We start from the raw sequence: 43,618 nt of genomic DNA, 5'->3' as shown, positions 1-43,618 counted from the left end.
TTCACATTGGCAAGCTCGACACCCGTGCCATCCGGCTTCACCCGGATCTTCACGTTGTAGTCGACAACCCGTTTGACGGGCACGAGAATCTTCATGGGGTCTCCTTCAAGAAAAACTGGCTTCAGCGAGGCTTTTAAGGAAAATGCGCGCTCGAGCGCCGCTTCGATTGTCGAATGGCGACATGGATACGCGTTTTTCCCCCAAATACAACGCTTGCATGACGCAGGCAGGGGATTGCGTCGGCAATATATGGACGTTGACGTACACGTCAATATGTCTGTTAGCCTCGGCCACGGCCCCAAGGTAGACGCTCGATCCGTCCATCCGCGCCGGCGGCAACGGCCGTACCGACGCCGGCTTCGTTCCTCACGGCGCGCGGCGTCACTATTTCCCGATCGAAGAGCGGTACGCCGCGACGACGCAGCACCAGGATCAAAACAGCCCCGGCAAGAATGCCGCCGACATGGGCGCCCCAGGAGACGTCGCCATCGGGCGCCACCGCCAGCATGAAGAACTGCTGGCCGATCCACAAAAGCAGAGGCACGAAGGCCGGAAGGGGCAAGGGAACGCGGAAGAACACCAGCACCCAGACCTTGACACGCGGATGCAGCATGACATAGGCGGCAACGACCCCGGAGATCGCCCCCGAGGCGCCGACCAGCGGCGCTTCCGGCATTGTCGTCAGCAAGCCGTGGCAAAGCGCGCCGGCGGCCGCGCAGAGGAGGTAGAAAAGCAGGAAGCGCATATGCCCCACCGCATCCTCGACGTTGTCGCCGAAGACCCATAGGAAGACCATGTTGGAGGCGAGATGCCAGAAGCCCGAATGGACGAAGGCATAGCTGAGATAGGTCAGCGGCTCTGGCACAATGTCCAATCCCTCAGCCAACTGCGCCTGCCCGAAGGCGATTGCCGGGATGTAGCCGAGGCCGACGGTTGTTGCCTGCGCAGCCTGTTCGCTTTCCAGGCTGATAAAGAGCCAGACCGCGACATTCAACGCGATCAAGGCCAACGTCACCCACTGAACCTTGATGTGTTTAAGCGTATTGGCGTCATGAAATGGTATGAACATAAAGGCCCCCCGGCAATCGTGATCGCGGCAAGCCTATCTGTTTTTTCCCGGAACCCAAAGCACATCCGCACGACCCCGGTCATTTGCATGGCGAGCGGCGACGAAGAGGAAATCTGAAAGCCGGTTGATATATTTCATCGCGGCCCCGCCGACGATTTCGCCCTCCATGCGCCCCAGCGTCACCATCAGCCGTTCGGCCCGGCGGGCCACCGTGCGGGCCAGATGCAGATGCGCGGCGGCCGGGCTGCCGCCCGGCAGAATGAAGGAGCTCAGCGGACTGAGGTCGGCGTTCAGCCGATCGATATCGCGCTCGATGCGCTCGACTTGCGTCTCGACAATCCGCAGCGGCTCATAGGCCGGTGGTTCGCCAGTGTCGGGCGTGGCAAGATCGGCGCCGAGGTCGAAGAGATCGTTCTGGATCGACATCAGCATGGTGTCGAGGTCGGCCAGGTCTGTCGTGTAAAGCCGCGCCAAGCCGATCGCCGAATTGGCCTCGTCGATCGTGCCATAGGCCTCGACGCGCAGATCGTCCTTCCGGCGGCGCGGGCCGGAAGCCAGCCCTGTCGTGCCATCGTCGCCGGTCTTTGTGTAAATCTTGTTGAGTTTCACCATGCTGCACCGCGTGTTGGGGGGAGGGCGGTCGCGCTCACCCGTTTTGCCTCATCAAGTCGGTTCAGCCCGGTGCCGACATTGTTGGTTGCGCTGGCGGACCCTGACACGGGTGTATACGCCCTGAGTGGTTTCTTCGACCCACCCCACCCTCCGTCATGCTCGGGCTTGACCCGAGCATCCACACCGCATCCATCAGCAGCTACGGGGATGGATCCTCGGGTCAAGCCCGAGCATGGCGGAGGGTGGCGGTGGGCTTCTGCGCCCAAGTCCTTGGGCGCGGGAGAACGTCGGATTTTGTTATTCACCGCGCGGACGCGCGGTGGCTGGATTCCTGTGACGAGCACAGGAATGAGGGAGTTCGATGAGGCGATAGTACCCATATTTACCCCTCTATCGTTAGGTCAGCCCTCAGGTCGGGCGGCCGCCGCCGGTGATCCAGAGCGTCAGCATGATCAGGATGACGGCGACAGCCTGCAGCAGGACGCGAAGCTGCATCAGCTTGTTGGAAAGGTTGGCGTCGCCGCCCTTCATCATGTTGAAGAGGCCGCGGATCAGCACGAGGGCGACGACGCCCATGACGATGACCGCGAGGATATAGGTGATTGTGGACATGGCATTCAGCTTTCTCAGTCAGTCCGTCCAGCGCATCAGGCGGTAGAAGAGGTCCGCCGGAAGCAGCCGCTTCAGGAACATGCCCTGTTTAGCCGGAGTCGTTACGGGATAATGTGGCCTTGGATATTTTGAGTTCAATGCGTGTTTCAATACCGAATAGACAGCCTCGGGGCCAAGTTTATGACGATTGACCGGCCCCGAACCGTCGAGCCTCGCCAACTGCCTGATATAATCGGCCGCGTGCGCCGAGTTCTCGACGTCGATGTTTTCCTTGATCTTTGCGAGCGCATTGGCAGTGAAACGCGTGGCGATCGGTCCGGGCTCGATCAGGCTCACATGGATGCCGCTGCCATGCAGCTCCATGCGCAGGGTGATGCTGAGGCCCTCGAGCGCGAATTTGGAGGCGGTGTAGGCGCCGCGATAGCGATAGGGGACGACGCCGAGAATGGACGAACATTGGACGATCCGGCCCTGCCCATGTTTGCGCATCGCCGGGATGACCTGCCGCGTCAATTCGTGCCAGCCGAAGAAATTCGCTTCGAACTGGGCGCGCAGCGCTGCCGTCGAAAGATCCTCAACGGCGCCCGGTTGGCCGTAGGCACCGTTGTTGAAGAGCGCGTCGATACGGCCGTCGCTGCGTTTCAAGACGGTGTCGACCAGCTCGGAAATCGTCTCGATCCTGGCATAGTCCATCAACAAGGCTTCAATGCCGTCGGCTTCCAGACCCGGCAGATCATCCGTTTTGCGCACCGTCGCAAAGACGCGCCAGCCATCGGCTTTCAGCGCCCGGGCGCAATGCGCGCCGATGCCGGAGGAGCAGCCGGTGACGACGATTGTGCGCTCTCCCGCCATGGAATGATTCCTGTACAAAATGAGACTCGTTTCCCATATTCGGCCAGAGGATACAATGTGGAAAGCCGGAGACGGAATGCGGAAGGTGCTGCGCACGATCTACGACGTGGTCTATGACGCGATCTGTCACATGGTCGAGGATGACGGATTTGCGATGGCAAGCCACGTGGCGCTGTCGAGCCTGCTTGCGGTTTTCCCTTTCCTGATCTTCGGTACTGCGCTTGCAAGCTTCCTCGGCGCCGATCAGTTTTCCTCGACCGCCATCCATCTGATCTTCGACACCTGGCCCGAAGCGATCGCCAAGCCGCTGGCCGACCAGGTGCTGCAGGTCCTGACCATTCAGCGCGGCGGGCTGCTGACGATCTCGGTGCTGGCGGCCGCCTATTTCGCTTCGAACGGCGTCGAAGCGCTGCGTATTTCGCTCAATCGTGCCTACCGCGTGCAGGAAAGCCGGCCGTGGTATTTCACCCGCCTGGCCAGCCTCGGCTACGTGCTGATCGCGGTCATCATCTTCGCGGCGATCAGTATCCTGCTGGTGGCGGTACCACTGGCGCTCGACTATGCCCGGAAATGGTTGCCGCTGTTTGCCGATACGCTCGACATCGTCTTCAGCTGGCGCATTTACGGCACACTTGTCGTGCTGACCGTCGGCCTGCTGGTCATGCATCTCTGGCTGCCGGCCGGCAAGCGGCGGGTGTTCGACGTTATTCCGGGGGTCTTGCTGACGCTGTTGCTCTGGCTCGCCGGCGCGTTGATCTTTGCCTATTATCTCGCCACCTTCGCCAATTATACGGCGACCTATGCCGGTCTCGCCTCGGTGATGATCGTCCTGATCTTCCTCTACATGGTCGGCGTCATTTTCATCGTCGGAGCGGAGATCAACGCGGCGCTCATCAAGTTCCGCGTCTTCCGGATGTTCTCGCATACGCTTTCGATCGTCGGCAGAGAGCGTGTCGAACGGCCATCAGAGCCCGACAAGGCGGCGAATGTCGGTCCCTGACATGCCTCGGGCACGCAATTCGGCGAGCCCGCTGTCACCTTCGCTTTTCGAAAGCTTGCGGCCATCGGCGTCGAGAATGAGACGGTGATGGTGGTAGACGGGCTGCGGCAGGCCGAGCAGAACCTGCAGCAGCCGGTGCACCGATGTGGCGTGGAAAAGGTCGAGGCCGCGCACGACATGGGTGACGCCCTGCAGGGCGTCGTCGACGACCACCGACAGATGGTAGCTCGAAGGAGCATCCGAGCGCGACAGGATGACATCTCCCCAGATGCCAGGTTCGGCGGCGATCTCGCCTGTCCTGCCGTCGCCGATTTCCGTCCAGAACAGCAGTTCGCCGATCAGGTCGAGTGCCTTGCGCATGTCGAGCCGCCAGGCATGTTTTTTCCCGGAGGAAAGGATCTCCCGCCATTCGGTTTCGGGCCGCTCGCGATCAATCGGCGGATAATGCGGCGTGCCATCGGGATCGCGCGGCCAGGATTGGCCCGCTGCCTCATAGACGGCGACACGCGCCTTCACTTCGCCGCGCGTCAGAAAAGCCGGATAGACCAGGCCACGTTCGATCAGTGCATGCAGCGCCGCCTGGTACTCCGGAAAATGCTCCGACTGGCGCCGCACCGGACTTTCCCAGTCGATCTCAAGCCAGTCGAGGTCTCTCAGGATGCCGGCCTCGAATTCGGCGGTGCAGCGGGCCTGGTCGATATCCTCGATGCGCAGCAGCAGGCGGCCATGCAATGCTTCGGCCATGTCGCGGTTCAAAAAGGCCGAAAGGGCATGGCCGAGATGCAGCGATCCGTTGGGGCTCGGCGCAAATCGAAAGACAGGTTTTTGACGCTCGCTCGTGGTCATGCTTTCTTCTGCCACGGATTTTGGTTTTGAACCACTGGGAGGACGCGGTGCAGATCATCCGCAACGACGATGACGTCAGGCTGGGGCTCGAAGCGCTGCTTCGCCTCGATCCGCGCCTTGCACCGATCGCCGCGGATGTAGGTCCCCTTCCGCTGCGGCTGCGCGAAGCCGGTTTTGCCGGCCTTGCCCATATCATCGTATCGCAAATGGTTTCGCGCGCCAGCGCCGAGGCGATCTGGCGGCGCATGCTGCCGGCGGATGGCCCGCTGACGGCGGACGCTTACCTGCTGCTTCACCCCGAGGCATGGCGAGAATTCGGCCTGTCGCGCGCCAAGGCCGATACGCTGACGCGGATCGCTGAAGCGGTTGCCTCCGGCCGCCTCGATCTTTCCGGGCTCTGCCTGAAGCCGCCGGGCGAAGCGCTCGGCGAACTGACGGGGCTGAAGGGCGTCGGCCCCTGGACGGCGGAGGTCTATCTGATGTTCTGCGGCGGCCATGCCGATGTCTTTCCGGCCGGCGATGTCGCGTTGCAGAATGCCGTCGGAGCCGCGCTCGGACTTGCGGCGCGGCCGCAAGCGAAGGCGCTTGCCAAGCTTTCGCAGGTCTGGTCGCCGTGGCGCTCGGTGGCAGCCCGGCTTTTCTGGGCTTACTACGCCACGAAAATGCGACGTGACATGGTGCCGGTCGGCTGATCGGCAACGCTCTTTAAATTGCCTTTATCCTCTGAATTTATTGGACTTCACAATCCTGTAACAACCGGCCTAATATACAGGTGCAGATGCCGAATCGATCAGGAGAGTCCCTTGACGATTGCAGTCTCCCCGCAGGCCCTGCCAGCGCTCGTCCTGAACGCTGACTACCGGCCGCTGAGTTATTACCCCTTGTCGCTGTGGTCCTGGCAGGACGCGATCAAGGCGGTATTTCTCGACCGTGTGAACATCATCGCCGAGTATGAACATTCGGTTTCTTCGCCGAGTTTTTCGATGCGGCTTCCGAGTGTCGTATGCCTCAAGACCTATGTGCAGCCATCCCGCAATCCAGCCTTCACCCGGTTCAACGTCTTCCTGCGCGATCGGTTCGAGTGCCAATATTGCGGCTCGCATGACGACCTGACCTTCGACCACGTCATCCCGCGTGCCCACGGCGGCGAGACGACCTGGGAGAATGTCGTGGCGGCCTGCTCGCCCTGCAATCTGCGCAAGGGCAGCAAGCTTCCGAAGCAGGCAGGCATGTTCCCCGCGCAGAAGCCCTACCAGCCGACGGTGCAGGACCTGCACAATAACGGCCGGCTGTTTCCGCCGAACTATCTGCATGACAGCTGGCTCGATTATCTCTACTGGGATACCGAACTGCAGCCCTGATCGCAGCCGTCTGCAGCGCGTCGCATCGACCGTGGTCAGCAAGCCGCGCTTTGGCTCTTGCTTCCGCGTCGTTGTCAGCGGCCCCCCGGCCACGTCCGCAGCGACTTGTCTCAGGCGGCCTTGCGCACGCCGATGAAGGCGAAGGCCGCAAGCAGGATCCCCGCAATCACGTTCCAGCCGGCGAAAGACAGGCCGAGCACCCGCAGCGCCGCATCGGTGCAGGATGGACCCTTGATCGTATTGAGTTCGCCGAGCAGATCGCCGGCATTGGTCGTCATGCTGCTTGCGGTGGTCGAGCAGGTGGCGGGGCCGGGCCAGAAATGCCATTCGACGCCGGCGTGATAGACGCCCATGCCTGCGGTGACCACCATCAGGATGCCGGCTGCGAGAATCATTGCGCGGGAAATCCAGTTCGGCAGACCCGCGAGCTCGCAGATCGCAGCGAGAATGGCGATCGGAATCGCGTAGTAATAGGGCTGGCGCTGCAGCAGGCACAGTGCGCAGGGAATATAGCCGCCGATATACTGGAAGCCGATAGCGGCGCCGACCACCGCCGCCATGCCGATGGCGAGCAGTATGGAATAGATGAAGCCGGGACGGGCGAGGGGTGAGGCGGTGGCAGTCATGGCGGAGCTCCGCGAGAGTTTGGCTTGAAGCAATTCCAGCAAAAGTGTGAAGCGGTTTTGCGTCCGGAATTGCGTAAAATCAAAAGAGATAGAGCACCTTCGTTATTCGAAGAAAAGGGAAATGCTCTAGTGAGCGAAAGAGCGGTAGCCGAAATATAGCACGATTGCCGCAGTGGCACCGATGCCGACGAGCTGGCCGAGGCGCTTCTCGATGAATTCACGGATCGGCTCGCCGTAGCGGCGCAGCAGCCAGGCGAGGAAGAGGAAACGGGCGCCGCGGGCAATAATCGCCGAAACAATGAAAAGGCCCAGATTGACGTGAATGACGCCGGACAGGATGGTGACGATCTTGATCGGCGGCAGATGCGCAAGGCCCGACGTGACGAGCAGCAGCAGGATCCACTCATAGGTGACATAGGCCTTCATCTGCTCGAAGGCATCGAGTTTGCCGTAGAATTCGAGAACTGGCCGCGCCACCGTCTCATAGGCGTAAAAGCCGAGCGCCCAGCCGGCGATGCCGCCGAGCACGGAGGCGATAGTCGCAATCAGCGCATAGCGATAGGAGCGTTCTGGTTTGGCGAGCGCCATCGGCAGGAAAAGCACATCGGCGGGGACGAGAAAGACGGAGCTTTCGACGAAGGCGATGACGGCAAGCCAGACTTCAGCCGATTTGCGCGCGGCCAGAGACATGGTCCAGTCGTAAAGTCTGCGGAGCATTCCGTTCCCTTCCTGTTGCGGTGCAAAAGAGCTTTAGGGGCCGTGCGCGGCCCTGTAAATGCTTGGCCGTGTCCTTCGTGCCACCCGCCGCCTAAAAATTTCGTGATGCGGACATTGATGCCTCTCCCAAGATTTCATGAGATGGCGAATCGGCCATTGTGAGGCAGGCTGGTTTGAGGGCGACGTGCAGGGTGGCATGAGAATGTTTAAAGTGATCGAGGGCGGCCGCGCTCAGGCCGTGGAACTGGATGACGGGCTCGGAGCGGGACGGGGACCGAACAGGGACGATGTGCGTCGAGAAGCCGCCCGGAGGCTGAACGAAAGCGGTTATCATCTGTCCCGCGTTCGGGAATTCGCGACCGGCGTGCCGATGCTGGCGTCTCTGAAATACTTGTCGCTGCAGATCGATTTCGCGGCCGAGACACTGTCGCGGCTCGATCCAATCCCGGAGGATTTCCGTTCCGACGGCTATTGGCCGGCAGGCTGACAGCATCGCACAACGGGTTTGCAGGTGGTTCTGGCCCCTGAACTCCGGGTGTCTGCGCGTCAGGACAGATCCATCGACTTTTCCCATTGCTGACGCAGCACGTTCATTTCCGTGCGCTTCTGGGCCATTTCGCTGACGATCGCCCGCAGGTTGGGATGGTGCGACATGAACATGTTGAAGTCGCGTCGCTCAAGGACTTCGAACTGGCAGAAGTCGACGGCGATGACATCGGCCGTTCGCCGTCCGCCGCTCAACAGCGCCATCTCGCCGAAGAAGGCACCCGGTTCGAGGCGGATCGCGCCGCTGGCGAGCCGCACTTCCACGGCACCCGAGGAGATGAAATACATGCTGTCGCCGCGGTCGCCGCGGCGGATGACGCGTTCGCCGGGCGGGGCTGACTTTGCCTTGAAGAGCAACAGCAACTCCTCCTGTGCGTCCTCGCCGACCTGGGAAAACAGCGGGAAGGTTTCGATCAGCTGCTGCATCTTCAACTGGTGCTGACGTTCGCGCTCCTCACCGAGCGCCCTGATCTTTTCCAGTTCCTTGCCGAGTGTCTTCTGCCTCTTCCTGCCGTAGCTTTCGAAGAGTGGGGGCCATTTCGAATGGATATATTTTTTCAGGCCCTCGCTGGCAAAGATCACGATCGGATTGAGGGTGATCGACAGGATCGCGGCGGCAAGGATCAAATCCTGGCCCTCATGAGGCAGCAGCCCGAGCGAGACTCCGAGGCCGGCAAGAATGAAGGAAAATTCGCCGATCTGGGCGAGGCCGCCGGCCAGCGTCAGCCCTATGCCGATCGGATAGCGCAGCAGCATGACTATCATGAAGGTGATGACGGCCTTGCCGAGAATGACGAGCGCCAAGGCACCGATCACGGCGAGCGGCTGGCGCACCAGGATCGAGGGATCGAAGAGCATGCCGACGGAGACAAAGAACAGCACGGAGAAGGCATTCTGCAACGGCAGCGAATCGGCGGCCGCCCTGTGGCTGAGCTGGGATTCGCTCATGACGACGCCGGCGAAGAAGGCGCCGAGCGCAAAAGAGACGCCGAAGATCGCCGCCGAGCCGAAAGCAATGCCGAGCGCGATTGCCAGCACGGTCAGCGTGAAGAGTTCGCGTGAGCCTGTGCGGGCGATCATCGTCAGCAGCCAGGGCACGATACGAGGGCCGAGGAAGATCGCCATGGCGGTGAAGGCCGCCACCTTCAACAGGGTCAGCCCGATTGTCAGCGCCAGCGGCAGTTCGCCGAGGCCGTGATTGGTCGTATCGACCGAGTGGCCGCCGAGAAGCTCGGCCAGCGCCGGCAGCATCACCAGCGCCAGCACCATCACCAGATCCTCGACGATCAGCCAGCCGACGGCGACGCGCCCGCTCGGCGCGTTGACGAGATTGCGCTCCTCCAGCGCTTTCAGAAGAACCACGGTACTCGCAACCGACAGGCTGAGGCCGAAGACCAGGCCGGCGCCAAGGCTCCAGCCCCAGAGTTTGCAGAGACCAATACCCAGAAGGGTGGCGAGGATGATGCGCCCGATCGCGCCGGGCACGGCGAGCCCGCGCACGGCGAGCAGATCGGAGGCGGAAAAATGCAGGCCGACGCCGAACATCAGGAGGATGACGCCCATTTCGGCAAGCTGGCCGGCAAGCGCGGTGTCTGCAACGAAGCCGGGCGTGAACGGCCCCATCAGGATGCCGGCGAGGAGATAGCCGACGAGCGGTGGCAGCCGGAGCCGGTCAGCGCAATAACCGAGGATCGCCGCGAAAACGAAACTGACGGCGACCGTTGCGATAAGCCCTACTTCCTGATGCACGTCCGACCCTTCCTGTGATGGCGGCGGCCACTCTGTACGAAGTACACGCAAAATTAAACAGTTGATTTGGCGGGTGGCGGCCCTTGTTCTCAATCCTTGCGATCAGGTGTGGAACTGGTCTGCTGTCGTTTGCGGCGGGCCCGGGCGATCGGCGATGTTGGAACCAGTTGCGTCTTGTCTCGTTGCCCTTTCATCAAGAATGGAGAAACGACATGCGGAAGATCATCCTGAATTGTACTGTAGCGGCCCTTGCCGCCTGCTCGTTTGCAGCGCCTGTTCTCGCCGACAGCGTATACGTGAGGGAACGTACCTATGATGACGGTTATCGTCATGAACGGGTCAGACCCGGCATCACCATCAGCGAGCGTGGCGTCACTTTTGGTGCGGTGCGCGAACGTGAGCACCGCCGCTATCGCGACAATGGCTGCGAAACCAGAAGTGTCACCCGCCAGACCGATGACGGCGAAGTGACCAAAACCGTCCGGCGTTGCAATTAACCGGAAATCCGCGACAATGACTTGAAACCCGGTTCAAAGAGCCGGGTTTTCGCCTTTCGTGGCGCGCATATTCTCTATGCAGTGGTGAAACTCGTCCGTCGGTGTTATGAGCACGCCCTTGGTACAAGCGCACTCCCAGCGCAAACAACTCCTGCACAGGATCTTTTAGTATGATTGAGCTTACGCCGTCCCAGATCGCCGCACTGAAACTGGCCAGGGATGGAGACCTTTACCCTCAACCTGCCAATAAATGGACGCATCAGAACGCGACGGTAACTTACGCGAAAAATGACCGTTGGAAAGAGCGGCCTCAGAAAATCAAATCGGTCACCGCCAAGACGCTGGGCGAGCTGAAGGAGCCGGGTTTCCTCGAGCGGCGGCACCTGGATGACGATGTCTCGAAAGACGTCTACGGCATCACCATGGCCGGCAAGATGTGGCTGCTGAAAAACAAGTAGTTTTATTCGGATAGGAGTTCGTTCGGTGCTCCCGCGTCAGCTCTTTGAAGCATGGGCTACGCGGCGCATCGTAATGATGGTGCTGCCAACCGGAGCGCTATCGAACCAGTCCGCCTTCGTTCCTGATGGAACTGCGGCGCGACATCCTCCGCTCTGTGAGCTCCGGGCTCCGAGACGAAGCTCACAGAGAGGAGGCTGGTGCCCCATGCCGGGGTCGAACCAGCACTTCTTTCGAAACTCGATTTTGAGTCGAGCGCGTCTACCAATTCCGCCAATGGGGCAACGGATACCGACGAGGCGGGTGTCTAACATGTGTGCGCCTGCGCATGCAAGACGGACGAACGAAGTTATCGCGGCAATCCGGTGGAGAGACCCAGCCTTGTTTCCAGACCGGGTCCTCTCTGAGATCAGTGGGCCGCGGCAGGGGCGGCACTCGGCAGACCTGACTTCTTCAGCGTGATCGCCAGGATCGAGGCCAGCAGGCAGAAGGCGCCGGCGACGAAGAAGGCGGGCAGATAGCTCGACAGTTCCGTGCGCGAGAGGCCGGCGCCATAGGCGGCGGTGGCGGCGCCCAGCTGATGGCCAGCAAAGACCCAGCCGAAGACGAGGCCGGCCTTTTCACGGCCGAAGCGGTCGGCGGCGATCTTGACGGTCGGCGGCACGGTGGCGATCCAGTCGAGGCCATAGAAGATGGCAAAGATCGAAAGGCCGTAGAAGCTGAAATCGCTGAAGGGCAGATAGAGTAGCGACAGGCCGCGCAGGCCGTAGTACCAGAACAGCAGCCAGCGATTGTCGAACCGGTCGGACAGCCAGCCGGAGCCTATGGTGCCGAAGAAATCGAAGATGCCCATGACGGCAAGCACGCTGGCGGCGGCCACCGGCACGATTCCGAAATCGCCGCAGAGGGTGACGAAATGGGTCTGAATCAGGCCATTGGTGCTGAGGCCGCAGATGAAGAAGGTGGCAAAGAGGATCCAGAAGGTCGAGGTCGTCGAAATCTCGCGCAGCGTGGTGATCGGCGTCATCAGGGCGGCACCGAGCGTCGGCCTGGCCGGTGCCGGCGTCACATGCGCCTCACCCAGAGAGGGCAAATTGACGTCAGCCGGCCGGTCGCGCATGAAGGCGAGAACGGCAAGGGCCGCGACCATGATCATGGCGCAGACAAAAAACACCGTCGAGCGCCAGCCGTAACGCTCCGTCAGCTCCGCCATCAGCGGCAGGAAAACGAGCTGGCCGGTGGCAGAACTCGCCGAAAGCATGCCGACGACGAGACCGCGATGCTTGGTAAACCAGCGCGTTGACACCGTCGCGGCGAGCACCATGGCGGTCAATCCGGTGCCGAAGCCGACGACGATGCCCCAGAGCAGCAGGAGCTGCCACAACGTCGTCATGAACAGCGAGCCGACGAAGCCTATGCCGATCAGCGTCAATGCAAAGACGATGACCTTGCGCACACCGAAATAATTCATGAAGGCGGCGGCAAACGGCCCCATGAAGCCGAAAAGGATCAGGCGGATCGCAAGTGCGGAGGAAATCTGCGAGGTTTCCCAGCCAAATTCGTCCTGCAGCGGCTTGATGAGCACGCCGGGCGCGCCCATGGCGCCCGCCGTCACCAGCATGGTGAGGAAGGTGGCGGCAACGACGACCCAACCGTAATGAATGTTGCGCCGGGCAAGGGTGGAGGCAAGGGCTGTGGAAACCATGTGCGCGATTCCGTTGGGATTCAGATTGGCGGAGATACTGGACCGATTTACATGATGGTCATCATATTTCTTGCGTATTGATGATGGACATCATATAATTTGTCAAGCCGCTATTTCTGGAGACGACGATGCGGGTCAGCCGCGAGAAATTTGCCGAAAACCGCGAGAAGATTCTGAGTGTTGCCGGTGTGCTCTTCCGGGAAAACGGTTTTGACGGCGTCGGCGTTGCCGACATCATGAAGGCGGCGGGACTGACGCATGGCGGCTTTTACGGTCACTTCAGCTCCAAGGATGAGCTGGCGCTGGAGGTCAGCCGCAAACTGATCGATCGGGTAGAAGAGCGCTGGAAGGAACATATCGCCAGTTCGCCGGATCGGCCGCTCGAAACGCTTCTCGACCATTATATTCACTGGCGCACGGTTGATGATCCCGGTGGCAGCTGCGTCTTCGCAACACTGATCCAGGAGGTGAGCCGCAGCCGCGGCGCGGTTCGCGCCGTTTTCAGCGATGGGCTATCCGTGCTGGTCGATACGCTCGCCGATATTGTTCCCGGCGAGAGCGAAGAGGAACGCCGGGCCAATGCAGCAACGACGCTGTCATCGATGATGGGCGCGGTCATCCTTGCCCGGGCAGTCGAGGACCGCGGGCTTGCCGAGCAGTTTCTGGTGACGATGCGCCGGCAGCTCGATCCTGCCAACCGGCCATAGGCTCAGTCGCGGGAGGCGATGAGGGCGTTGGCCTCGATGATCTCGGTGAATTTTCCGTCCGGCGAGAGAGCGGCGAGCTCGTTTCGTAAGGCCTGTTCGAGTTCGGCCGTGCTCTCGCCGAGCGCCTGCGGCGAAGTGACCGACATGGAGAAGGCACGGCCGATGATCTCGTCAGCATCGAGCAGCCGCTCGGTGACGATGCCGATCCGTTCGAGATTGCGGAAGGCGGAGCGCAGCAGAAATTCCTCGTGCTTTATCCAGTCCGGCCCGCGGCGAAGCTGTCGTTCTGTTCTGATCGGTTCCGGCGAAAAGCGTTCCGAGATCTTTTCCAAAACGTCGCGCCAGGCGGGCGAGGCGGAGATGTGGCTGTCGCCGAAAAGGATGACGGCGCCCTCCGGCTCAGTCAGCCTGTCCAGCGTCGCAAGCGTTGCGGCGCGGTCCATCCAGTGGAACGAGCGGCCCATGGTCGTGATCTTCAAAGGTCCGAAGGCGGGGCCGAGATCGTAGGAGGAGCCGAGGACGAATTCGACGTGAATACCGGCTGCCGCCGCGCCCTCGCGGGCCGCGTCCAGCATTTCCGGCTCCGGATCGAGACCGGTGACGTCGGCACCGGCAAGGCGGGCGAAGGCGATGCCGATCTGGCCCGGTCCGCAGCCGAGATCGAGCAGGCGGTCGCCTGGCCGAAGGCCAGTTCTGGCGGTCACGCGTTCGATCAGCGCGTCGGGATAGGGAATGCGGAAACGGCTGTAATAGGCGGCGGTGGTGCGGAAGCGGCGGGGCTCGAAAGGAACGGTGGTCATGATGGACGATTCCTCGATATTTCAGGCAAGTGCCAGGACGGAACTGTAACCGGCGTGTGTCGTATCCCGATCCTCTACCGCGGTCGGGAGAGGATCTGCCTTTATGAGGGCGCTGAGAAGAGGGATGCGGCTATTTGAAGCCGGCGACGGCATGCGGAATATAGGGTGCTTCCAATATGGCGATTTCCTCGGCAGTGAGCTTGACCGTGAGCGAAGCGACGGCGTCCGTCAGGTGGTTCGGTTTGGACGCGCCGATGATCGGGGCGGACACCACGCTCTTCTGCAGGATCCAGGCGGTGGCGACCTGGGCGCGGGAAATGCCGCGGGCGCTGGCGATGTCGGCCACCGCCTCGACGATCCTGCGGTCGGCATCGATCGATTGCGTGTAGAGCGTCTTGCCGAATTCGTCGGTCTCGCTGCGCGCCGTCGTCTCGTCCCAGTCACGGGTCAGACGGCCGCGGGCCAGCGGGCTCCAGGGAATGACGGCGATCTTCTGGTCTTCGCAGAGCGGCAGCATTTCGCGCTCCTCCTCGCGGTAGAGCAGGTTCAGATGGTTCTGCATGCTGACGAATTCCGTCCAGCCGTTCAGCCGGGAGACGTAAAGCGCCTTGGCGAATTGCCAGGCATACATCGACGAGGCGCCGATATAACGCGCCTTGCCCGCTTTGACGACGTCATGCAGCGCTTCCAGCGTTTCCTCGATCGGCGTCGTGTAGTCGAAACGGTGGATCTGGTAGAGGTCGACATAGTCGGTGCCGAGACGGCGAAGACTATTGTCGATCTCCTCGAGGATCGCCTTGCGTGACAGGCCGGCGCCGTTCGGACCCGGCCGCATGCGGTTGAACACCTTGGTCGCCAGCACGATATCTTCGCGCTTGGCGAAGTCCTTGATGGCGCGCCCGACGATCTCCTCTGAAGAACCGTTGGAATAGGTGTTGGCGGTGTCGAGAAAATTGATGCCGAGGTCGATCGCCTGCCTGATCATCGTCCGGCTTTCCTCTTCGCGCAGGCTCCAGGCATGATTGCCGCGGCCCGGATCGCCGAAGGTCATGCAGCCCAGACAGATTTTCGACACTTCGAGACCGGTCTTTCCAAATTTGACGTATTCCATGAAACGACTCCGTGAATTGAGACACCCCGTACGGCGTTTCATGATCTAGTGCGAAACCCTCAAAGTCGCAGGGAGGCGCACGCGGAATCGGTGCGGCGATGCGTACAATGTTACGTGATAGGGCCGCCGGTTCCGTCGTCGGCTTGCACATCCGCGCCGCAAGGTGTTAGCTGCTGCAGCATTTCACCGGAAGCCAGACTATGCGACTGCCCTCCCATGATCGTTACGACGATCTCTATCGTGATTTCTCCTGGCGGATTCCGGAAGACTTCAATATCGGCCGCGCCGTCAGCGACGATTGGGCGGCGAGAGATCCGGAGCGTGTCTGTCTCGAACATTTCAGTCCGGACGGCGACCATCTTTCGCTGACCTATGGCGAGCTTTCCGGCAGCTCTTCCATGTTCGCCAATGCGCTGGCATCGCTCGGTATCAATCGCGGTGATCGCGTTGCTTTGCTGATGCCCCAGTCCTTCGAGACCGTGGTCGCGCATGTCGCGATCTATAAGATGGGCGCGATCGCCTTGCCGCTGGCGTTGCTGTTCGGCGTCGAGGCGCTGGAGTATCGGTTGCGGATATCGGGTGCGGCGGCAATCGTCACCAATGATTTCGGCCTCGATCGTATCCGGCAAATCCGCGATCGTCTGCCGGAACTGCGGCATGTGATCAGCGTCGATGGCGCTCCCGACGCTCTCTCCTTTGCCGATCTCATCGTATCGTATGCGCCGGTCTTCGAAGGAGAAAAGACAACGCCCGACGATCCGGCGCTGATGATCTTCACCTCGGGCACAACGGGGCCGCCGAAAGGCGCGTTGCATGGTCACCGTGTTCTGCCCGGCCATATTCCCGGCATGCAGTTCGCCCATGAGGGTTTTCCAAAGGTGGGCGACAAGGTCTGGACGCCGTCCGACTGGGCCTGGGCGGGTGGTCTGCTCAATGCACTGCTGCCGAGCCTTTTGCTCGGGGTTCCCGTCGTCTCGTCGCCGGCGCAGAAATTCGATGCTGATATGGCCTATCGGATCATGGCGGAGATGGATGTGCGCAATGCCTTCATCCCGCCGACGGCGCTGAGGCTGATGCGATCCGTTTCCGATCCCCGCTCGAAATATGATCTGGTGCTGCGCACAATCGGCTCGGCCGGGGAGGCGCTCGGCCGCGAGACCTATGAGTGGGCGCGGCGCACGCTCGGCATCACCGTCAATGAATTCTACGGCCAGACGGAATGCAATTTCGTGCTCTCGTCGGGTGCTGCCTATGATGTCAGCAAGGCCGGTTCTATCGGCCGGGCGGTGCCCGGACACCGCGTTGCGATCGTCAATGAGGCCGGCGATGAATTGCCGGCGGGCGAGCCGGGCCAGATCGCCATCGCCAGTCCCGATCCCGTCATGTTCCTCGGCTATTGGAACGATACGGCGGCGACGACACGAAAATTCGCCAAGGGCTGGCTGCTCACCGGCGATATCGGCCGGCAGGACGCAGACGGCTACGTCACCTTCGAGGGCCGCGACGACGACGTCATCACCTCATCCGGATATCGCATCGGCCCGGCGGAAATCGAGGATTGCCTGATCGGCCATCCCGCCGTGCAGCTTGCCGCCGCCGTCGGCAAACCCGATGCCATGCGCACCGAGATCGTCAAAGCCTATATAGTGCTGGCGCCGGGCCATTCGCCAAGCGAGGCGCTGGCCGTCGATATCAGGGACTGGGTGAAGATGCGGCTCTCGATGCACGAATATCCGCGCGAGGTGGAATTCGTCGAATCATTGCCGCTGACCACGACCGGCAAGGTGATCCGCCGGCTGCTGCGAGAGAAAGCTGCGAGGGAAGGTTAGCCCCGGCCGGCGAGCGACATGATCTTTTCCCGCAGCACCTTTGCCATGTTGCGGGTGCTGCGGTACATGTGGAGCTGGGCGGCCACTTGGCGCATGTCCCGGTCGCCGTTCTGCTTCAGGCCGATCACCAGGGTTCCCATCTCCTCGCGCTCCTGCCAGAACCGGCTCATGATCGGATGGTCGGAAACGGCGCAGGAATCGGAGCGGACGATATTGGCATCGTCGAGATGCCATTCGGTGAGTTCGCTCATCAAAAGCTTGCCCGGAGAATAGCGGGCATAGTTTTCGTCATAGGCTGTCTTCCAGGTATAAGCCTCGCCGCCCATCATCAACACGACGATCGCGGCGATCGCCTTGCCGTTGAGGTCGATCGTATGAATGCGCACGGCGTCGACGGCGGCAAGGTTCGACACGGCCTCGCGGGCGAAGGCGGTATGATAGCGGTCGGTGACGAGAGCGCTCCGCCGCTTGCCCTTCCAGCCGCCGGCTTCCATCGCCAGGAATTCTTCGAAGCGGACGTGGATTTCGCGCGGCTGGCGGGCGACGGCATAGGCCGCCGTTCCGAGTTCCTCCAGCAGACGCCACTGGCGGCGCATCTCGCGCATATGCGAGGAGGAGATGGTCTTGTTCAGATAGGCAGGCGCCTCTTCGTCGCTCTGCAGCATCGGGCGCAGATAGGGATTGGTCACGGTGAGCGGCAAATTGCGACCGAGCGCCACGGCCTTTAGCATGCGCACGAAAATTCCGTTCAATCTCAGATCCGGCAGGACCAGGGTACTGGGCAGGTTGAGATCGCGGATGGTCAGCCCCTCGAAGAAATTGTCGAGGGTTTCGGCCGCATCCTCGCTGTCGACAAGCGGCGTGCCGAGCGGGCCGAAGCTGTTCGACCAGCCGCGGATGATCGAGGGACCGACGGCAAAGCCCGGCTTGTCGACAGAAAACGGCAGCAGGAAACGCATGCGGCTCCGGCCGGCATTGTGGTCGCGGATCAGGGCGAAATTCACCTGCCTGTCTTCGAGCCGCGGCATGGCGGGCGCAAGGAAGCGGCCGGAGAAAAAGACGTTCGGCTCCATCGCCCGGTTGGAGAGGAAGTCGAGCTCGTCCTGAAGGTCGTAGCCGAGCTTGCCGGGATAGAGGCAAAGTTCGCGTCCGGGCCGGCCGATCTCGGCACGGGCCTCGGCCTGCGGTGCCTCGAAATGCAGCGACGCGAGATCATGGATCATGCGGTTGGTGATGCTGTCGGTGCTTTCGGTGACGGGGGGCGGACGCACCATCTATCGAACTCTCATTTCTGGCGTTGCGGCGGAGGGGCTGGCAAAGGCGAAGAGGACGATGCCGAGCGTGCGGCGCACGGCGACATGCAGAAGAATAGCCTCGACCGCCATGGCGGAGGCGGTGGCAATCGCGGTGCCTTCGATGCCGTAATGCGGGATCAAAGCGAGGTTGAGACCCACATTGGCGGCCAATGCCCCGGCATAGAGCGTGACGCAGAGATTCTGCTTGCCGGCCATCATCAGCAGCGTTTCGGCCGGGCCGACCAGCGATTTGGCGAGGATGCCGGCAAGCAGGATCGCCATGACCAGATAACCCGCAGTGAAGGCGCCGCCGAACAGCGACAGCAGCAGATGGCCAGTCCCGAGAACGGCAAGACCGACGCCGAGCGCCGGCCAGAAGGTCCAGCGGGCGGCATCGGCAGCGGCGCTCGCCAGCTGGGCATGGTCGCCCTCAGCGATGATCGAGGAAAAACGCGGGCCGGAAGCGGCCTTGACCGAGAAGTTGATGAAATGCACCAGCGCCATGGTCTTGGCGGCGGCGAAATAGATGGCGACGTCATGCGGCTCGAGGAAAATGCCGACAACGACGACGTCGGAATTGGTCAGCAGGAAGCTGACGCCCTCGATCAGGAAGATCGGGAAGGCGACACTGAGCCAGGCAAGGAAATCGACCTTGCGCGGACCGTCGTCATAATGCCGGCGGAGGCGGTAAAGAGTCGCGCCATATTGGCCGAGTGCGGTGACGAAGGTGGCCACGAGCGCGGCCTGCATGGCGGTGACAGCCGTATGCTCCGCGCCCATGACAATCGCAATCAGCATGCAGGCGATGATGAGGATCGGCCGGATTATATAGACCGGACTCAGCGCCATCACCGGCCAGTGGTTCGCCCGCGAGGTGCCCTCCAGGATATCGCCAAGCGCGATCATCGGCATGGCAAACAGGCCGAGGAAGATCGGGACGAAATAATAGGGCTCGATCAGATCACCGAAGAAATGCAGCCCGAGCATGCCGGCGGCAAGCATCGCCGTGCCGGACAGCAGCGCGAAGATCCGTGCCATACCTGTGAGGCCGCGGATTTCCTCGAAGGCGCCCGCCGCCTTGTACTGCGGCAGAAAGCGGATGATCGCGGTGTGGAAGCCAAGGCAGGAGAGGTCGCCGAAGACGACGACCAGCACCCAGACGAAAACGAAGATGCCGTATTCATATTCGCCCATCAGCCGGGCGAGCACGATCTGGGAGACGAAGGCGAGTGCGGCGCTGAGGATGCGGATCGAAAAGGCCGTCAGCGCCATGCGCTGGGCGGCGGCCTTCTCGCCGCCCTCGGTCAGCACGGCCGCGAGCATGCGCAGCGTTCGGCCGCCGATCGGGCGCAGTCCCGCCGGCAGCATTTTCTCCGCTGTTTCTATGACCGCCATGATGAACACGCATAACTCTGAGGTCAGGCAAATCGTCCCCGAAGTCTTGACAGAGCAGGGTTAAGAAACGGTTCCGGAACAGCCGCGGTCCGCGGGCCTGGAACTCCAGTTGCCCGGCGTTGCCGCACAAAAGCAAATGCCGCCCGAAGGCGGCATTTTCAGATTTGTCGTGTTTGCCTCAGACCTGTTCGAAGGCGCCGTGGCAATGTTTGTATTTTTTGCCGGAGCCGCAGGGGCAGGCCTCGTTGCGGCCGACCTTGCCCCAGGTGGCGGGGTCCTCGGGATTGCGGTTCTCAGGCGCGACCGTCACTTCGGAGGCTTGGTAGATCGGAGCGAAATTGTCCTCACCGGTCATCGGATCGAGATGATGGGCCTGCATCAGCGGCGGTTCGGGTTCGGCCGGCGCCTGCTGCACCAGCTCGACGCGCATCAGTTGGGCGGTAACGGCCTCGCGCAGATTGTTGAGCAGGCCGGTGAAGAGTTCGAAGGCTTCCGACTTGTATTCCTGCAGCGGATCGCGCTGGGCATAGCCGCGGAAACCGATGACCGAGCGCAGATGGTCGAGGTTGACGATATGCTCGCGCCAGAGATGGTCGAGCGTCTGCATGACGATCGAGCGCTCGACATAATGCATGATGTCGGCGCCAAAACGCTCGGCCTTCTCTGTAAAGGCGGCATTGGCGGCTTCCGTCAGGCGCTCGCGGATGTCGTCCTCGCCGATGCCTTCCTCCTTGAACCAATCCTCGATCGGCAGATCGAGATTGAGGATATTGGTGACGCCGGTCTTCAGGCCGACGGCGTCCCATTGTTCAGCATAGGCGCGTTCGGGGATATGCTTTTCGACCAGATCCTCAATCACTTCGCGGCGCATGTCGGAGACGGTCTCCGAAATGTTGGTCGATTCCATCAGTTCGAGACGCTGCTCGAAGATCACCTTGCGCTGATCGTTCAGAACGTCGTCATACTTCAGCAGGTTCTTGCGAATGTCGAAGTTGCGAGCTTCGACCTTCTTCTGCGCGCGCTCCAGCGCCTTGTTGATCCAGGGATGGACGATCGCCTCGCCCTCCTTGAGGCCCAGCTTGGTCAGCATGCTGTCCATGCGGTCGGAGCCGAAGATGCGCATCAGGTCGTCCTGAAGCGAAAGGTAGAATTTCGAACGGCCTGGGTCGCCCTGGCGGCCGGAGCGGCCGCGCAGCTGGTTGTCGATGCGGCGGCTTTCATGGCGTTCGGTGGCGATGACATAGAGGCCGCCGGCGGCGAGCGCCTTCTGCTTGAGTTCCTTGATCTCTTCGACGATCGCCTGGATGCGGGCATCACGCTCCGGACCGGCTTCCATCTCGCCAAGTTCGCGCTCGATGCGCATTTCCAGGTTGCCGCCAAGCTGGATGTCGGTGCCGCGGCCGGCCATGTTAGTGGCGATCGTGACGGCGCCCGGCACGCCGGCTTGCGCGACGATATAGGCCTCCTGCTCGTGGTAGCGGGCGTTCAGCACCTGGAAGTCATTGAAGCCCTGCTTGCGCATGCGCTCGGCGAGCAGTTCCGATTTCTCGATCGAGGTTGTGCCGACGAGCACCGGCTGGCCGCGCTTGTGGGCGTCAAGGATCTCCTCGATGATCGCCTTGAACTTTTCGTCGAAGGTCCGGTAGACCTCGTCGTCCTCATCGATACGCTTGATCGGCAGGTTGGTCGGGACCTCGATGACATCGAGATTGTAGATATTGCCGAATTCTTCTGCTTCCGTCTGCGCCGTGCCGGTCATGCCGGCGAGCTTGTCGTACATGCGGAAATAATTCTGGAAGGTGATCGAGGCCAGCGTCTGGTTTTCCGGCTGGATCTGCACCTTTTCCTTGGCTTCGAGCGCCTGGTGCTGGCCTTCCGAATAACGCCGGCCCGGCATCATGCGGCCGGTGAACTCGTCGATGATGACGACTTCGTCGTTGCGGACGATATAGTCCTTGTCGCGCTGGAAGAGCTTGTGGGCCTTCAGTGCATTGTTGATGTGATGGACGATCGCAACATTCTCGATGTCGTAGAGCGCGTTGCCCTTCAAGAGGCCGGCCTGGCGGAGCAGGTTCTCCAGCTTCTCGGTGCCCTCTTCGGAGAAGTTGGCGGAGCGCTGCTTTTCGTCGATCTCGTAATCGCTGGGGGCGAGCAGCGGAATGAAGGCGTCGATCGTATTGTAGAGTTCGGAACGGTCGTCGAGCGGGCCGGAGATAATCAGCGGCGTGCGCGCCTCGTCGACGAGGATCGAGTCCACTTCGTCGACGATCGCGAAGTTGTGGCCGCGCTGGACCATCTGGTTCTTCTCGTACTTCATATTGTCGCGCAGATAATCGAAGCCGAGCTCGTTGTTGGTGGCATAGGTGATGTCGCAGGCGTAGGCGGCGCGGCGCTCCTCGTCGGAGAGACCGTGGACAATGACACCCGTGGTCATGCCGAGGAAGCCATAGACACGGCCCATGGTCGCGGCGTCGCGCTGCGCGAGATAATCGTTGACGGTGACGACGTGCACGCCCTTGCCAGAAAGCGCGTTCAGATAGACCGGCAGGGTGGCGACGAGGGTCTTGCCTTCGCCGGTCTTCATCTCGGCGATCGCATTCGAGTGCAGGATCATGCCGCCGATCAGCTGTACGTCAAAAGGTCGCAGGCCAAGAACGCGGCGCGAAGCCTCGCGCACGACGGCAAAGGCGGGGATCAGAATGTCGTCGAGCGTCTTGCCTTCGGCCAGAAGAGCGCGGAATTCCGCGGTCTTTGCCGCGAGCTGCTCGTCCGTCAGGGCTTTCGTCTTCTCTTCGATGGAATTGATCGCGGTGACGTTCGGCTGGAAGGACCGCACGCGGCGATCATTGGACGACCCAAATAACTTGCGGGCTATACCGCCAAAGCTGACCATGTGACTGGTCCTTTCTCAATATTCATCCGCGACGTTTCTTGTCCGCGGCCCAGCCGAAAATCAGGCGCACGCCTTGAAACGCCCGGAAACTGTTCTGGACGCGAGGTTGCGTGACAGATAAGAGGGGGGTCGAATGATGTCAACGGATTTGGCGGATACAGAAAGGCCACAATCCGGTGTTGATGGCTATTTTGAGCTGGAATAGGCGATGCTGACGCCGGCGATGAAACTGTGAAGGGTTATTTGATGTTGAGCACCAATAAATTCGCCCTGCTGGCGTTTGCAACTTTCGTTGCATTCCAGACTCCGGCCCATGCAGAGGACGCTGTCGTCGCCAAAGTCGGCAATCTGGAGATCCACCAGTCGGAACTCGATCTTGCCGTCGCCAATCTCGATCCGCAGCTGGCGCAGCTTCCCGACGACCAGAAGAAGGTCGCAGCTCTCTCCGCCGCCATCGACGTGAAGCTCCTTGCTGCCGACGCCATCACCGAAAAGCTCGACCAGACCGAAGAATTCAAGAAGCGCATGCAGTATCTCTCCGATCGCGAGCTGCATAACGCTTATTTCAAGAAGCATGTCGTCGACACTGTGACGCCCGAAGAAATCAAGGCGCGCTACGACAAGGAAGTCGCGGCCCTGCCGAAGCAGGAGGAAGTCCACGCCCGCCATATCCTCGTCAAGACCGAGGACGAAGCCAAGGAGATCATCAAGCAGCTCGATGCCGGCAAGGATTTCGCCGAACTCGCCAAGGAAAAATCCACCGATCCGAACAAGTCGGAAGGCGGCGATCTCGGCTATTTCTCGCGTGGCCGCATGGTCAAGGAATTCGAGGACGCAGCCTTCGCGCTCGAGAAGGGCGCCTATTCCAAGACCCCGGTGAAGACCGACTTCGGCTATCATGTCATCAAGGTCGAGGACAAGCGCGACGCTCCGCCGCCGCCTTTCGATCAGGTGCAGGATCAGGTTCGCCAGCTCGTCATGCGCGACAAGTATCTCGCCCTCCTGAACCAGGCCAAGACGTCCGCCAAGATCGAGATCTCGGACGAGACGCTGCGCAAGGGTTATGATCAGGCCAACAAGCAGCCGGAGCCGGGTAGCGAGCCTGCCCAACCGGCGCCGAAGCAGTAATATCGCATCAGGGCCCGGTTCTTCCGGGCCCTTCCTTATCGTTGTTGTTGTCGCATTTCCGGACGGCGAACCGGTTTCCATTTCGCCGGGAAATGCTCATTGGCAGGTTTCATCATGTCCGGTTCCGTTTCTCCGCTCGCACCGAAATCCTTCGTCCAGATGCCTTCGCTGCGCGGCGTGCGCATGGCGACGGCGTCCGCCGGCATCAAGTACAAGAACCGTACCGACGTGCTGATGATGGTCTTCGACAAGCCGGCCGCCGTCGCGGGGGTGTTTACCCGCTCCAAGTGCCCGTCGGCGCCGGTCGATTTTTGCCGCGCCAACCTGCCCCATGGCAGCGCCCGGGCCGTCGTCGTCAATTCCGGCAATGCCAATGCTTTTACCGGCATGAAGGGCCGCCAGGCGACCGCGCTGACGGCGAAATCGGCAGCCGCCGCCGTCGGCTGCGGCGAGAACGAGGTCTACCTGGCATCGACGGGCGTCATCGGCGAACCGCTCGATGCCACCAAATTCTCAGGTGTCCTGGATAAGATGCAGGCTGAGGCCACCAGCGATTTCTGGTTCGAAGCCGCCAAGGCGATCATGACGACCGACACCTATCCGAAGGTTTCGACCCGCAGCGCCGAAATCGGCGGGGTTGCCGTGACGATCAACGGTATCGCCAAGGGTGCCGGCATGATTGCGCCCGATATGGCGACGATGCTCTCTTTCGTCGTCACCGATGCCGATATCGCGCCGGCCGCGCTGCAGGTGCTGCTGTCGGATGGCGTCGGCCCGACCTTCAATTCCATGACCGTCGACAGCGACACCTCCACGTCCGACACGCTGATGCTGTTTGCGACGGGTGCGGCGGCCGAAGACGGCCAGACCCGCATCGAACGCGCCGACGATCCCCGGCTTGCCGCCTTCCGCGCCGCTCTCAACGAAGTGCTGAAGGATCTGTCGCTGCAGGTGGTGCGTGACGGCGAGGGCGCCACGAAGATGCTCGAAATCACGGTGACCGGTGCCGAGAGCGACGCCGCCGCCAAGCGTATCGCGCTGTCGATTGCCAATTCGCCGCTGGTCAAGACGGCGGCTGCCGGCGAAGACGCCAATTGGGGCCGGATCGTCATGGCCGTGGGCAAGTCAGGCGAGATGGCCGACCGCGACCGGCTGGCCATCTGGTTCGGCGACGTCAGGGTCGCGGTCAATGGCGAGCGTGATCCCGATTATTCCGAGGAAGCCGCCTCGAATGTGATGAAGGCGCAGGATATCCCCGTCAAAGTCGATATCGGCCTCGGCTCTGGTTCGGCAATCGTCTGGACCTGCGACCTCACCAAGGAATATGTTGCGATCAATGGCGACTATCGGAGCTGATCGTTCGTTGGAGCAGGCATCTATTTCCTCGCAGAATTTGCCGCTGGTCCGCAGGCTGGAGGCTGTCGGTTTTCGCGCCTGGCCGGCGGCATCCGTGCAATATGACGGCAGTTGGCAGGTCCGGTTGACAGCCGGCCACCCGTCCAATCGGCTGAACTCCATCGTGCCGCTCGATCCCTCGGACCATCGCGACGTCCAGATCCGCCTGGAAAAGGCGAGCCGCAAGTTCGAGGCCTATGGCCGCGCCGCCGTCGTCCGGCAGACTCCGCTGGCGTCGCCGGTGCTGATCGAGCTTCTGCGCGCCCAGAACTGGACGCGATTTGACGAGACAGTGGTAATGACCTGCGATCTCGCCGAGGCTGCGCTGCCGGATACGCTCGATCATCTGCCGACCCATGACGTCGGCCGTTTCGTCGATGCCAATCTGACGGTCGAGAGGGCGCCGCTGAGCTTGAAGCCGGCGCTCGCCGAAATCATTTCCGCGATCAAGCCGCCATCGGGCCTCTTCATGATCGAAAATGCGGCAGAGGGACCGCTCGCGACCGTGCTCTGCGTCCAGGACAACGATCTTGCCGGCATCATGTCGCTTTCGGTCTGCGAAACGCGGCGGCGCGAAGGACTGGGCACCGAAATCCTGACTTCGGCGCTGCGCTGGGCCCGCATGCGCAGCGCCCGATCGGCCTGGCTGCAGGTAAAGCTTTCCAACCGCCCGGCGATCGCACTTTATGAGCGCCTCGGGTTTCGCGACGCCTATCATTATTGTTATTGGCAGCGGGAGACGCGATGAGCGAGGCAGGCCGGAAGATATTGCTGGTCGCCGCCTGCGCGCTGATCGATGCCGATCGGCGTATTCTATTGGCACAGCGTCCCGAGGGAAAATCGCTTGCCGGGCTCTGGGAGTTTCCCGGCGGCAAGGTCGAGCCCGGCGAGACGCCGGAGGAGACGCTGGTGCGCGAGCTCGAGGAAGAACTCGGCATCAAGACGAAGATCGCCTGCCTCGCGCCGCTGACTTTCGCCAGCCATTCCTACGAGACGTTCCATCTCCTGATGCCGCTTTATATTTGCCGGCGCTATGAAGGCATTGCACAGGGCCGCGAGGGGCAGGCGCTGAAATGGGTGCGTGCGGGGGCTCTTCGGGATTACCCGATGCCGCCGGCCGACGAGCCGCTTATCCCGATGCTGCAGGATTTGCTTTAAAGCGGCTCTCGTTGAGCTTGGTCCGGGCGACCCGCCCGCGATTTTGTTTTGTCGATGTGTCATTATTCTGCAGTCGCCGGACATTTCCAGGTGCTATGCATTAGCGTTTGCTGATTATTATTACGCCGTGCTGCTTTCGGCTGTGGATATTAATGGATCGTTTAACACCTTCTGCCAAAGATCGGCCTCAATCAAGCATCTGGCGTGCGTGTATTAAAAGGCTTGACCTCATGGACGATGATTTCTGGAAAGCGGTCCGGGAGAAGGAACGGGCTTCGTCTGCCTCGCGCAGGACGGGTGCGCTCAATATCGCCCTTCTCTTTGGCACGGCGGTGGTCGCCCTGACGCTGATCCTGACGCCGATGCTTGCCGATTCTTCGAAGAAAAGCGTCTTTGCCAGCGCGCCGGTGGATTTCGACACGATCACCACCGGATCGATCCCGAACAACGAAGGCGGTAAGCGTTATACGATCCGCCGTAGCGTCCTCCAGGAGACGCCCGGGTCGGTTTGCGTCGTTCAGGGATATGGCGTCGGCGCCGGTTGTTGAAAATGCCGGCCATCGCCTGATGGCTTGCAATTGGTCATTGCAGTCAATTCAGAGAGTTGGTAATGCGTCTTTTGAAAGCATTTCTTGCGGACGGCACAGGTGCAACGGCGGTCGAATACGGCCTGATCGCCGCCGTCATCTGCACAGCGCTTGTCTCGGGTCTCGGCATCTTTACCGGCAGCCTGCAGAACGTCTTCAGCGTTGTCAGCAACAATATCACCGTCAATTGAACTGGCGGCCGACTGTTTTTGACGGGCTGCAGCATGACGAGCTGCACTAGCCCCTGACACTTTTCGATATCATTCACTATTGCCTGAGCTTGTGCTCGTCCACTTTCAGCGCATCGGCAAGGCGTACCTTGGCCGAACCTGGCTGGAGCGGCTTCTGCTGGCTCTCGTGAGCCGCCCATCCGGAGACATAGATGATTGAAAAGGTCGCGCGAATGCGTCCGTCCGGGTCGGAATAGCGATCGGCATAAATCTCTGCCGCACGCAGGAAGAAGGCGCGGGTCAGGGGCATGCGGTCGCGGGCTGCGAGCGGATTGCTCATGCCCATGGCTCGGAGATCGCGCATCAGCGGAAAGAGAGAATCATATCGTACCGTATAGGTCTCAGCGTCGATCACCGGCAGGGTGAAGCCGGCGCGCTGCATGAGACTGCCGACATCGCGCACATCGGCGAAGGGAATGACGCGCGGGCTGGCGCCGCCGGTCATTTCGACCTCGGCGGTCAAGAGGGCGTCGCGCAGTTCCTGCAGCGTGCCGGCGCCGGGAATGGCTGCCAGGAACAGGCCGTCCGGCTTCAAAGCACGCCGGATCTGGATGAAAACACCCGGTGTGTCGTTGGTCAAATGCAGGCTGAGCGGCGCAAGGACGAGATTGGTCGATTGCGGCTCGAGCGGGACGTCTTCGAAAGGCGCTTCGATCAGGGTATCGCCTGGGGCCGCATAGGCCTTCTCGCTCTCGATGCGGATCATTGTGCTGATCTTGCCCGTCGCCATTGCCGCGCGGGCCGCCGCACCTGTCGTGCCGTGCAATTCGACGGCGGTTTCAAAACGCCGCTCGACGACATCAAGCCTCTCGGCCATTTCCTCTGCCGCGATGTCCAGCAGAAAGGCGGCTTTCGGGTCGTTGTTGACAAGCGCGCGATGGCGATGTGCGGCGATCAGGTCTCTGTCGAAGATCGTTTCCATGGCGATGTCCATAGTCCCGCCCCGCTGAAGCAGCAAGGCGATTTTCCTTTGGATGAGAACAGGCTAGTCTCGTCGGCATGGGACCAATCGATTTCGAGAGACCGGCGGAGTTCTTGCGGACGCAGCTCTTGCGGCCGTTTTCGGCGCTCGCCGACTTTCTTTATCCGCCCGCCTGTTCTGTCTGCGGTATTTCGACCGGTGGCCATCGCGGACTGTGCGCGAAATGCTGGGCCGGCATCCGCTTCATCGAACGGCCCTATTGCGAGGTCCTCGGCATTCCGTTCTCGCACGATCTCGGCGCCGGCATCCTCAGCGCCGAGGCGATCGCCAATCCGCCGCCTTTCGACCGGCTGCGGTCGGCGGCGACCCACGACCATGCGGTTCGCGACCTCGTGCACGGGCTCAAATATCGGGATCGCACCGATCTGGCGCCGATGATGGCCGGCTGGATGCTGCGCGCCTCTGACGGGACGGTCGAAAGCTGCGATGCGCTGATTCCGGTGCCGCTGCACCGCACCCGCATGCTGACCCGCAAGTTCAATCAGGCTGCCGAGCTTGCCCGCCATATGGCAAGGCTTTCGGGAAAACCGCTGCTTGCCGCCACCCTTGTCCGCGTCAAGCGGACCAGCCAGCAGATTGGCCTCGGCGCCAAGGCACGCGAGGACAATGTCAGAGGCGCTTTCGCGATTACGAAGGGGCGCGAAAACGACATTTTCGGCAAGCGCGTCGTCCTTATCGACGACGTCTACACGACAGGGGCGACGGTTGCCGCCGCAAGCCGGACGCTGCGCAAGGCGGGTGCGGCCGAGATCACGGTTTTGACCTTTGCAAGGGCTCTCTCCGAGCCTATATGACAGAAATACCCGGCATCCGTCTGGAGATATTATGGTACCCGTCACGATCTATACACGACAGTTCTGCGGCTATTGCAGCCGCGCCAAGTCCCTTCTTGAAGAAAAGGGCGTCGACTACGTCGAGCACGATGCGACCTATTCCCCGGACCTTCGTCAGGAGATGATCGGCAAGTCGAACGGGCGGACCACCTTCCCGCAGATCTTCATCGGCGCCGAACATGTCGGCGGCTGCGACGATCTCTTTGCCCTCGACCGAGCCGGCAAGCTCGATCCGATGCTGGCGGCCTGAGGAGGAACCGATGAGTTTCAAGGCTGCCGCCATTCAGATGTGCTCCGGGGTCGATCCGGTCAAGAATGCCGCCGCCATGGCGCGACTGGTGCGCGAGGCTGCCGCCCAGGGCGCGACCTATGTGCAGACGCCCGAGATGACCGGCATGCTGCAGCGCGACCGCGCCGCGGCGCTTGCCGTGCTCGCCGACGAGACGCATGACATTATCGTCAAGACGGGCTCCGAGCTTGCTCGGGAATTTGGCATCTACATGCATGTCGGCTCGACGGCGATCGCGCTTTCCGACGGCAAGCTCGCCAATCGCGGTTTCCTGTTCGGTCCGGACGGCAGGATCCTCAATCGCTACGACAAGATCCACATGTTTGATGTCGATCTCGACAATGGAGAGAGCTGGCGTGAAAGTGCGGCCTATAAGGCCGGTTCGGAGGCGCGTGTCCTGTCGCTGCCCTTTGCCGAAATGGGTTTTGCGATCTGCTATGACGTGCGCTTTCCCGCCCTTTTCCGTGCCCAGGCGATTGCCGGCGCCGAAGTGATGACGGTTCCCGCCGCCTTCACCCGGCAGACGGGCGAAGCGCATTGGGAGATCCTTCTGCGCGCCCGCGCAATCGAGAATGGTGTCTTCGTCATCGCCGCGGCGCAGGCCGGCCGGCACGAGGATGGGCGCGAGACTTTCGGTCACTCGATGATCATCGATCCCTGGGGCACGGTGCTGGCCTCGGCCGGGGCCACAGGCGAGGCGGTCATCCTCGCCGAGATCGATCCCGGCGCGGTCAAGGCTGCGCATGACAAGATCCCGAACCTGAGGAACGGCCGGGAATTCTCGGTCGAAAAGATTGCGGGGGCAGTCGAAGGAGGCGTCGCCGCTTGATCCGCTATTCTCTCACCTGCGACAATGCCCATGAATTCGAAGGCTGGTTTTCGGAAAGCGCCGACTTCGACCGTCAGGTCGCGACCGGTTTCCTGACCTGCCCGGTCTGCCATTCCGCCGCCGTCTCCAAGCTTCTGATGGCGCCTTCCGTTTCGACGGCGCGCAAGAAGGAAGAGAGGCAGACCCTGGCGATGGACGCGATGCGGCAGGAGGCCCTGCAAAAACTGAAAGAGGCCGTCGCCGCTGTCAAAGCAAATTCCGAGGATGTCGGCACGAAGTTTCCCGAGGAGGCCCGCAAGATCCATTATGGCGAGGCCGATGCCCGCGGCATCATCGGCCAGGCGACGTTGGACGAAGCGCAGGCGCTGGTGGAAGAAGGCATCGAGATCGCTGCTATTCCGGTTCTGCCGGAGGATGTACACTGAAATTCAGCCGGCGCATTGGCCCAATGACGAAACGTAGCCGGCTTGAATGCCGCATCAAGCCGGCCGTTTTGCCAGCAGCATATAGTTCACGTCCATATCTCTCGACAGATTCCACTGGTTCGACAGCAGATTGAAGAAGACGCCGGTGCGGTCGGTGATTTCGAGGCCGCTTGCGGCAAGCGGTTTCTCCAGCTCTTCCGGACGCACCAGCTTTTCATACTGGTGGGTGCCGCGCGGCAGCCAGCGCAGGATGTTCTCGGCGGCGAAGATGGCAAGCGCTGCCGCCTTCATCGTGCGGTTGATGGTGGCAACGAAGATCAGGCCGCCGGGGCGGACCATTTTTGCGCAGGTCGTCATGAAGAACTCGACGTCGGCGACGTGTTCGACCACTTCCATGTTCAGCACGATATCGAAGGTCTCACCGGCCTCGGCGAGCTCCTCGGCGGTGACGGCGCGGTAGTCGACCGGAACGCCGGACGCTTTCGCATGGGTCGAGGCGATGCCGATATTTTTCTCGGAAGGGTCCGCGCCGGTGACGGTGGCACCCATGCGGGCGACCGGTTCCGACAAAAGGCCGCCGCCGCAGCCGATATCGAGGACGCGCAGACCCTCGAGCGGGCGAGGGCTTTTCGGATCGCGGCCGAAATTCTCGCAGGCCTTGTCTCTGATATAGGCGAGGCGGACGGGATTGAATTTGTGCAGCGGTTTGAACTTGCCGGTCGGGCTCCACCATTCCGCCGCCATCGCCGAGAAGCGGTCCACTTCGCCCTGGTCGATCGTGCTTCTGGCGCCTTCCGTCATCGTCCACTCCTTCGTTCGTCAGATGTGAAGTCGGATGATCACAGGCATAAGTCAAGGGGCGCGAAGCAGGAGACCGGCAGGCGTGGAACCGCCCGGCAATTGCTTTTATCGCGCGCGCTTGCCTCCCCCCGCCAAACTCGCTAAGAGACCCCGCAACTTGGGGCCTTACAGGCCTGGGCTTTTAGAGTGGTTCCAGAAAATGTAACTCGGCTCTTTCGCCAAGCGGTCCGCCCCAGAGCTTTCGTGATGCCGGGTCCGGGTTTCCGTTTTCCGGCGCCAGTCGTGGTAGAGGCATATGGCACGCATCGTAATGAAATTCGGCGGGACGTCCGTCGCTGACCTGGACCGCATCAAGAACGTTGCCCGCCATGTGAAACGTGAAGTCGATGCCGGCCACGAGGTGGCGGTGGTCGTTTCGGCCATGTCCGGCAAGACCAACGAGCTGGTCGGCTGGGTGCAGGGCATGCCGAAGGTGATCGGCGCCAACTCTCCGTTTTACGATGCGCGCGAATATGATGCGGTCGTCGCCTCCGGCGAGCAGGTGACCTCGGGGCTGCTGGCGATCGCATTACAAGCGATGGATATCAATGCGCGATCCTGGCAGGGGTGGCAGATCCCGATCCGCACGGACAATGCCCATGGCGCGGCGCGCATCCTGGAGATCGACGGCTCCGACATCATCAAGCGCATGGGCGAGGGGCAGGTCGCCGTCATCGCCGGCTTCCAGGGGCTGGGACCGGACAACCGCCTCGCCACGCTCGGACGCGGCGGATCGGATACGTCGGCCGTCGCCATCGCGGCCGCTGTCAAAGCGGATCGCTGCGATATCTATACCGATGTCGACGGCGTTTACACGACCGATCCGCGCATCGTGCCGCAGGCGCGAAGGCTGAAGAAGATCGCTTTCGAAGAAATGCTCGAGATGGCTTCGCTCGGCGCCAAGGTGCTGCAGGTGCGCTCGGTCGAGCTCGCCATGGTGCACAAGGTGCGTACCTTCGTGCGCTCGTCTTTCGAAGATCCCGATGCTCCGGGCATGGGTGATCTGTTGAACCCGCCCGGAACGCTGATTTGTGACGAGGATGAAATCGTGGAACAGGAAGTAGTCACCGGCATCGCCTATGCCAAGGATGAGGCTCAGATCTCGCTTCGCCGTCTTGCCGACCGGCCGGGCGTCTCCGCCGCGATCTTCGGGCCGCTTGCCGAATCCCATATCAACGTCGACATGATCGTCCAGAATATTTCCGAGGACGGATCGAAGACCGATATGACCTTCACCGTGCCGTCTGGCGACGTCGAGAAGGCGATCAAGGTGCTCGGCGACCATAAGGAGAAGATCGGCTACGACGTCGTGCAGAACGAATCGGGACTGGTGAAAGTCTCGGTCATCGGCATCGGCATGCGCAGCCATGCCGGCGTTGCTGCTACCGCATTTCGTGCACTTGCCGAAAAAGGCATCAACATCAAGGCGATCACCACCTCCGAGATCAAGATTTCCATCCTGATCGACGGTCCCTATGCAGAACTCGCTGTCAGGACTTTGCATTCCTGCTACGGTCTGGATAAGAATTGATTCCCAGCGGGTGGCCTGCTCCTTCAGGTTGAGGAGACGACGGCAGGCCGGCCGGGACAGAGTGCGTTGTTTCGGGAGCTTGAGACGTCATGAGAGACCTTTCCGGCGGTCCGCGCGTGCTGCTCAGGCGGCTGCGCGAGTTGATGGCAGAGCCGCTGGAGCCGCAGGATCGTCTTGACCGGATCGTCCGCCAGATTGCCAGCAACATGGTGGCGGAAGTCTGCTCCGTCTATGTGCTGCGCGCCGACGGTGTGCTTGAACTCTACGCCACCGAAGGCCTCAACCGCGAGGCCGTGCACCTGGCACAGCTGAAGATGGGGCAGGGCCTCGTCGGCACGATCGCGGCTTCAGCGCAGCCGCTCAACCTTTCCGACGCGCAGTCGCATCCGGCGTTCCGCTACCTGCCGGAGACGGGTGAAGAGATCTACCATTCCTTCCTCGGCGTGCCGATCTTGAGGACCGGGCGCTCGCTCGGCGTTCTCGTCGTGCAGAACAAGGCGAGCCGCACCTATCGCGAGGAAGAGGTGGAAGCGCTCGAGACGACGGCAATGGTGCTTGCCGAGATGATCGCAACCGGCGAACTGAAGAAGATCACCAAGCCGGGCCTTGAACTCGACCTGACGCGCTCGGTGACCGTCGACGGCGACACGTATAATGACGGCATCGGCCTCGGCTACGTCGTGCTGCACGAGCCGCGCATCGTCGTTACCAACCTGCTCAACGAGGATGCCGAGAAGGAGATCCGGCGGCTGGCTGAAGCCATGGGGTCGCTCAGGATCTCGATCGACGACATGCTGTCGCGTCGCGACGTGTCGATGGAGGGCGAGCATCGTGAGGTGCTCGAAACCTACCGGATGTTCGCGCATGACCAGGGCTGGGTGCGCAAGCTCGAGGAGGCGATCCGCAACGGCCTGACGGCGGAAGCGGCGGTCGAGAAGGTGCAGAGCGACACCAAGGCGCGGATGATGCGGTTGACCGACCCCTATCTGCGCGAACGCATGCATGATTTCGAGGATCTGGCGAACCGTCTGCTTCGGCAGTTGACCGGTTATGCCGGGCGGACGACCGCGGAGGGGTTCCCCAACGACGCGGTCATCCTGGCGCGCGCCATGGGGGCGGCGGAACTGCTCGATTATCCGCGAGCCAATGTCCGCGGGCTGGTGCTGGAGGAAGGGGCGGTGACGAGCCATGTGGTGATCGTCGCGCGTGCCATGGGCATTCCTGTTATCGGCCAGGCGGCGGGTGTCGTGGCGCTCGCCGAGAACGGCGATGCCGTGATCATCGACGCCGATGAGGGGCATGTGCACCTGCGGCCAATGGCCGATCATCGCCGTTCCTACGAGGAAAAGGTCCGCTTCCGCGCCAGACGGCAGGAGCAGTTCCGGGCACTGCGCGCCATCGAGCCGGTCACCAAAGACGGCCAGCGGATCTCGCTGATGATGAATGCCGGCCTGCTGGTCGATCTGCCGCAGCTGTCGGAATCGGGTGCAGAGGGCATCGGTCTCTTCCGCACCGAGCTGCAATTCATGATCGCCTCCACCATGCCGAAGGCGGACGAGCAGGAGCAGTTCTACCGCAATGTGATCAAACAGGCGGCCGGCCGCGTCGTCACCTTCCGCACGCTCGATATCGGTGGCGACAAGGTCGTGCCCTATTTCCGCGGCCACGAGGAGGAAAACCCCGCACTCGGCTGGCGCGCCATCCGGCTGTCGCTCGACCGGCCGGGATTGTTGCGCACTCAGCTGCGCGCCCTGCTGAAAGCGTCGGCCGATACCGAGCTGAAGCTGATGGTGCCGATGGTGACCGAGGTTTCCGAGCTGAGGATGGTGCGCGAGCTCCTGCAGAAGGAAGTGCAGCATCTCTCGCGCTTCGGCCACGGGCTGCCGCGCAAGCTGCAATTCGGTGCGATGCTGGAGGTGCCGGCGCTGCTCTGGCAGCTCGACGAGCTGATGGAGGCGGTCGATTTCGTTTCGGTCGGTTCGAACGACCTCTTCCAGTTCTCGATGGCCGTCGACCGCGGCAATGCGCGGGTGTCGGACCGCTTCGATCCACTGGGCAAGCCGTTTTTGCGGATCCTGCGCGACATCGTGCGTGGGTCGGATCGGAACAAGACGCCGGTGACGCTTTGCGGCGAACTTGCCGGCAAGCCGCTCTCGGCAATGGCGCTGCTCGGCATCGGATTCCGCTCGATTTCGATGTCACCGGCCTCGATCGGGCCAGTGAAAGCGATGCTGCTCGGGCTTGATGTCGAAGCGTTGGCAAAGGTGATGGACGAAGTGCTGGACGATCATCGCAGCACGGTGACGATGCGCGAGGTGCTTGCCCGCTTCGCCGAGAGCCACAATATTCCCCTTTAGAGAAATATAAGAAGAATCGGAGTGAAGGGTGGCGAAGCTTCCCGTTGAAAAGATGCGCGAGCTGGAACGTCGATTCGGCGAGATCGAGGCGCGCATGTCGGCCGGCCCGGCCGCCGATGTGTATGTGAAGCTCGCATCCGAATATTCCGAGCTGCAGCCTGTCGTCACGAAGATCCGCGCCTACGAGAAGGCGGTCGCTGAGCTTGCCGATCTCGAAACGCTGCTCGAGGACAAATCGGTCGATCGCGAGATGCGCGATCTAGCCGACCTCGAATTGCCCGAAGTGAGAGCGCGGATCGAGGCGCTGGAGCAGGAAATGCAGATCCTGCTTCTGCCGAAGGATGCGGCGGATGAAAAGAGCGCGATCCTGGAAATCCGCGCCGGTACCGGCGGCTCGGAAGCTGCCCTTTTTGCTGGCGATCTCTTCCGCATGTATGAGCGTTTCGCCGCCGAAAAGGGCTGGAAGGTGGAGGTGCTCTCTGCAAGTGAGGGTGAAGCCGGCGGCTACAAGGAAATCATTGCGACGATCACCGGGCGAGGCGTCTTTGCCAAGCTGAAATTCGAATCCGGCGTACACCGCGTGCAGCGTGTGCCGGAAACCGAGGCGGGCGGGCGCATCCATACCTCGGCCGCGACGGTGGCGGTGCTGCCGGAGGCAGAGGAGATCGACATCGAAATCCGGCCGGAAGATATCCGCATCGACACGATGCGTTCCTCCGGTGCCGGCGGCCAGCACGTTAATACGACTGACTCGGCGGTGCGCATCACGCACCTGCCGAGCGGCATCGTCGTCACCAGCTCGGAAAAATCGCAGCATCAGAACCGCGCCAAAGCGATGCAGGTTCTGCGTTCCAGGCTCTACGATGCCGAGCGGCAGCGGGCCGACAGCGAACGCTCGGCCGACCGCAAGAGCCAGGTCGGCTCCGGCGATCGCTCGGAACGCATCCGCACCTATAACTTCCCGCAGGGACGCGTGACGGACCATCGCATCAATCTGACGCTCTATAAGCTCGACCGGATGATGGAGGGTGAGATCGAGGAGGTCGTCGATGCGTTGATGGCCGACTATCAGGCAAGCCAGCTTGCGCAGCTCGGCGAGCAGCTATGAGCCAGACGGTCGCCGAAATGCTTGCCGAAGCGCGCCGTCGCTTCACGGAGGCAGGCATCGCCGATCCGGCAACCGATGCGCGTCTGCTTGTCGCGGGCCTTCTGAAACAGTCATCGACCGAACTGTTGACGCGATCGGCCGAGAAGCTTTCTGCTGATCAAATCGCGATGATTTCCAAGGCGCTGGAGCGGCGACTCGGCCATGAGCCGGTGCATCGCATTCTTGGCGAGCGGGAATTTTACGGCCTGGCGCTCCAGCTATCGGCGGAAACCCTGGAGCCGCGGCCGGATACGGAAATTCTGGTCGATACAGTGCTTCCCTATCTCAAGGACCTTGCAAAGGCCCACGGGCGTCTCCATATTCTTGACATCGGAACAGGGACCGGGGCGATATGCCTTGCGCTGTTGAGCGAGTGTCCCGAGGCGTCAGGTATCGGCAGCGACATATCGGCGGATGCCCTTGGAACGGCAAGATCAAACGCAGAAAGAAACGGGTTGCAGGATCGCTTTCAGGCTGTACGGTCGAAATGGTTCGAGAAGATCCAGGGCTCATTTCACGCGATTGTCTCAAATCCGCCCTATATTGCCTCCAATGTCATTCATGATCTTGCTCCCGAAGTGACGAAATTTGATCCGGTTGCGGCTCTGGATGGCGGCCCGGATGGGCTTGACGCCTACAGAGCCATAGCCAAGGATGCGGCAAGGTTCATGAGGCCCGATGGGGTTCTCGCACTGGAAATCGGCTACGATCAGCGAAACGATGTGACGGCGATCTTCGAAGCGAAGGGCTTCAACTGCCTCAAATCCGTGAAAGATTATGGTCAGAACGACAGGGCGCTCATGTTCGCGCTCGCCTAGAAGGCGATTATGGCGGCATTGAACGGGACATTATTGTTATTGCGAAGAAAAGGCTTGGATTTCCCCGGGAAGCAATATAGGTTGCGGACACGTGTTGGGCAGAGAGGAATGAACGAGATTCGTTCGGTACTTGGTTTGCCTCGGGGGTCCGCTCTTTTAAACGAGAGTTTCAACGGTTGAACACGACCCAACGCGTGAATCAGTCAAACTGACTTGAGAACCAAGCGGCAGGTCGGCGCAGAGGCGCAGTATGCTCGCGGCACAAAGGTCCTGACCCGGTTTTCCGGTCATGGCGGTTGGTGCCATGTATCCATCACAAACAGAGAATTCAGGTGAACGATCTATGAGGCCAGGACAGCAAAACAAGCGCGGTCGAGGGCGTGGTAACAATAATAACAATGGCGGCGGCGGAAATAACAACAACAACAATTTTAACCGCAAGGGCGGCAATCCGCTGACCCGGACCTATGACAGCTCCGGCCCCGACGTGAAAATTCGCGGCACTGCCCAGCATATTGCCGAGAAATATGCGCAACTTGCCCGTGACGCCCAGAGCTCCGGCGACCGCGTGATGGCCGAGAACTATCTTCAGCACGCCGAACACTACAATCGGATCATCGCCAGCGCCCAGGCGCAGATGCAGGAGCGTTTCCAGCGCGACGACCGCGGCGACTACAATGACCGCGACGCGGCGGATCGCGACGGCGACGATGTTGATAACAACGACAATGACGGCGATGATGTCGTTATCGTTCAGCCGCCGCAGAGCAGGCAGCACCAGCCGCAGGCACAGCCGCAGCCGGCTCCCGCTCCGGCACCTCAGCCCGAGGTCATCGATGGAACCGGCCCGCAGCCGGAGATCGAAGGCATTCCTGCCGAGGTCGCCATGGACGAGGAAGGTTCCGCCGGCCAGCCGCGCGAACGCCAGCCGCGCCGCCGCAGCGCCGGCAATCGTCCCCGTCGCCCGCGTCGTGGCGCAGAAGGCGACGCAGCCCCGGAAGGCGAGGGCGCTTCCGCCGAGGCGCCTGTTCTGGCGGACGCCACATCGGAGTGAAGGATTTCGCCTTTCCTTCGGGAAAAGGCGGGACGTTCATACCATCTGCCCGGATTTGCTTGAAAATCCCCGGCCCTGTGCCGGGGATTTTCATTTTACCGGCTCTTTAAACTCCTGGAAAAGGCTACCATATTCTCCTCGAACTGCTTCGCCCAAATCGAGAGACGGGCAAGCGCGGCCTGCCTTTTCAGGGGGCCGATCTCAATCATCGGTCTGCGCCTCGTAAGGGCAGGGCGATCCATGGAGGTGGAATATGAATATCGAGAAATATTCGGAGCGGGTGCGCGGCTTCATCCAGTCGGCGCAGACCTATGCGCTAGCGCAGGGTCATCAGCAATTTTCGCCCGAGCACGTGCTGAAAGTCGTGCTCGATGACGATCAGGGGATGGCGGCGTCGCTGATCGAGCGCGCTGGCGGCGATCCCAAGGCTGCCCGGCTTGCCAATGACGCCGCCCTTGCCAAATTGCCGAAGATCTCAGGCGGCAACGGCAACATCTATCTGGCGCAGCCGCTGGCCAAGGTGCTTTCGACCGCCGAAGAGGCGGCGAAGAAGGCCGGCGACAGCTTCGTCACCGTTGAGCGCCTGCTGCAGGCGCTGGCAATCGAATCCTCGGCGTCGACCTTTTCGACACTTAAGAATGCCGGCGTCACGGCTCAGGGCCTCAACCAGGTCATCAACGATATCCGCAAGGGTCGGACGGCCGATTCCTCCAACGCCGAGCAGGGCTTCGATTCTCTAAAGAAATTCGCGCGTGATCTGACCGGCGAAGCTCGCGAAGGCAAGCTCGATCCGGTGATCGGGCGCGACGATGAGATTCGCCGCACCATCCAGGTCCTGTCCCGCCGCACCAAGAACAACCCGGTGCTGATCGGCGAGCCAGGCGTCGGTAAGACGGCGATCGTCGAAGGGCTGGCGCTGCGTATCGTCAACGGCGACGTGCCGGAATCGCTCAAGGACAAGAAGCTGATGGCGCTCGACATGGGCGCGCTGATTGCCGGCGCGAAATATCGCGGCGAATTCGAAGAGCGGCTGAAGGCCGTGCTCAACGAAGTGAAGGCGGAAAACGGCGAGATCATCCTGTTCATCGACGAGATGCACACGCTGGTCGGCGCCGGCAAGGCCGATGGGGCGATGGATGCCTCCAACCTGCTGAAGCCTGCTCTTGCCCGCGGCGAGCTGCATTGCGTCGGCGCGACTACGCTCGACGAATATCGCAAGCATGTCGAAAAGGATCCGGCGCTTGCCCGTCGCTTCCAGCCCGTCGTCGTCGACGAGCCGACGGTCGAAGACACGATCTCGATCCTGCGCGGCCTCAAGGAGAAATACGAGCAGCATCACAAGGTGCGCATCGCCGATGCGGCGCTTGTCGCCGCCGCGACACTGTCCAACCGTTACATCACCGACCGTTTCCTGCCCGACAAGGCGATCGATCTAATGGATGAGGCGGCAGCGCGGTTGCGCATGCAGGTGGATTCCAAGCCGGAGGAGCTCGACGAGCTCGACCGCCGCATCATCCAGCTGAAGATCGAGCGCGAGGCGTTGAAGAAGGAAACCGACGTCGCCTCCGCCGATCGGCTGAAGCGGCTGGAGACCGAACTGACCACGCTTGAAGAGGAGGCCGATGCGCTGACGGCCCGCTGGCAGGCGGAAAAGCAGAAGCTCGGCCTTGCCGCCGATCTCAAGAAGCAGCTCGACGATGCCCGCAACGAACTGGCGATTGCCCAGCGCAAGGGTGAGTTCCAGCGCGCCGGCGAGCTGACCTATGGCGTCATTCCGGATCTCGAAAAGCAGCTCGTCGAAGCCGAGAAGCAGGATGGCGAGCGCGGCGCGATGGTCCAGGAGGTGGTGATTCCCGACAACATCGCCCATGTCGTGTCCCGCTGGACCGGCATCCCGGTCGACAAGATGCTGGAGGGCGAACGCGACAAGCTGCTTCGGATGGAAGACGAGCTCGGGAAATCGGTGATCGGTCAGGGCGATGCTGTTCAGGCCGTGTCGCGCGCGGTCCGCCGCGCCCGCGCCGGTCTGCAGGATCCGAACCGGCCGATCGGCTCGTTCATCTTCCTCGGCCCGACCGGCGTCGGCAAGACGGAGCTCACCAAGGCGCTCGCCCGCTTCCTGTTCGACGACGAAACGGCGATGGTTCGCATGGACATGTCGGAATATATGGAGAAGCACTCCGTTGCCCGGCTGATCGGCGCCCCTCCCGGCTATGTCGGTTATGACGAAGGCGGAGCGCTGACGGAAGCCGTGCGCCGCAGGCCTTATCAGGTCGTGCTGTTCGACGAGATCGAGAAGGCGCATCCGGACGTCTTCAACATCCTTCTGCAGGTACTAGACGATGGACGTCTCACCGACGGCCAGGGCCGGACGGTGGATTTCCGCAACACGATGATCATCATGACCTCGAACCTCGGCGCCGAATATCTGACGCAGCTCAGGGACGGCGACGACAGCGATACGGTTCGCGAACAGGTGATGGAGGTCGTGCGCGGGCATTTCCGGCCGGAATTCCTGAACCGCATCGACGAGATCATCCTCTTCCACCGCCTGAAGCGCGAGGAGATGGGCGCGATCGTCGATATCCAGCTGAAGCGGCTGGTGGCTCTGCTGTCGGAGCGCAAGATCGTCATCGATCTCGATGAGGACGCCCGCCACTGGCTGGCGAATAAAGGGTATGATCCGGTCTACGGCGCAAGGCCGCTGAAGCGGGTAATCCAGAAATTCGTGCAGGATCCACTGGCCGAGCAGATTCTGTCCGGCCAGGTGCCGGATGGATCGACGGTGAAGGTGACAAGCGGTTCGGACCGGCTGCAGTTCCGGACCCGGCAGTCGGTCAGCGAAGCGGCATAGGCCGAGCCGTCGGATGAATGAGAAATGGCGGCCTCGGCCGCCATTTTTTGGGCCGAGACGCCCCAGCAGTTCATCAGCCTGCCGGCTGTGGCGACGATTACTTGCTCGCCACCTGATCCGGTGTCTGGTTGTTCAGCAGGGTATCGATGCGCTTGCGCTCATCCTCGAATTTTGCCAATGCCTCGCCCTGCAAGGATTTGCCGCCCGGCAGGCGAATGCGCAGGGGGTCGACCTTGGTGCCGTTGACGATCAGCTCGTAATGCAGATGCGGTCCGGTGGATTCGCCCGTCGTGCCGACCCAGCCGATCACTTGGCCCTGGCGGATCTTGGCGCCGGGCACGACGCCCTTGGCGATGGCGCTTTGGTGATTGTAGGAGGATTCGTAACCGTTCGCATGGCGAATGATCGTCTGGTTGCCATAGCCACCGGAATCCCACCCGGCTTTCTCGACCGTGCCGTTGCCGGCAGCGATGATCGCCGTGCCGCGGGGGGCCGCCCAATCGACGCCGGTATGCATGCGGGCAAAACCGAGGATTGGGTGCCGGCGCATGCCGAAGCCGGATTTGAAGATTCCGTTCGGAACCGGGTTGCGCAGCAGGAACTGGCGAATGCTCTTGCCGTTTTCGTCGAAATAATCGACCGTGCCGTCCTCGGGATCCTGGAAGCGGTAGAAGCGCGTCTGCGTATCGCCGAAACGGGCGTTGACGTATAGCAGTTCGGAATCCTCGGTTGCCTGGCCGGCACTGTCGGCGACGGAGAAGAAGGCCTCGAGCGTATCCGTCGGTCTCAGCTGCGCCTGGAAATCGACATTGCTGGCGAGCAGCTTGATGATCAGCGCGGTCATATCCTTGGTCATGCCGTAGGAAAGGGCAGCGCGAAAGATACCGTCATAAACGCGTGGCAGGTTCTGGCCGGGCGGCGGGGCAAAGGAATTGTCATCAAAAGCTGTGGCGATGGCGTCCAGCATCGGCGGCTCGCTCCCTGGCACATATTTGCCCTTGTCGTCGAGAGCCACGGTGACCAGATGGCGCGTTCCGCGATAGACGCTGGCCCGGATGATCTTTGCCTGTTCGCCCTTCTGGATGATGCCGATCCGCAGCACGTCGCCTTTTTCGAGGTCGCTGGCTCCCAACTGCTGGGCGATGATGCCGGCAATGCCATCGGCATATTGCTGCGGATAGCCGGAATCTGTCAGCGCCTTGGCGATGGGTGCGTCGACGCGCACCGGCAGGATGTCGTCTGCGAATTCTTCGGTCTGCGGCGTGATGGATTCCGGTGCGGAGACGGTCATGTTCTGCTCGAGCACGCGGGCGGAGAGACCCGCAGTCAAATCGACATCGGCATCCTCGTTGGAGAAACGACGCGGATCGACGTAATAAAGCGCTGCGAGCTGCGTATTGCCGTCGGTCAGCACGGAACCATTGGAGCGCACATTTTCTTCGACCTCCTCGAGTGACAGGCCGGAGGCCATCTTCATACCGGTTTTGCCGGTCGGGAAGGCGATGGTTTTCAGGCTGACTTCGGATTCAACGTCGGAGCCGTAAAGCGCGCCGGTGCGGCTTTGCGGGGCAGGCTGCGGCTCGTCGGCGGAGAAGATCGCCAGGGGATCGAAATCGGGATAGTCCTCGGTCGCGACATGGTTGGCGGCCAGCGTCATCTTCACATGCGCGAAGGGCTGGCGGCGCACGACCTCTTTTTCGCCGTCGTGGACGACGGTGGAAACTTCCATGATCGCTCGGTCGGACGGTTTTGCGGCGATGGCGGGCGCGATCAGCCGGCCGCCGCGGACGACGGTCGTATCCTCATGCGCTTCTGTGGCAGCACTCGCATAGGCTTCGGCGGGGATCGCCAGCTGTTGGCGGCCATCAAGGGCGGCAAAAAGGGCGACGCCCATCAGGACGGAAGAGGTAATGCCGGTGAGGAACGTGCCCGAGAGCCAGCGCAGGGAAACCTCGCGACGGTCGGGAGCGCGCCTGCCGTCGGCCAGAAGCGGAGGCTCGTTGCCCAACGAGCGGATCATCATTTTCTCCGTCATCATGGCAGTCGGGTCCGCATCCTTACATTTGAAGTCTCTTGGAGCATTTCCTGGCCATCCTGGCTGGGGCGAAAGATGTGCATATTTTAAGCATGGAAGTCAAATCGCTCACTGGAAGCAATCTGCCTGCATTTGCCTGTGTGAATCATGTGTCCCTTAAGACCAGCAGATTGTGATCATGTCGGGGCGTGAGAGACGAAAGGGCGCCCTTTCCACGAAAAGTCGAAGAATATTCGCATCTCCGAACCCGTCCGCTCGAGGTCGGAAGCCGGAAAACGACCGGCTTTCAGCGGGTTCCGAAATTTCGCGTGTTGAAACAATGATTTGAAAGAAAAATGATTTTTTTCAGAATGGGCTGTTGACTTGGAAAAGGGGTTGGTTCTATAAGCCCACTCACTGAACGAGGGCGGCGGCGCTGCTGGCGACGAAGTCTCTCGCTCTAAAGAAA

General features: G+C 61.5%; 42 protein-coding genes, 1 tRNA gene and 1 pseudogene. 24 read left to right on the top strand and 20 right to left on the bottom strand.

Annotated elements, in window-relative coordinates; translation table 11 throughout:
- From GGI60_RS30215 to GGI60_RS30195, 5 genes and pseudogenes are all read right to left on the bottom strand, one after another.
- A pseudogene (locus GGI60_RS30215) lies at window positions 1–95 on the bottom strand (electron transfer flavoprotein subunit beta/FixA family protein); the annotation flags it as partial.
- 185 nt (window positions 96–280) lie between these two features.
- Window positions 281–1,069: a rhomboid family intramembrane serine protease gene (locus GGI60_RS30210; RefSeq protein WP_183917115.1), complete on the bottom strand. Its 789-nt coding sequence runs from the start codon at window positions 1,067–1,069 to the stop codon at window positions 281–283.
- Window positions 1,070–1,102: 33 nt separating this feature from the next.
- Complete coding sequence (locus tag GGI60_RS30205) at window positions 1,103–1,681, bottom strand: cob(I)yrinic acid a,c-diamide adenosyltransferase (protein WP_183917113.1); 579 nt, start codon at window positions 1,679–1,681, stop codon at window positions 1,103–1,105.
- Between the two features lie 408 nt (window positions 1,682–2,089).
- Window positions 2,090–2,293, bottom strand: coding sequence for a twin transmembrane helix small protein (locus GGI60_RS30200; RefSeq protein ID WP_064686421.1), 204 nt, complete (start codon window positions 2,291–2,293; stop codon window positions 2,090–2,092).
- A gap of 18 nt (window positions 2,294–2,311) precedes the next feature.
- Window positions 2,312–3,145 (bottom strand): SDR family oxidoreductase, encoded by an 834-nt coding sequence (locus GGI60_RS30195; RefSeq protein ID WP_183917111.1) that lies wholly within the window; start codon window positions 3,143–3,145, stop codon window positions 2,312–2,314.
- A 76-nt stretch (window positions 3,146–3,221) separates the two neighbouring features.
- Here GGI60_RS30195 and GGI60_RS30190 point away from each other — a divergent pair, with 76 nt between their 5' ends.
- Window positions 3,222–4,145 (top strand): YihY/virulence factor BrkB family protein, encoded by a 924-nt coding sequence (locus GGI60_RS30190; protein ID WP_183917109.1) that lies wholly within the window; start codon window positions 3,222–3,224, stop codon window positions 4,143–4,145.
- Here the strand turns inward: GGI60_RS30190 and gluQRS are convergent.
- Window positions 4,110–4,991: a tRNA glutamyl-Q(34) synthetase GluQRS gene (gene gluQRS, locus GGI60_RS30185; RefSeq protein WP_183917107.1), complete on the bottom strand. Its 882-nt coding sequence runs from the start codon at window positions 4,989–4,991 to the stop codon at window positions 4,110–4,112. The two genes, GGI60_RS30190 and gluQRS, sit on opposite strands and share 36 nt — an antisense overlap.
- Before the next feature lie 47 nt (window positions 4,992–5,038).
- Here gluQRS and GGI60_RS30180 point away from each other — a divergent pair, with 47 nt between their 5' ends.
- A complete protein-coding gene (locus GGI60_RS30180) occupies window positions 5,039–5,683 on the top strand; it encodes a DNA-3-methyladenine glycosylase (RefSeq protein ID WP_183917692.1) in 645 nt (214 codons plus the stop codon).
- Window positions 5,684–5,794: 111 nt separating this feature from the next.
- Window positions 5,795–6,352 (top strand): HNH endonuclease, encoded by a 558-nt coding sequence (locus GGI60_RS30175; protein ID WP_010031546.1) that lies wholly within the window; start codon window positions 5,795–5,797, stop codon window positions 6,350–6,352.
- Between the two features lie 110 nt (window positions 6,353–6,462).
- Here GGI60_RS30175 and GGI60_RS30170 read toward each other — a convergent pair whose 3' ends face one another.
- Together GGI60_RS30170 and GGI60_RS30165 are read right to left on the bottom strand one after the other, a co-directional pair.
- The gene (locus GGI60_RS30170; RefSeq protein ID WP_183917104.1) at window positions 6,463–6,978 is read right to left on the bottom strand and encodes a disulfide bond formation protein B; all 516 of its coding nucleotides are present in this window, start codon (window positions 6,976–6,978) and stop codon (window positions 6,463–6,465) included.
- Window positions 6,979–7,104: 126 nt separating this feature from the next.
- Window positions 7,105–7,695 (bottom strand): YqaA family protein, encoded by a 591-nt coding sequence (locus tag GGI60_RS30165; protein ID WP_183917102.1) that lies wholly within the window; start codon window positions 7,693–7,695, stop codon window positions 7,105–7,107.
- A 196-nt stretch (window positions 7,696–7,891) separates the two neighbouring features.
- Between GGI60_RS30165 and GGI60_RS30160 the strand changes: the two genes are divergently transcribed.
- The gene (locus tag GGI60_RS30160; RefSeq protein WP_183917100.1) at window positions 7,892–8,182 is read left to right on the top strand and encodes a hypothetical protein; all 291 of its coding nucleotides are present in this window, start codon (window positions 7,892–7,894) and stop codon (window positions 8,180–8,182) included.
- A gap of 59 nt (window positions 8,183–8,241) precedes the next feature.
- On the opposite strand, the gene GGI60_RS30155 is transcribed toward GGI60_RS30160, so the two are convergent.
- The gene (locus tag GGI60_RS30155; RefSeq protein WP_183917098.1) at window positions 8,242–9,990 is read right to left on the bottom strand and encodes a cation:proton antiporter; all 1,749 of its coding nucleotides are present in this window, start codon (window positions 9,988–9,990) and stop codon (window positions 8,242–8,244) included.
- A 212-nt stretch (window positions 9,991–10,202) separates the two neighbouring features.
- Between GGI60_RS30155 and GGI60_RS30150 the strand changes: the two genes are divergently transcribed.
- Window positions 10,203–10,487 (top strand): hypothetical protein, encoded by a 285-nt coding sequence (locus GGI60_RS30150; protein WP_183917096.1) that lies wholly within the window; start codon window positions 10,203–10,205, stop codon window positions 10,485–10,487.
- A 170-nt stretch (window positions 10,488–10,657) separates the two neighbouring features.
- Window positions 10,658–10,945 (top strand): hypothetical protein, encoded by a 288-nt coding sequence (locus GGI60_RS30145; protein WP_003589997.1) that lies wholly within the window; start codon window positions 10,658–10,660, stop codon window positions 10,943–10,945.
- Window positions 10,946–11,141: 196 nt separating this feature from the next.
- On the opposite strand, the gene GGI60_RS30140 is transcribed toward GGI60_RS30145, so the two are convergent.
- Window positions 11,142–11,226: transfer RNA gene (locus tag GGI60_RS30140), tRNA-Leu, on the bottom strand.
- Between the two features lie 126 nt (window positions 11,227–11,352).
- Window positions 11,353–12,648, bottom strand: coding sequence for an MFS transporter (locus GGI60_RS30135; protein ID WP_183917094.1), 1,296 nt, complete (start codon window positions 12,646–12,648; stop codon window positions 11,353–11,355).
- Between the two features lie 128 nt (window positions 12,649–12,776).
- Here GGI60_RS30135 and GGI60_RS30130 point away from each other — a divergent pair, with 128 nt between their 5' ends.
- The gene (locus GGI60_RS30130) at window positions 12,777–13,355 is read left to right on the top strand and encodes a TetR/AcrR family transcriptional regulator (protein WP_183917092.1); all 579 of its coding nucleotides are present in this window, start codon (window positions 12,777–12,779) and stop codon (window positions 13,353–13,355) included.
- Window positions 13,356–13,357: 2 nt separating this feature from the next.
- Here the strand turns inward: GGI60_RS30130 and GGI60_RS30125 are convergent, their stop codons facing one another.
- On the bottom strand, window positions 13,358–14,155 hold the full coding sequence (locus GGI60_RS30125) for a class I SAM-dependent methyltransferase (RefSeq protein ID WP_183917090.1): 798 nt from the start codon (window positions 14,153–14,155) through the stop codon (window positions 13,358–13,360).
- A 130-nt stretch (window positions 14,156–14,285) separates the two neighbouring features.
- Window positions 14,286–15,266: an aldo/keto reductase gene (locus GGI60_RS30120; RefSeq protein WP_183917088.1), complete on the bottom strand. Its 981-nt coding sequence runs from the start codon at window positions 15,264–15,266 to the stop codon at window positions 14,286–14,288.
- Between the two features lie 200 nt (window positions 15,267–15,466).
- On the opposite strand from GGI60_RS30120, the gene GGI60_RS30115 reads away from it, so the two are divergent.
- Window positions 15,467–17,095, top strand: coding sequence for an AMP-binding protein (locus GGI60_RS30115; protein WP_183917086.1), 1,629 nt, complete (start codon window positions 15,467–15,469; stop codon window positions 17,093–17,095).
- Here GGI60_RS30115 and GGI60_RS30110 read toward each other — a convergent pair.
- The 3 genes from GGI60_RS30110 to secA all read right to left on the bottom strand — a co-directional run bounded on the left by GGI60_RS30110 (window position 17,092) and on the right by secA (window position 22,678).
- A complete protein-coding gene (locus GGI60_RS30110; RefSeq protein WP_183917084.1) occupies window positions 17,092–18,369 on the bottom strand; it encodes a GNAT family N-acetyltransferase in 1,278 nt (425 codons plus the stop codon). The two genes, GGI60_RS30115 and GGI60_RS30110, sit on opposite strands and share 4 nt — an antisense overlap.
- The gene (locus GGI60_RS30105) at window positions 18,370–19,785 is read right to left on the bottom strand and encodes a lipopolysaccharide biosynthesis protein (protein ID WP_183917082.1); all 1,416 of its coding nucleotides are present in this window, start codon (window positions 19,783–19,785) and stop codon (window positions 18,370–18,372) included.
- A 178-nt stretch (window positions 19,786–19,963) separates the two neighbouring features.
- Complete coding sequence (gene secA / locus GGI60_RS30100) at window positions 19,964–22,678, bottom strand: preprotein translocase subunit SecA (protein ID WP_183917079.1); 2,715 nt, start codon at window positions 22,676–22,678, stop codon at window positions 19,964–19,966.
- A gap of 246 nt (window positions 22,679–22,924) precedes the next feature.
- Here secA and GGI60_RS30095 point away from each other — a divergent pair, with 246 nt between their 5' ends.
- The 6 genes from GGI60_RS30095 to GGI60_RS30070 all read left to right on the top strand — a co-directional run bounded on the left by GGI60_RS30095 (window position 22,925) and on the right by GGI60_RS30070 (window position 27,137).
- Complete coding sequence (locus GGI60_RS30095; RefSeq protein ID WP_183917077.1) at window positions 22,925–23,806, top strand: peptidylprolyl isomerase; 882 nt, start codon at window positions 22,925–22,927, stop codon at window positions 23,804–23,806.
- Between the two features lie 114 nt (window positions 23,807–23,920).
- Window positions 23,921–25,162 (top strand): bifunctional glutamate N-acetyltransferase/amino-acid acetyltransferase ArgJ, encoded by a 1,242-nt coding sequence (gene argJ, locus GGI60_RS30090; RefSeq protein ID WP_183917690.1) that lies wholly within the window; start codon window positions 23,921–23,923, stop codon window positions 25,160–25,162.
- Entirely contained in the window at window positions 25,143–25,949 is an 807-nt protein-coding gene (locus GGI60_RS30085; RefSeq protein WP_183917075.1) for a GNAT family N-acetyltransferase, read from the top strand. Before argJ ends, GGI60_RS30085 begins: the two co-directional genes overlap by 20 nt.
- The gene (gene mutT, locus GGI60_RS30080) at window positions 25,946–26,359 is read left to right on the top strand and encodes an 8-oxo-dGTP diphosphatase MutT (protein ID WP_183917073.1); all 414 of its coding nucleotides are present in this window, start codon (window positions 25,946–25,948) and stop codon (window positions 26,357–26,359) included. The genes GGI60_RS30085 and mutT overlap by 4 nt, the downstream gene beginning before the upstream one ends.
- Before the next feature lie 230 nt (window positions 26,360–26,589).
- Window positions 26,590–26,907, top strand: a complete 318-nt coding sequence (locus GGI60_RS30075; protein ID WP_183917071.1) for a hypothetical protein — start codon at window positions 26,590–26,592, stop codon at window positions 26,905–26,907.
- A 62-nt stretch (window positions 26,908–26,969) separates the two neighbouring features.
- The gene (locus GGI60_RS30070) at window positions 26,970–27,137 is read left to right on the top strand and encodes a Flp family type IVb pilin (RefSeq protein WP_183917069.1); all 168 of its coding nucleotides are present in this window, start codon (window positions 26,970–26,972) and stop codon (window positions 27,135–27,137) included.
- 76 nt (window positions 27,138–27,213) lie between these two features.
- Here GGI60_RS30070 and GGI60_RS30065 read toward each other — a convergent pair whose 3' ends face one another.
- Window positions 27,214–28,098 carry a methyltransferase domain-containing protein gene (locus GGI60_RS30065; protein ID WP_183917688.1) on the bottom strand — a complete coding sequence of 295 codons (885 nt, stop codon included), beginning with the start codon at window positions 28,096–28,098 and terminating at the stop codon, window positions 27,214–27,216.
- A 77-nt stretch (window positions 28,099–28,175) separates the two neighbouring features.
- Between GGI60_RS30065 and GGI60_RS30060 the strand changes: the two genes are divergently transcribed.
- Genes GGI60_RS30060 through GGI60_RS30045 form a run of 4 tightly spaced genes read left to right on the top strand, consistent with a single transcriptional unit; the run spans window position 28,176 to window position 30,534 of the window.
- Window positions 28,176–28,952 (top strand): ComF family protein, encoded by a 777-nt coding sequence (locus tag GGI60_RS30060; protein ID WP_183917067.1) that lies wholly within the window; start codon window positions 28,176–28,178, stop codon window positions 28,950–28,952.
- A gap of 31 nt (window positions 28,953–28,983) precedes the next feature.
- Window positions 28,984–29,241, top strand: coding sequence for a glutaredoxin 3 (gene grxC / locus GGI60_RS30055; RefSeq protein ID WP_010002303.1), 258 nt, complete (start codon window positions 28,984–28,986; stop codon window positions 29,239–29,241).
- Window positions 29,242–29,251: 10 nt separating this feature from the next.
- A complete protein-coding gene (locus GGI60_RS30050) occupies window positions 29,252–30,109 on the top strand; it encodes a carbon-nitrogen hydrolase family protein (protein WP_183917065.1) in 858 nt (285 codons plus the stop codon).
- Window positions 30,106–30,534 (top strand): DUF1178 family protein, encoded by a 429-nt coding sequence (locus tag GGI60_RS30045; RefSeq protein WP_183917063.1) that lies wholly within the window; start codon window positions 30,106–30,108, stop codon window positions 30,532–30,534. Before GGI60_RS30050 ends, GGI60_RS30045 begins: the two co-directional genes overlap by 4 nt.
- Before the next feature lie 54 nt (window positions 30,535–30,588).
- Here the strand turns inward: GGI60_RS30045 and ubiG are convergent, their stop codons facing one another.
- Window positions 30,589–31,335 (bottom strand): bifunctional 2-polyprenyl-6-hydroxyphenol methylase/3-demethylubiquinol 3-O-methyltransferase UbiG, encoded by a 747-nt coding sequence (ubiG, locus tag GGI60_RS30040; protein ID WP_183917061.1) that lies wholly within the window; start codon window positions 31,333–31,335, stop codon window positions 30,589–30,591.
- Between the two features lie 295 nt (window positions 31,336–31,630).
- Here ubiG and GGI60_RS30035 point away from each other — a divergent pair, with 295 nt between their 5' ends.
- The 6 genes from GGI60_RS30035 (at window position 31,631) to clpB (ending at window position 41,135) form a co-directional block, all read left to right on the top strand.
- Window positions 31,631–32,905, top strand: coding sequence for an aspartate kinase (locus GGI60_RS30035; protein ID WP_064686444.1), 1,275 nt, complete (start codon window positions 31,631–31,633; stop codon window positions 32,903–32,905).
- 89 nt (window positions 32,906–32,994) lie between these two features.
- Window positions 32,995–35,262: a phosphoenolpyruvate--protein phosphotransferase gene (ptsP, locus tag GGI60_RS30030; RefSeq protein ID WP_183917059.1), complete on the top strand. Its 2,268-nt coding sequence runs from the start codon at window positions 32,995–32,997 to the stop codon at window positions 35,260–35,262.
- Between the two features lie 28 nt (window positions 35,263–35,290).
- Complete coding sequence (gene prfA / locus GGI60_RS30025; RefSeq protein WP_183917057.1) at window positions 35,291–36,370, top strand: peptide chain release factor 1; 1,080 nt, start codon at window positions 35,291–35,293, stop codon at window positions 36,368–36,370.
- Window positions 36,367–37,227 (top strand): peptide chain release factor N(5)-glutamine methyltransferase, encoded by an 861-nt coding sequence (gene prmC / locus GGI60_RS30020; RefSeq protein WP_183917056.1) that lies wholly within the window; start codon window positions 36,367–36,369, stop codon window positions 37,225–37,227. Before prfA ends, prmC begins: the two co-directional genes overlap by 4 nt.
- A 343-nt stretch (window positions 37,228–37,570) precedes the next feature.
- Window positions 37,571–38,281 (top strand): DUF4167 domain-containing protein, encoded by a 711-nt coding sequence (locus GGI60_RS30015; protein ID WP_183917054.1) that lies wholly within the window; start codon window positions 37,571–37,573, stop codon window positions 38,279–38,281.
- Window positions 38,282–38,534: 253 nt separating this feature from the next.
- Window positions 38,535–41,135, top strand: coding sequence for an ATP-dependent chaperone ClpB (gene clpB, locus GGI60_RS30010; RefSeq protein WP_183917052.1), 2,601 nt, complete (start codon window positions 38,535–38,537; stop codon window positions 41,133–41,135).
- A gap of 97 nt (window positions 41,136–41,232) precedes the next feature.
- Here the strand turns inward: clpB and GGI60_RS30005 are convergent, their stop codons facing one another.
- On the bottom strand, window positions 41,233–43,173 hold the full coding sequence (locus GGI60_RS30005) for a M23 family metallopeptidase (protein WP_183917050.1): 1,941 nt from the start codon (window positions 43,171–43,173) through the stop codon (window positions 41,233–41,235).
- Between the two features lie 173 nt (window positions 43,174–43,346).
- The coding region (locus GGI60_RS31740) for a hypothetical protein (RefSeq protein ID WP_210314624.1) at window positions 43,347–43,618 on the bottom strand (272 nt) is incomplete at its 5' end.

It is taken from the genome of Rhizobium lentis (genome assembly GCF_014200175.1).
Classification (GTDB): Bacteria; Pseudomonadota; Alphaproteobacteria; order Rhizobiales; family Rhizobiaceae; genus Rhizobium; species Rhizobium mulingense.
The sequence above is the reverse complement of the archived record's forward strand: the minus strand, read 5'-3'. Positions and strand labels throughout refer to the sequence as shown.

Coding starts and splice junctions, on each gene's coding strand:
- mutT (WP_183917073.1), top strand. CDS start 25,946: ATGAGCGAGGCAGGCCGGAAGATATTGCTGGTCGCCGCCTGCGCGCTG.
- ptsP (WP_183917059.1), top strand. CDS start 32,995: ATGAGAGACCTTTCCGGCGGTCCGCGCGTGCTGCTCAGGCGGCTGCGC.
- GGI60_RS30085 (WP_183917075.1), top strand. CDS start 25,143: ATGGCGACTATCGGAGCTGATCGTTCGTTGGAGCAGGCATCTATTTCC.
- GGI60_RS30200 (WP_064686421.1), bottom strand. CDS start 2,293: ATGTCCACAATCACCTATATCCTCGCGGTCATCGTCATGGGCGTCGTC.
- GGI60_RS30160 (WP_183917100.1), top strand. CDS start 7,892: ATGAGAATGTTTAAAGTGATCGAGGGCGGCCGCGCTCAGGCCGTGGAA.
- GGI60_RS30135 (WP_183917094.1), bottom strand. CDS start 12,648: ATGGTTTCCACAGCCCTTGCCTCCACCCTTGCCCGGCGCAACATTCAT.
- GGI60_RS30035 (WP_064686444.1), top strand. CDS start 31,631: ATGGCACGCATCGTAATGAAATTCGGCGGGACGTCCGTCGCTGACCTG.
- grxC (WP_010002303.1), top strand. CDS start 28,984: ATGGTACCCGTCACGATCTATACACGACAGTTCTGCGGCTATTGCAGC.
- GGI60_RS30210 (WP_183917115.1), bottom strand. CDS start 1,069: ATGTTCATACCATTTCATGACGCCAATACGCTTAAACACATCAAGGTT.
- GGI60_RS30060 (WP_183917067.1), top strand. CDS start 28,176: ATGGGACCAATCGATTTCGAGAGACCGGCGGAGTTCTTGCGGACGCAG.
- GGI60_RS30015 (WP_183917054.1), top strand. CDS start 37,571: ATGAGGCCAGGACAGCAAAACAAGCGCGGTCGAGGGCGTGGTAACAAT.
- secA (WP_183917079.1), bottom strand. CDS start 22,678: ATGGTCAGCTTTGGCGGTATAGCCCGCAAGTTATTTGGGTCGTCCAAT.
- GGI60_RS30130 (WP_183917092.1), top strand. CDS start 12,777: ATGCGGGTCAGCCGCGAGAAATTTGCCGAAAACCGCGAGAAGATTCTG.
- GGI60_RS30105 (WP_183917082.1), bottom strand. CDS start 19,785: ATGGCGGTCATAGAAACAGCGGAGAAAATGCTGCCGGCGGGACTGCGC.
- GGI60_RS30195 (WP_183917111.1), bottom strand. CDS start 3,145: ATGGCGGGAGAGCGCACAATCGTCGTCACCGGCTGCTCCTCCGGCATC.
- GGI60_RS30070 (WP_183917069.1), top strand. CDS start 26,970: ATGCGTCTTTTGAAAGCATTTCTTGCGGACGGCACAGGTGCAACGGCG.
- GGI60_RS30145 (WP_003589997.1), top strand. CDS start 10,658: ATGATTGAGCTTACGCCGTCCCAGATCGCCGCACTGAAACTGGCCAGG.
- GGI60_RS30005 (WP_183917050.1), bottom strand. CDS start 43,173: ATGATGACGGAGAAAATGATGATCCGCTCGTTGGGCAACGAGCCTCCG.
- clpB (WP_183917052.1), top strand. CDS start 38,535: ATGAATATCGAGAAATATTCGGAGCGGGTGCGCGGCTTCATCCAGTCG.
- GGI60_RS30170 (WP_183917104.1), bottom strand. CDS start 6,978: ATGACTGCCACCGCCTCACCCCTCGCCCGTCCCGGCTTCATCTATTCC.
- GGI60_RS30150 (WP_183917096.1), top strand. CDS start 10,203: ATGCGGAAGATCATCCTGAATTGTACTGTAGCGGCCCTTGCCGCCTGC.
- argJ (WP_183917690.1), top strand. CDS start 23,921: ATGTCCGGTTCCGTTTCTCCGCTCGCACCGAAATCCTTCGTCCAGATG.
- GGI60_RS30095 (WP_183917077.1), top strand. CDS start 22,925: ATGTTGAGCACCAATAAATTCGCCCTGCTGGCGTTTGCAACTTTCGTT.
- GGI60_RS30115 (WP_183917086.1), top strand. CDS start 15,467: ATGCGACTGCCCTCCCATGATCGTTACGACGATCTCTATCGTGATTTC.
- GGI60_RS30110 (WP_183917084.1), bottom strand. CDS start 18,369: ATGGTGCGTCCGCCCCCCGTCACCGAAAGCACCGACAGCATCACCAAC.
- GGI60_RS30120 (WP_183917088.1), bottom strand. CDS start 15,266: ATGGAATACGTCAAATTTGGAAAGACCGGTCTCGAAGTGTCGAAAATC.
- ubiG (WP_183917061.1), bottom strand. CDS start 31,335: ATGACGGAAGGCGCCAGAAGCACGATCGACCAGGGCGAAGTGGACCGC.
- prmC (WP_183917056.1), top strand. CDS start 36,367: ATGAGCCAGACGGTCGCCGAAATGCTTGCCGAAGCGCGCCGTCGCTTC.
- GGI60_RS30165 (WP_183917102.1), bottom strand. CDS start 7,695: ATGCTCCGCAGACTTTACGACTGGACCATGTCTCTGGCCGCGCGCAAA.
- gluQRS (WP_183917107.1), bottom strand. CDS start 4,991: ATGACCACGAGCGAGCGTCAAAAACCTGTCTTTCGATTTGCGCCGAGC.
- GGI60_RS30205 (WP_183917113.1), bottom strand. CDS start 1,681: ATGGTGAAACTCAACAAGATTTACACAAAGACCGGCGACGATGGCACG.
- GGI60_RS30190 (WP_183917109.1), top strand. CDS start 3,222: ATGCGGAAGGTGCTGCGCACGATCTACGACGTGGTCTATGACGCGATC.
- GGI60_RS30050 (WP_183917065.1), top strand. CDS start 29,252: ATGAGTTTCAAGGCTGCCGCCATTCAGATGTGCTCCGGGGTCGATCCG.
- GGI60_RS30075 (WP_183917071.1), top strand. CDS start 26,590: ATGGACGATGATTTCTGGAAAGCGGTCCGGGAGAAGGAACGGGCTTCG.
- GGI60_RS30125 (WP_183917090.1), bottom strand. CDS start 14,155: ATGACCACCGTTCCTTTCGAGCCCCGCCGCTTCCGCACCACCGCCGCC.
- GGI60_RS30065 (WP_183917688.1), bottom strand. CDS start 28,098: ATGGAAACGATCTTCGACAGAGACCTGATCGCCGCACATCGCCATCGC.